The sequence below is a fragment of the Pseudomonas sp. S2_E01 genome, from assembly GCF_054668365.1.
This window is the reverse complement of record NZ_CP162762.1, coordinates 3428047-3482219: the sequence shown is the minus strand read 5'-3', so window position 1 is coordinate 3482219 and position 54173 is coordinate 3428047. Positions and strand designations below refer to the sequence as shown.

The window sequence follows — 54173 nt, the reverse complement described above, 5'->3', positions numbered from 1 at the left end:
GCTGAGTGCGGAGATGTTGGTCGTTTGATCTTCGACGCCACGGCAGACAACCACATCAGCCAGCACGAAAAAGCCCAGGGCGAGAAAGCAATTCTTGAAGCAATCGACGCGCTGCAGGTTCTGCGCGAATCGCTGAAGGCTGCCTGAATCCCAGGCATAAAAAAACCGCCTGGCAGGGCGGCTCTTTCAACAACTTGTACAACACAGTGGGGCCATTATGAACACGATCGTTACTCCCGGCAATACCCCCCATGTCGCGACACATTTAGGTCAATCGCAAAACGTGTCGCGTCACATCAACTTAGCCCATGAGCCTCATCGACTCCCTGCGCTTACCCAGGAGGAGACGTAATGGCCCGTGCTCGAAACATCAAGCCCGGCCTGTTTAGCAACGAGTTGCTGGTCGAGCTTCCAGCATTCGACCGGCTGGCCTTCATTGGTCTTTGGTGCTTGGCAGATCGGGAAGGGCGTCTTGAGGATCGCGTGAAGCGAATCAAGATCGAACTGTTCCCATGCGATGACTACGACGTTGAAGAAGGTCTGGCACGCCTTGCCGCTGCCGGTTTCATTTCCCGCTACCGGGTGTCCGGCTTCTCGGTCATTGAGATCACAAACTTCCAGAAGCACCAGAGCCCCCACGGCACCGAAAAGGACAGCGCTCTCCCGGACATTAACGGTTATCTCACTGTTTATGCACGCAAAGGTAACGTTGTCGTAGCGGGCTCTCAACGGAAGGTTCTAGTTGCAGAACAGTCTTTTAACGTTAAAGAACCGTTAGAGCCTGTTAACCCACCGTTAGATAACGCCCTGATTCCTGATTGTGGATTCCTGATTCCTGAATCACCGAATCAAGAACAACACCACTCTCTCAACGCGGGTGAAGACAGTCTGCAAGTCGAGCCAGAACCAACTGCCGAGGAGTTCTCGGTGGTTGATCCAAAGTCTCCGGTGGAGATGACACTGGACTGGATCCCTGACGCCAATCTCCTGAAAACCTACTGCGTTCATTTCGGCGTATCGCCGGATCTGTTCACCTCCGAAGCCACGGCTTCGTTCACAGCCCATCACGAATCCATAGGCGGCCTGAACACCCAAGCTAAATGGGTTTCGATGCTGGTCGGCTGGGTGAAGTCGGACAGGGCGAAGGCGAGCAATGTCCGGCAACTCCGCAAGCCTGTCCAGCCATCGCGACACAACGGCTTCGCTGAACGCAACTACACCGCTGGCCTGACTAGGCGCGAGGACGGTACCTATGGCATCTGAAAACGTGATCGCCATGCCGAGCGCATCGGCTGCGCCACTCAAATCGACGGGCATTTGCGAAGACCACGGACAGTACTCGCAAACCATCAACGTGATCTTCGGTCGCGAATTCAAAACCGCCTGCCCTGAGTGCCAGCTCAATGCAAAAGCAGAAGAGCAGGAGCGAATCAAGGCTCAGGCCCGTCAGGAGCTGGCGCTGAAGCTTGGCTCGGCGCTGATCCCGAAGCGGTTCACGGGCAAAACCCTTGCCGGGTATCTCGCCGCTTCACCAGGGCAAAAAGAGGCGCTGAGGATCTGCAGCAAGTACGCAGACAAGTTCTCCGAGATCGCCCCGACCGGAAGGTGTTTGTTGCTGCTGGGCAAGCCGGGCACTGGCAAGACGCATCTGGGCGTGGCTATTGCCGCAGAAATCATGAAGAAGACAGATGCGACAGCCGTATACCGAACCATTGGCACGGTGCTGCAGGAAATCCGCGCGACTTACTCGAAAGGTAGCGAGCGCACCGAGAGCCAAATCCTGTCAGGTCTGATCGGGCCATCGCTGCTGGTCCTCGACGAAATTGGCGTGAGCAAGGAAAACCCAAGCGACTTCGAGCTGACGACTTTGTTTTCGATTATCAACGGCCGGTACGAGCAAATGCGTCCGACAGTGATTATCTCAAACCTCGATGCGGCCATGCTTCCAGACGCCATGGGCGAGCGCTGCTTTGATCGTTTGCGGGAAGGCGGGGCGATTGCCGTTCCTTTTGAGTGGGAATCTCAGCGCGGTAAGGACGGCTTCTGATGGTTCATTCCCGGCTTGCCCCGACCAATCCTGCCGAGTACCGCTTCGCTGTGCACTGCTGCGGTTACAAGTGGGACCTCACCGACAAGCCAGATCGTGCCGTCGCGCTGTTCGAGAATCAGGTAATCGCATTTCAATTCGGCCGCGCCATGTGGCCACAACATTTCGAGGTGATCGACGTCATCACCGGGGAGCGGGTATGCGCGTGACCTCGAAGAAACTTCGCGCCTCGGCCAACGGCCAAGACTGCACCGTCCGCCTGCCTGGTGCCTGCAACTTCAACCCGGCCACGACGGTGCTCGCTCATTTGCCGTGCGGGCATAAGGGAATGGGCATGAAGGGCTTCGACACTGTCGCCGTTTTCGCGTGCAGCGCCTGCCACGACGTCATCGACGGCCGCGCCGCCGGCGACATCGATTGGCATGACATGCCGCGCGCGATCGCCGAAACACACGAGGCCCTGATCCGGGCCGGAATCCTCACCGTGAAGGGGGCAGCATGATTGACCCAAAAACGTTACTCGTCCTGATGATTCTCGCCGCCTGGGCACTTTGCGAAGTTTGCCGTCGCCTCAATGACCGCCATTGCAAAGCACGGGGTGACCGCCGATGAAGCCGTTCTCCCCCAAGCTGGTACGCGCAAAACGCATCGACCGCGAAGGCCTCGAGCAGGCTGCGCTGATGGCGGAACTGTGGGCGCGGATGCCCGTGGTTGCCGACCTGATCTATCACGTCCCGAACGGCGGGCACCGGGTGAAGGCCGTGGCCGCGAAGTTGAAGGCTCAAGGCGTCAAGGCAGACATCCCGGACTTGAAGCTACCAATCGCCCGCGTCGGGTTCTTCGGCCTGTACATCGAGTTCAAGGCCACGCCGCCGAATGACGCTGCGATCTCGGCCAGCCAGCATGAGCGAATCCGCAAGCTGAACGACCAAGGCTATCTCGCCGTGGTCTGTCGTGGGCATTTCGATGCGATGGAGCAGATCCGCGCTTACCTGCGGCTCGCTCCTACAGTGGTGGCTGCGTGAGCACCGCCGTCGTCAACCTCTCCGATGCCGAGATCCGGCGGCAGGCCGCTGATGCATCGGTGCACACGCTGCGTGATCCTCGTCACCCTGGTCTCTATTTTCGATTCAGTGAGGGGAGGGGGCGCGGCTCTTGGTATCTGGTGGTGAATCGTTCGTGGCGGAGGATCGCCGGGTATCCTGATCTGAAAGCCAATGCGGTGTTGGCCGTCTTGCCCGAACTGCGTCAACGCCTAGTGCTCAAACCGAATGCCAGTGCCGCCATTGAGGCGTGGGCCACCGTCGGCGACCTGCTCGACTGGTACGGTGACCGCATGTCCCGTGACAGGTCGCTGTCGGACAAGCGCAAAGCCGGCGGCAAGACCGCGATCGCCTGCCACTTGAAACCACGTTTGGCCGATCTGTTGATTCGCGACGTCAGCGCCCAGAGCCTTGACCAGATGCTGATGTGGCCACTGCAAGCCATTCTTTCACTGTCCTACGTCCAGCAGCTCTATCGCCTGCTGTCTGCCGCATTCCGCCAGGCGCATAAGTTGGACCTGATTCCGACGAACCCAATGGCCGGCATGAAGTTCGCCGACTTCACCACCGCTCGCATCGTGCCCAAGGCGGCACGTCTACGTGGTGTGCAGATTCCCGATGTCCTCAGCTTGCTGATCGAGCGCTTCGAGACCGCGCCGGCAGACGCCATGCTCGCCCTGATGATGCTCTGCCATGGCACGCGCATCGGCGAAACCCGCATGACGCGCTGGGCCGATATCGCGCTGCCGGAGCGTGAGTGGTTCATCCCCGCCGAGCACACCAAGACCCGGACCGAACACCGTCTGCCGCTGACCGACCAGGTATGCGCGCTGCTGCGTCGTTATCGCTCCGTCCAGCTGGCAGCCGGCTATCAAGGTGCCTACCTGTTCCCATCACGCCGCGGGTTGGCACTGAGCGACAACCAGGCGAGCGCCGTATTCACCCGTCTGGGCATGGGCGAGTGGACTAGCCATGACCTGCGCAAGGTGGCCCGCACTGCCTGGACAGACCTCGGCATCGACGGGCACATCGGCGAGATGCTGCTCAACCACTCGCTGGGCAAGATCGCCTCAACCTACATCAACACCCAGGCCACCGAGCAGCGTCGACTGGCTCTGGTGAAGTGGCACGACTGGTTAGATGGTCGTGGCTTCAAGGCGATTCACGGGCAGACAGGCGTTAGATATGAAGATTCGCAAAACAGCCTACAAGCCACGAACGGCGAGGCCTGCAAGGTGATTCCACAATTTGTTAATGGCGAGGTTTAAAAATGATGAAAAAGCAGCATGGCCCCGCCTTCAGTGCTTCGCCGATGCCGTTGAAATGGTGCGCAGCATGCAAGGGCAAAGCGGTCATCAAAGGCATATTTCATGAACTGCCTTGCACTGAATGCCACGCCTCCGGTTGGGTTTCGGCGGAGACAGGGGAGGCGCTACCGGTCGAGGTGCTGGCCACCCAGCTCGGGCTCATGCTGAACATCTATCAGCAGCGCATCCTTGCTTTTGGCAAAAGGCTGAATCAGGACTCAGGCGCTCAGCAGCAATACGAACAGAACAACCGCCGAGGTGCCGGCGGATCGAACTTCACAGGGGATTGAGCGATGGGCATCTATAAAGACGTGATGGGCACACTGGTGCGGGTGCTGGCCGCCGACAACATCGACAACAGCACGAAGCAGTCCTGGCAGAAGCTGATCGATGCCGACCTGCGCCATGGTGGCACTGGTAGTTCGCTGTCGGTGCGCGACAAGTTCGATTACGACTGCTGCCTCTATGCGCTCCTGCATCGTCGGCTTGAGCCAGTCCAGTGGGATGTGCTGGTCGCAAAGTACTCCACGCACAAGGCCAATAAGGTAGCCGCCATCGGCCGCCTGGCAGCTCGCATGACTTCCCCTGCACCGCAGCTGTTCGTTTATAAGGCGCTGACTGCTTGGGCTATCCCAAAGTTGAAAGGCGTTCAGGTCGGCAAGCGCTCCACTGACATGATTGTGTTGTCCGCCGAGTTCTACGACATGAACAACTGGGACCTTGCAGGCTCTCCGGAGCGCACTCGACGCAACTGGCGTGCGGGCATTCACAAGCGCCTGGAGCAACTGGAAGAGGCCGCCGTGGTCCATGCAACCGAGATATTTGATCTGGAAGAAATCTTCGTAGACGCCGCTTGACCGTGATGGCCAATTGGCCGTAAATTAATCCCATCATGTCGATCTTGCGCGTTATGAGATAGACAGAAAAAACCCGACCATTGAGTCGGGTTTTTTTGTACGGTTATCCACGATAATCGGCTCTCACCTCTCGGGAGCAAAGGTTATGTTTTTCTGCTTTGTCGTTCTCAAGCTTCCGATCTTGGCGCTGGTGGGTGAGGCTATTATGATGGCCATCTTTCAATCCAACGCTATAGAGGGATCTTATGCAGTCGTTTTTTTTGAAGACTTTTGGCGGCCTGACTACCAGCTACTACATCCGGCAGTTCATTTTTGGATCGCTGTTTGCGATTCTGATTTTGTCGTTCGCAGCGCATAGTCCAGCTGGCCTGATGGGTAAGCCTGGGCTGATTGTTATGTCGATCGTATGCACGCTGCTCTATCCGTATTCTCGCTTCGTATATGAGAGTGTCGTGGGCTACGTGATGGGCGATAACGTGTTCTTCGTCAATGCCATCCTTATGCTAATGGTGAAAGGCTTTACGATGGCCATGTGCTGGTCGTTTGCAATTTTCATAGCACCTGTTGGCCTGGTGTATCTTTACTGGCACAACAGCCGACAGGTGTCTTGAGTGCGGAAGCCCGACCATCGAGTCGGGCTTTTCTCGTCCAAGCGTTTTACTTGTGGGTTTTGAGGTAGTAGCGCATCGCATCTGATACAGGCTCGTTGAATTCGACCTGAATTAGGTTATCGCCACGCCGCTTCAGGCGATATAAGTTCAATCCGCCTTGAAACCTTACCTTCGTGTCCCTGGGGAAATCTTTCAGGGAGTCCAACAGTTCACCAACCGTTGTGCTGCTTTCATCGTCCTTCATAGTGCTCTCCGCGTAGTTGAGCCTCTATTTTGTCATGACTGAAAATTCAGCGTTTTGTATGGTTGGCGTGACTGTCACGGTCATTTCTTCACCTACTTCGAGCCTCGGCATTTGCCGGGGTTTTTTCGTTTTCGGCCCTATGCCTGACTCTTTGCTTCGAGCGGATGACAGCACCATAGAGGCCGGACTTACTTGAGGACTGCTGATGAACACTGAGCACCAGACGCTCGCCGATATGCCCCTTTGGTTGTTGGTGTTGTTGAGCATGGCGGGGTTGTCAGGAGAAATGCTCAGGGCATCGGGAGCTGATCTGAGTCTCCGGCAGATCCTGCAGCGTGTGGCTTTGCGCTTTCTTGCATCCGGTCTTCTGGGCATGGCCACGCTACTGCTCGCAATGGCTCTCTGGAATAACCTCTACCTGGCCGCGGGCTTGGGCATCGTCATTGCGGTGATTGGTGCCGATGTAGCCGGTGGTTTGTACACCCAGTTCTTGGCAAAGAAGGCTGGCGTTCAAGTCGGTAAGTAAGTCGCTGACAATCAAGCATTCGAAGGAGATCGGCCGATGCAAGTCCGCGTGATAGGCGATGATGGGAAAGAGCTGTGGGTCAAAGGTGAGACCGGCGGCGTAACGGGACTGCCCTACCGCCGGGGTGGTGCACTAGATAAGCTCATCGCGGAGTTAGAGTCAGCTCTGCAGAAGGAGCTGGAGGCGCAGGTCGACATCGTTGTCCACTCTGTGGCTTTGCTTGTGAGTGACGAAGTCGGCGAGATGCTGGCAAAGGGAAACATGCCACCCAGTGACGTTGCTTTAAGCCATAACCTGGCCCCTGATTCTCAAGGGGTACTCCACTTTCGCGTCATTCTTAAGGTTGAATCTCTTGAATTCCCGTAGTGAATCTACTGGCGTGATAGCCGCGATCTTCTATTGCAGAAAGCACGTCGTTCTTGATGAGCCCTGTGGGTAGCTTATCGAAGTCGGTATCAATGTCGCGTTGATAGCTCAGGCCTTTTTTAAACTCAGGGCTTATAGCTGAAAGCGTTTCAATGTCTTGGCCGTGTTTAACAATCAGGCATCGTTCAAGTGCATCATCGCGGTAGATATCTACTTGCATTTCAAGGTCCTTTTCATGAAGGCGTCAGGATGAAGCCTCCTATCAGCCATCCTTGGCAAGTCGCTGCCAGGGACGGTCTCGGGATGCTAGCAATTTGTCTGAGAAATCTCATTGACCTAGCTGCTGGAATCGCCGGGGACCCTGGGGGATTTCCGGCTGTACGGGGTCGGAAACCCGCGGGAAAGCGTTAGCCACAGGGCTGGAAAGTTAGTTGACAGTGGTTGACAGGTTGACAAGAAATTCTGTGTTTTCATCGACAGAATTCGCGTGATCCAAACAGTGTTTTGTAGTGAAGTCCCCCCGGTTCTATTGGGCTGTAGGCCTTTTTACGCCTGTTCAGATTCTCGAACAGCAGCCCCGGCGCAATGGTCAGAAGGCTTGTCAACTAAGCCGGGTTAGTTGACAGGCTTGATAAGCCACGACGATGGAGGCCGCATGGCTTTTGTATCTCGCAAGGAGTACTGCGAGCTGAAGGGGTGGTCCAGGCAGTACGTTGGCAAGCTGGTCAAGAATCAACGACTGGTTCTGAATGCTGCCGGGAAGATTGATGTGGATGCCAGCGAACAGCTTCTGGCCATGACGAGCGACCCGAGCAAGGCCGCCGTCGCCGCTCGACATGAGCGCAATCGCCCGAAGCGAAGTGATCAGCCACCGCTGGAAATAGTCGTCGCAGACTTTATAGATGACTCCTCTGATCCGCCGCCCGACTTTCAAAGGTCACGCGCTCTTCGTGAGCACTACCTGTCGCTTCAGGAAAAAAACAACTTCCTTAAAGCCCAGGGCACCTTGGTAGAGCGCAAAGCGGTCGAAGATGCGGCCTATAACGCCGGTCGCTTACTGCGTGATCTTTTGCTTGGAATGGCTCCACAGCTATCGCCTGAACTGGCCTCGATGTCTGATCCATGGCAAATCGAAAAGCGTCTGACGTCGGCTTTGCGAAAAACGCTGGAAGATGCTGAGCGGCTGTCTACAGCAGATCTAGAACAAGCCATTACCCCGAGCTAAACCTATGTCCTTAGAAATGTCGAGCGGTGCGACGGTGTACCGCGAAGCGTATTTCCGTGGGCAGCGACCAGAGCCAGATGTCTGGATCGATCAGTGGGCCGACGAGTACATGCGCATACCGCGCGATACGGGTGCGGCCGAGCCTGGTCAATACCACACTTCGCGTACCCCATATGCGCGTGAGCCGATGCGCTGTCTGTCACCTGCCCACCCGTGCAAGCGCGTGGTGACCATGGTGGCTTCGCAGTTGATGAAAACGCAGATCGCCTTGAACTGGATCGGCGGCCTGATCCATATGGCCCCGTCCAACATCCTCACGTTGTTGCCCAGTCTTGGGTTGGCCAAGCGGGTATCGTCGCGGATTGGTAAAACCATCAAGGCCACGCCGGTTCTGCGTGAGCGCGTGGCGTCTAACCGCTCGCGAGATGCGCGCAACACCATGGACACGAAGGAGTTCGAGGGTGGTTCGCTGTACATCACCACGGCCGGTTCTGCGGCCAATCTGGCGGAGCTTTCCGCCCGCTACATCTATGGCGACGAGGTTGATCGCTGGAGTGTGGACGTGGGCGAAGAGGGCGACCCGGTCGAACTGGCCGAGACTCGCGGCAGTACTTTCGGCCGTAACGCCAAATTTTATTTTTCCAGTTCGCCGACGATCAGGGGGGCGTCACGAATCGCTGATCTGTTTGAGGTCAGCGATCAGCGTTACTACTACGTGCCGTGCCCAACCTGTGAACACATGCAGGTTCTGGAATGGGAGCGTTTGCATTACTCGGCGGATTATCAGGTTGTGCATTACCAATGTGCCGGCCCCGACTGCGACGTACTGATCGAAGAGCGCTATAAGGGCGAGATGCTGGCGAAAGGGGAGTGGCGAGCACACACCCAAGGCGATGGCGAAACCATTGGTTTTAACTTGAACGCGTTGTACTCGCCGCCCGGCTGGACCGGTTGGGCCTCGTTGGCCAAGCAATTCGAGAAGGCTAAAAAGGCTCAGGCCAAAGGCGATCTGGAGCCGATGCAGGTGTTTTATAACACCCGTCTGGCCAAGGTCTGGGATAGCGCTCAGGAGCAAACCTCAGCCGGCGTGCTGATGGATCGGGCGCGACTGGAAAGCTACGGGCTTGGCTCAATGCCCGACGGCGTATTGATGCTGACCGCTTCTGTTGACACCCAGGCCAACCGCCTGGAACTGATGGTGATGGGTTGGGGCGCCGGCATGGAACGCTGGGTGGTCGACTTTCAAGTGATCTCCGGCGACCCCGCAGATGAGCGCACCTGGGCGGCGCTGGATGAGTTACTCAAGGCCCGTTACCGACACCCTTGTGGTGCTGAACTGATGATCATGGCTACTGCGGTCGACTCCGGTGGTAACCATACGGATGAGGTCTATCAGTTCTGTCGTATGCGCCGCTGGCGCAGCGTGTTCGCCATCAAGGGGGCGAGCAAGCGGGGCCGGCCGGTGATCGCGCAGCGACCTTCGATGGTCGACGTGACATGGAAGGGCCTGACTGAACGGCATGGCGCCGAGCTTTGGATTGTTGGTACCGACACGGCGAAGGACTGGATCTACAACCGCTATGCATTCGACACCGGCCCGGGAGCGCTGCACTTTGCCAACGACCTGCCGGATGACTTTTTCGCCCAGTGCGTTGCTGAGCGCAAAGTCACCCGTTACGTCAGGGGGCATAAACGCATCGAATGGACCAAGGGCAAGTCCGAGCGCAACGAAGCGCTCGATCTGTTGGTGTACAACCTGGCCATGGCGCATTACCTCGGCATCAATCGCTTCCAAGATCACGATTGGGCGCGGATTCGGCAGGCGATCATCCAGTCGGCTTCGGGCGATAGTGGCCAACCCGTTCAAAGCGAACGGCTCAGTCGGCCAGTCGTAACACCGGCAGCACCACAGACGCCGCAACCAGCCGTGAAATCACGTCCGACAACGGCCCCCCCACAACGCCGCAGTTCCACCAGTGGCTACCTGAAGAGACGCTGATATGTCATTTACGAAAAAGCACCTCGACGCGGTTGAGGCGGCCATTGCTCGCGGTGAAAAAACTGTGCGCTACACCGACCGTACCGTGGAATACCGCACGGTCGATGAGCTGCTCAAGGCGCGCGAAGAAATTCGTACGTCACTGATCAGCGCGGCCGGGCCACGCTCGCGAGTGGTTCGGTTGTACCACGGAGGCAAAGGACTCTAATGGCCCGTCACTATCCGACGCTCACCCGTAACGGATTCGTGTTGCCGTCGAACATCAAGGCCAGTTACGAAGGCGCCGGGGAGGGCCGCCGATCGACTGGCTGGGATGCTCCCGACAACGGGATCAACAGCATCAACACCCCGGCCTTACGCAACTTGCGTTCACGTTCTCGGGCAGCGGTTCGCAACGACCCGTATGCCTACAATGTGATCGACAAACGCGTCAGCAACTTGATCGGTTCCGGCATCACGCCGCGACCGAAAACCGACGACGAGGCCCTGCGCAAACTGCTGCAGGAGCTCTGGGAGGATTGGGTTGATGAGTCGGACGCCGATGAACGCACCGACTTCAACGGTCAGCAGGCGCTGGTGGCACGCACAGTGGAAACCTCGGGCGAATGTTTTGTGCGGCTGCGACCTCGCGGTCTGGACGAAGGCCTGGCGGTGCCGTTGCAGCTGCAGATCCTGGCGCCGGAGTTCGTGCCACACGATAAGTTTGAGACCACCAAAACCGGCAACCTCATCCGCGCCGGGATTGAGTTCACCCCGAGCGGCAAGCGGGTGGCGTACTGGATGTACCTGTCGCATCCGCGTGATGCGTCGTCGCTGAACGCCGGTTACAACCAACTAGTGCGGGTGCCGGCCGCTCAGGTGCTGCACATCTTCGAACCAGTCGAGCCGGGCCAGTTGCGCGGGGTACCGCGCTTGTCGCCGGTGCTCAAGCGCCTGCGCAGTCTCGACAACTACGACGATGCGGTGTTGTTTCGCCAAGAGGTAGCCAACCTGTTTGCCGGCTTCATCAGCCGCCCGGCACCCGACTCCGGACCGGTGCCGAGAGATCCCGTCACCGGCCAACCATTGAGTCTCGATCGTGATGGCTTCACGCCGATGGTCGCGCTCGAGCCCGGCACTATGCAGGAGCTGGGACCCGGTGAAGAGGTCGAGTTCTCCAAACCGCCGGATGCGGGCAACAACTATCCGGACTTCATGCGGCAGCAACTGATGGCTGCGGCAGCGGGCACCGGGACGCCTTACGAGATCCTCACCGGCGACATGCGCGAGGTTAACGACCGAGCGCTGCGCGTGGTGCTCAACGAATTCCGGCGCCGCCTGGAGCAGCTGCAATTCGGCGTTTACGTGCATCAGCTGTGCCGCCCGGTGCGGGCCGCGTGGATGGACATGGCGGTGTTATCAGGTGTCCTGGTGCTGGATGACTACACCCAGCGGCGCCGTGAATACCTGCGTACCCGGTGGGTGCCACAAGGCTGGGCCTACATCCAGCCCGTGCAGGACGTTCAGGCGCGGCGGATGGAAGTGCAGGCGGGCTTCGCTTCGCGCAGCGAGATGGTCCTGCGCACCGGCTACGACGCGGAAACGGTCGACGCGGAAAACGCCGCTGACCTGGCCCGGGCCACCACTCTTGGCCTCAATTACAACACTCTCGACGCCGTCGTCACCAACGACGACAAGGAACAACCATGAGCAAAAAAGCACGACCGCGCGTTTACAACCGGGCTGGCAAGCAGGTGTCGGTGGAGGACAAAACCTGGTACGCGGTGCACGCCAGCGGCGAAGCCGCCGAGCGGGTGATCGAAGTCTTTGTCTACGGCGAGATCGGCGGTTGGGGTATCACCGCCAATCAGTTCGTGCAGGACCTGCGCGCCATTGATGACGGCGTCTCACCCGTGATCGCCGCCTTCAACAGCATCGGCGGCGATCTGTTCGATGGTCTGGCCATGCACAACGCGCTGTCGCGCTTGGGCGAGCGTTGCACCGGTCGGGTGGATGCGTTGGCTGCCAGCGCCGCGAGTGTCGCCGTGTGCGGTGCGCATCGCGTGGTGATCGCCTCCAACGCCATGTTGATGATCCACAACCCGTGGACGTACGCGGCCGGGGATGCCGAAGACTTTCGCAAGGTGGCCGATGTGCTCGACCAGACCATGGAGGCGATCATCGCGGCCTACAAGGCCAAGGCGCCGGACATCGATGAGGTCGAGTTGCGGCGCTTGGTCGCCGCTGAAACCTGGCTGACCGCCAATGAGGCGGTGGCGCTGGGCTTGGCCGATGAGGTCGGCGACGGCGTCACGGTCAAGGCCTGCCTAGGCCAGGGAGCTGTGTTGCAGCGATACCAGCACGCGCCGGCCGAGTTGCTGGCTCAGCTCGACGAGCCGCCCGAGACGGATCCCGACGTGGAGCTCGACAAGCTGCCACCGACTCCCGCCGTGGTCGACTCAGCCAAGCTGGCCGTGATGATCACCCAGCGCTGCGCCGAAGCCGGTATCAGCAACCTGGTCGAGCCGCTGCTCAGCTCGACCAAGTTGGAAAGCGAAGCCATCGTCCAGGCTGGCCTGACCCGCGCCAAGGCGGTGAATGACCTGTGTGTCGCGGCTCGGCTGCCCGAGTTCAGCGTCGAGTACGTGGCCGCTGGTTTGGACGTAGCGGCGGTGCGGGCGCGTCTGTTCGACAAGATCGTCAGCAGCGGCAAGGGATTTGAAATCGACAACAGCCTGCCACTGGATGAAGACCTGGTGCCTAAGGTGCAGGCCAAACAACCCGATCCCAACTCGATCTGGGCCGCTCGACAAGCAGCTCAATCCGGAACTGCGCGCGGCGCGAAAGGAGCATGACCATGACCATCCAAAAAGAACCGATTCACGCCGGTGAGTTCCTGCTCTCGGAAGGCGCGGGAAACATCTCACGTGAATCCATCAATGTCGCTGCCGGCCCAGCACTGTATCCGGGCCAGATTCTCGGTCTGGTGACGGCCACCGGTCACTTTGCGCCTTACGCTCCGGCGGCCGAAGACGGCAGCGAGACGGCCGTCGCCATTCTCTTCGGTCCGCTGGGCGAGTCCGATGTGGTCCGCCGTGGCCGTGCGGTGGTGCGACTGGCGGAAGTCAGCGAAGCGCATCTGACCGGGCTCGACCTCGATGCCGAAAAGGCGCTGGCCTCCCATTTTCTGATCGTCCGATAAGTCGGTCAGTCCACTTTATACACCCCGCCTTGAGCGGGGTTTTTCATTTCTGGAGAGTACCCATGGCCGATATCGCCATTTTTGACGACGAAGCGTTCACCGTTACCGCGCTCACCGCAGCCCTCAACGATCAACCCTATCTGCCAGGTCGCATCAGCGCCCTGGGTTTGTTCCGCGAGGAAGGGGTCACCAGCCTGACCGTGCAGATCGAGAAAGACGGTGACACCCTGGCGCTGGTTCCGGCGGGTGAGCGGGGCGGTTCTGGTCTGGTCGTCGCAGCCAGTAAACGCAATCTGATTCCGTTCAACACCGTGCACCTGCCGGAACGCTTCACCATCAAGGCCGACGAGATCCAAGGCATTCGCGCCTTTGGTACCCGTACGGAATTGCAGGCGGTGCAGGACGTAGTCAATGCCCGGCTGGCCAAGGCGCGCCGTCAACTGGATGCCACACACGAGTTCCAGCGCATGGGCGCACTCAATGGTGTGATCCTCGATGCCGATGGTTCCACGGTGCTGTTGAATCTTTATGATCGCTTCGGTGTAGAGCGTCAGAAGCTGTCCATGGGCCTGGCCGATCCGAACACTGAGCTGCGGGTTCAATGTGTCGAAGCGCTGGATATGCAGGAAGACGCGCTTGGCGCCGTGACCAGTACCGGCTCTCGCGCTTTCTGCGGTAAGCATTTCTGGAACAAGCTGATCGTTCACGATTCGGTCAAGGAGACCTACCTAAACAGCCAGCAAGCAGCGGCGTTGCGCGGGGATGCACGGGAAAGCTTCGAGTTCGGCGGCATTATCTGGGAGCGCTACCGTGGCAAAGTCGCCGGTGTGTCTTTCGTCCACGACGACAAGGCATTGCTGGTTCCTGAAGGGGTGCCGGATCTGTACATCTCGGTGTTTGCTCCAGCGGACTACATGGAAACTGTCAACACTCAGGGCATTCCTTACTACAGCATGATCGAGCCACTGCCTTTCAACAAAGGCATGGCCGGCGAAGCCCAGTCCAACCCGCTGCACCTGTGCACGCGACCACGGGCGCAGATCCTGCTGGAGCTCTGACCGTGGGCTTCCGCGATCTGATCGCCGAGGTCGATGCGGTCGTGTTCGAAACGTTGGGCGACACCGCACGAATCGAAGGGCGTGATGATCCGGTGCTGGGCATGTTCTCCGCGCCCTGGCTGCAGCCAAAAATCGGCAAGCTCAACACCGGTTTGCGCGAGCCTCGGTTTGAGATCCGCGTCAGTGATTCGCACGACCTGAAAAAAGGCCTGCTGGTCAGTGTGAATCTGCCAGAGCTCGACGGTGGCGGCGAGTACGACCTTTTCCAGTTGGAGCCGAGTGGTGACGGTCTCGTCGCCCTGATTCTGAGGAAACGCCCATGAGTGTTGGCAGCCACTTCAAACCCTCGGCCGGTGGCGGAATGATTTCCCTGCAGGCGTCGTCGGCGGATCTGCAAGCCTTCCAGGACTTCGCCAAGTTGGTACCGAAAGCGGCGGCTGCCGCCCAGCGTCGGGCGATCAACAAAACACTCGGTTGGCTGCGGACACACATCGCCCGCGCGGTTGGTCGGCAGGAGCGTATTGCTGTGGCGGCCGTGCGTCAGCGACTGCGCAGTTATCCCGTCAGCGGATCGGCCAACAGCGGCAAGTTATGGTTCGGTCTCAACGCGATTGAAGCCAGCCGGATCGGTAACCCTCGTCAGGGCAACTCCGGTGTGTCGGTGGCCGGTCGCCGTTACCAGGGCGCCTTTTACAAGAAGGTCTACGGCAACAGCGCGGACATCTGGATCCGCACGGCCAGCAAACATTTCGATGCCAGCCATTACCCCGACAGCCATGTCAGCGGTGCGGGCGGGGCCAGTTCGGGATGGATCGCCGAACACGACAGCCGTTTCCCGCTGGCCAAGGCCAAGGTCTCCCTGGAGCAAGCTCGGCCACACTTTGAAAGCTGGGTGCGCAAGGCCGATGCACAGCTGCTGCATGTCCTGCAGCAGGAGCTCAACTTCGAACTGCAGAAATATCTGAAGGGGAAATAACGTGACGGATGAAACGGACGAGCCGTTCAGCCTGGAACAGTTGTATCGAGCCATCGAACATCATGTTCAGGCGCACCTGCCGGGTGTGCAGACGGTGGCCGCCTGGCCGGCTATCGAGGATTGCATCCGGTTGCCAGCGGTGGTCATCGAGATGGCGGAAATGGAACCCGGCCAGGACCCAGGCACCGGTGAGGCGGGGTTGGCTTGCAGGTTCGAGGCGCGGGTCATCACCGATCCCATCCAGGAGGATCACCATCAGCAGGCGGTTTTTCTGGCGGGGCAACTTGCCGTGTTGTTGCGGATGCAAAGTTGGGGCGTTGAAGTAGAACCGGCCGAGTTTGTTCGGGCTATGCAGGACTGGACCAAGCCCGTGCTGGATGGCTACACCGTCTGGGTCGTGGAGTGGACCCAACAAATCTACCTGGGCCAAACGCAGTGGCCGTGGCCGGACCAGCCGCCGGGTACCCTGATATTGGATTTGGGCGATGGCGAGCTCCGGCCAGAGGAAGTGCCATGAGTGCGGGCTACGTCAGCGCGCAGCATGACCGCATGCTCGCCGGCGTGGTCAAGGACTGTTACGTGGTGGCGGTCGATCTCAGCGCCTCGCCGCCGGTGTGCCGGGTATCCGACGGGGAGTGGGTCAGCGGCTGGGTGCGCTGGCACAGCGTGGCGGCGGGCAAGGCCCGGCACTGGCGGGCACCGAGCCTGAACGAGCAGGGCACCTTGATCAGTGCCAGCGGTGACGTGGCGCAAGGCACGTTCATTCCCGGGCTGTATGGCAACGGTGGTCCGCCGCCCGACAATCGTGATCACGTTGAAGTGTGGCGTTTCGACGATGGCGGTTCGCTGGTCTACGACTGGGAGGCCAAGAGTTACACCATCAGCCTGCCGAGCGGCACGGTCACAATCAAAGTAGGGGCCAGCCAGGCTGAAGTGACGGACAGCGCCGTGACGGTGAAGTCCAGCACGATCAACCTGGAGGCAGCTGTGAACATCAAGGGCCCGGTCAATATCGACGGTCCGCTGCATGCCACACAGGACATCCGTAGCGACGGCGCGATCATCGACACCACCGGCAATACGCCAAACCATAAGCATTAATGAGCACCTTCAATCCAGCCCGCCGCGTGCGGGCTTTTCATGTCCGGAGCAACCATGGCCAAACCTCAAGAAGACCCGCCGCTGCAGGAACAACCTGCTACCACCATTTCACCAGCGCTAATGTCGACCACGACTTTTCGCGACACGGTCTACACCTCCCGCACGCTGATCCTGCCAAGTGACCGAACGCTGGCCGTAGCCAAGGGCACGGTCTCGGTTCGCACCACCGATGACGCGGCGTTGAAATACCTCAATGCCCATGCCGAGTTCGAGCCGCTCAAGGAGTAACCCCGATGATCGGAATGGATCGCCACACCGGGCAACCCATCTCCGGCATTGAGCATTTACGCCAGTCCGTTGAAGACATTCTCGGCACGCCGCTGCTGAGTCGGCGGGAGCGCCCGGAGTACGGCAGCAAGCTGCGGCGCATGGTCGACTTGCCCATCAACGAAGGCTGGAAAAGCGCCGCGCAGGCCGAGGCGGCTCGGGCGCTCCGGCAGTGGGAGCCGCGGCTGAAATTGGAGCGGGTGAACGTGTTGTCTGTGCTGGGCGGGAAAATCAATTTTAAGGTCAGCGGCGAATACCTCGGTGTGCGCGGCACGTTGGAGGTGTGGGTATGAGTACCCTGGTCGATCTGTCGGAACTGCCGGCACCGGAGGTGCTGGAACCGCTGGACTTTGAAGTGGTGTACGACGAAGCGCTGGGGGTTTTCCGTGGGCACATGGGCGACAACTGGACGGCTGCAGTGGAAAGCGACCCGGTCACCAAACTGCTGGAGGTCGGCAGCTACATCAAGCTCGGCAATCGGGCACGGGTCAATGATGCGGCCAAAGCGCAATTGCTGGCCCATGCAACGGGTGGCGATCTGGATCACTTGGCGGCCAACGTTAACTTGAAACGCCTGGTAATTCAGTCGGGCGACCCGCTGGCGGTGCCGCCGGTCGAGGCGGTCCTGGAATCCCATGACGCCCTGCGTGAGCGGGTGCAGCTGGCGTACGAAGGGTTGAGCACCGCGGGGCCACGTAACAGCTACATCCTGCATGCCCGTAATGCCTCGGCGCTGGTCGCCGATGCCACCGCCGAAAGTCCGTCGCCGGCCTGCGTTGATCTTACCGTCTTGGGACTTGAGGGGGACGGTGCAGTCGGCCTCGATTTGCTGGCGTTGGTGGCCGACGCGGTTAACGACGATGACGTGCGGCCGCTCGGTGACCGCGTGACGGTACGTGGCGCGGAGATCCTGCACTACAGCATCGATGCAGTGCTGCACATGAAGGGCAGCGGACCGGAAAACGATGCCGCGCTCGCCGAGGCAATCAAGCGTCTGGGGGCCTGGATCAACCCGCGTCGGCGGTTAGGTCTGGAGGTGGCGCGTTCCGGCGTCGATGCGCAGCTGCATGTCGCCGGCGTGGCCCGGGTTGAACTCCGGGGGTGGCAGGATCTGGCTCCGACCAAAGCACAGGCGGCGTATTGCACTGGCTTCACCGTCGTGTTGGGAGGTTGAAATGCCCAGTCTTTTACCGCTCAACAGTACCCCGCTGGAGCGCGCTATTGAGGCGACCTTCGTTGAGCAAACGCTGATCCCGCTGCGCACGTTATACAACCCCGACACCTGCCCGCTGCACCTGCTACCCCACCTGGCCTGGGCGTGGTCGGTCGACCGCTGGGATCCCGGGTGGTCGGAGCCGGTCAAGCGCGCCGCGATCAAGGCCTCGTTCTACATCCACAAGCACAAAGGCACGATCGGTGCACTGCGTCGGGTGGTCGAGCCGTTGGGTTATCTGATTGAGATCGTCGAGTGGTGGCAGACAGTGCCGGAAGGTGTACCGGGCACCTTTGCGCTGAAGGTCGGTGTGCAGGACACCGGTATCACTGAGGGCATGTTTCAGGAACTGGAGCGCCTGATCGATGATGCCAAGCCGGTTACCCGGCATATGACCGGGCTCGACATCACGTTGGAAACCCGCCTGGACGCCTTTGTCAGCTTCGCGGTGTATGACGGCGACGAAATCGACGTTTATCCCTGGAGCAATCCGGATATCGACGTGGTGGTTCAGGGCTACCACGGCGTTAGCGAATACACCCTAGACCAATTGGACGTGTACCCCCATGGTTAATCAAAACTCTATTTTCGGCGGCATGCTCACGACTCAGGGGGCGGCCAAAAAAACCAACTGCGACGCCCTCGGTATTCCGTGGGAACCGCGCTACATGCTGATCGGTGATGCGAACGGCGCCGATCCGGTGCCCAGTCCCACGCAGACCAAGCTGGTCAATCAGGTCTATCGGGCGCAGCTCAATCAGCTTCGGGTGTCTCCCACTGACGCCAATATACTGATCGCTGAGCTGGTGTTGCCGCCTGACGTGGGCGGCTGGTGGATTCGTGAGCTGGCCCTGGAAGACAAGGACGGCGTGTTCTGCGCGGTAGCCAACGCGGCCCCGAGCTACAAACCGTTGCTGGCACAAGGGTCGGGGCGTAATCAGGTGGTGCGGATGCACATCATCACCAGTGGCACGTCGAACATTCAGTTGAAGATCGACCCTTCGGTGGTGTTGGCGACCCGTCAGTACGTCGACGAGACAATTAACGGCTTGTTGCCGGCGAACAAGCCGGCAGGCACCTACACCAAGGTGACGGTGAATGACCGCGGTGTGTTTGTGTCCGGATCGAACCCGACCACGTTAGCCGGGTTTGGTATTACGGACACCTACACCAAGCCCGAAATTGATGCGATTATTGCTCAAGCCTCGGCATTGCCGGTCGGTAGCATGGTGGCGTTTCCAGTGTACAAGATCCCTCCCGGGTTTCTGGAAATTAACGGCGGCGAGTGGCCCATTGCGAACTATCCAGATCTGGCGGCATTTTTGGGAACGGCGTTCAATAAGGGCACCGAAGCCGCCGGTTACTTTCGGCTACCAGAATCGCGCGGCGAGTTCCTGCGTGGTTGGGACAATGGGCGCGGTGTCGATGCTGGCCGTGCGGTGGGTAGCTATCAGGCTGACGAAGTAAAAAGTCATAGTCACAACTCGCCGTACATCGAGGCCCCGCTAGGTTCTGGAACTGGCCAGGTTGAGGGGGTTTCGAAGCTGAACGATGTCATGGGTTCTACTGCGAACTCGGCGTCTGCTACATCGTCATACGGCGGCACTGAAACCCGCCCGCGCAACTTGGCAGTTATGTGGTGCATCAAGGCCTGGAACGCACCAATCAATCAGGGGAACATTGATATTGCAGCGCTGGCGGCGCAGGTGGCCATCGCGACGCCGGTTAACTACCTCGAAGGCTTTACCCTGTCGAATAACGTCACGGTGCCAACCTACGCTATTAACGTATCCAGGGGCGCGGCCAGAGCTTCGGGCAACCCGGTGTTTTTGAACTCAACCATGGTCTGTTTTGTAAACACTGGTGCTTGGACGGCGGGCACGAACGGTCAAAAGCTCGACATCGGGGCGCGCGCTGCAAACACTTGGTACAACGTCTTTGCGATCCGCGCGACGGTCGGCGGCGCTGCTGATGTGCTGGTATCGCTCAGCTATTCTGCGCCGAAGCTGCCGGCGGGGTATGAACTGATTCGGCGAATTGGTTCGTTCAAGACGGATGCGTTGAACACCATCATTCCTTTTCAACAGTTCGACCGGATGTTCTATTGGAAAACGCCTATTCGTGATGTTGTCTTGACCAATGTCACGGGCGTGGCTATGGCTAACTATGCCATCAGCGTGCCGCCCGGCGCGCCTGTCGTTGCGCATGTGTCAGCGTTCTACAGTGGCAGTAACGGTTACATCTATCTGCGAAATCCAGACTTCCCGGATCTGGCGGTCGGGCCCTACACCGCCTTTACATATGGTTTTGGTTCGGTCTCCAGCAACACACCCCTTGATAGCTCGTCTATTCCGATGGAAGTGCTGACCAGCATTGATGCTCAGGTCGGCGTCAGAACGGTGACTGGTGAAACTCAAACCGAAGTGGTTATTACGACTTACGGCTGGCAGGAGAAGTTCTAAATGCCCTTTGTTCAACGTAATACCGATGGTTTTGTAGTTGGCCGTTTTGCCAATGCTCAGCCGGGGCTGGCCGAGGAATGGCTTGACGATGATGCGCCGGCGTTGTCGGTGGTTAGTCCGGCACAGTTGGCGACTGCCGAGCGCGCTTGGCGTGATGGTGAATTGTCGGCGGTCAAGTGGTTGCGGGAGCGGCACCGGGACCAGCTCGATATCGAGATATCTACTACGCTCTCTGACGAGCAGTTTTTAGACCTGCTGAGGTATGTGCAGAGTCTGCGCGACTGGCCTCAATCTCCGGATTTTCCTGATAGCCAGCACCGGCCAACGCCGCCGGTGTGGATCGCCGAACAGACCCAATAAACGCCCTGCATTGACGGGGCGTTTTCTTTTCCGTCGCACGTAATTCGAACATCCCTGACAGCCTCGCTCACGCGGGGCTTTTTCGTTTCTGGAGATTGAGCCTTATGAGTTTCTTTCACGGCGTCACGACCACCTCGGTCGATACCGGCGCACGCACCATCACGTTGCCGACGTCCTCGATCATCGGGCTGTGTGACACCTTTACCCCCGGTATCCTCGGCGGCGGCACAGCCAAAGCTGGCGAGTTGAAGCTGATCACCACCGAACGCGAGGCCATTGCGGCTTTCGGCGCCGGTGCGGCCATCACCAAGGCCTGTCAGGCGATCTACGCCAAAGCCAAGGCGGTGATCGTCGCCATCGGCGTGGCCAAGCTGGAAGACCCGGCCCTGCAGACGTCGGCGATCATCGGCGGGGTGTTGGCCTCGGGTCAGCGCACCGGTCTGCAGGCGCTGCTCGACGGCAAGAGTTTATTCAACGCCCAGCCGCGACTGCTGATCGCGCCGGGTCATTCGGCCACCCAGGCGGTGGCCACCGCCATGGACAGCCTGGCGCAGAAGCTGCGGGCCATCGGCATCATCGATGGCCCCGGCACCACCGACGAAGCCGCCATGGCCTACGCCGATAACTTCGGCAGTCGCAACCTGTTCATGGTCGACCCGGGCGTGCAGTTCTGGGACACCGACGCCAGCAAGACAGTCGATGCACCGGGCTCGGCCTGGACGGCGGGTCTGTTCGCCTGGACCGACGCCACCTACGGTTTTTGGGCCTCGCCGTCGAATAAGGAATTTGTTGGCATCACCGGCACCACCCGCGCCGTCGAGTACTTGGATGGCGACGACACCTGCCGGGCCAACCTGCTGAACAACGCCAACATCACCACGATCATTCGTGATGATGGCTTCCGCCTGTGGGGTAACCGCACGCTGGCCAGCGATCCGAAGTGGGCCTTCGTTACCCGTGTTCGCACGCTTTTCATTCTCATGGATGCCGTGCAGGCCGGTCACAAATGGGCGGTAGACCGCTCGATCACCAAGACCTACGTCAAGGACGTCACCGACGGCCTCGAGGCCTTCATGCGCGACCTGAAGAACCAGGGGGCGGTGATCAACTTCGAGGTGTACGCCGACCATGAGTTGAACACGGCCAGCCAAATCGCTCAGGGCAAAGTCTATTGGCGCATTCGCTTCACCGACGTGCCGCCAGCCGAAAACCCGAATTTCCTGTTCGAAGTCACCGATCAGTACATGACCGAAGTTCTTGAAGCCGCCTAAGGAGGCCACCTGATGATTCCTGAAGTTCTGTCCAACTGCGCCGGGTTTATCGACGGCGTCAGTTTTGCCGGTGAAATGCCGAGCCTCACCCTGCCCAAGGTGGTTCTGAAAATGGACACCTACCGGGGCGGGGGTATGGCCGGTGAAATCGAGATCCCGACCGGTGTCGAAAAGCTCGAAGCCGGGTTTACAACCAACGGCGTGCGGCGTGAGGCGCTGAAGTGGTTCGGTCTCTCGGACCGCACCGCTTGCAACGCCGTGTTTCGCGCCTCCTTCAAAGGCCTAAAAGGCAAGGTCACCCCGGTGATTGTCACCATGCGCGGCGGCCTTAAAGAGGTCGATATGGGGGACTGGAAAGCCGGTGAAAAGGCCGAGAGCAAACACAACATGGCGCTGACCTACTACAAGCTCGAAGTCGATGGTCGGTTGATCTACGAGATCGACATGGTCGGCATGGTGCTGGTGGTTGATGGCGTTGATCAACTCGCAGAAGAACGTTCGGCCCTGGGCCTGTAAGGAAAAAACATGACTCAAACAACGGCAAAAGACGCACTGCCCAAGTGGCTGAAAATCACCGAAGAGGGCTTTCGTATCACCCTCAAATACCCGACCGAGTTGAGCGGTGTGCTGGTCGACAACATGTCGATCCGTGCCCCTTGCGTGCGGGATATCCGGGCCGCGCAAGCCACGTGTAATGGCGATGAGGAAAAGCGTGAGATGTCGCTGTTTTCCTCGCTGACCCAGACCCCGGAGACGGACTTGATGGCGCTCAAGCTGGTCGACTACATGCGTCTGCAGGCCGGCTATTTTCGTCTGGTCCAAGACGACGGCGTTTGATGCGACCACGTTGAAAACTCTGGCCAAGCGAGTGGCCAAAGAGACCGGGTTCTCGGCGGCCGAGATCCTGGTCATGCCATTCAACGAACTGGTGTGGTGGCTCACGGATTGAGCCACCGTTCATTTCTCCGACGCATAGGGCACGCACATGGCGAACAAACTGGCGCTCGGCTTTGTCATCGGGGGCGCCGTCGATGCGACGGTGGGCAAAGCGTTTAAGGACGTCGAAAGCAAGATCAAACACCTGGACACTGTCGGTACCAAAGCCCGGGTATTGCAGAACACCATCGGCGACACGATTCGCCTGCGCGAGGAGTGGCGCAAGGCGCATATGTCTGGTGCCGAAGGCGCGGGCAAGCTGCTGACCAAACTGGAAAAGAACCTCGACCTGCTGAAAAAACAAGGTGTCGAGGTGGGTCGGCTCAACAAGGCCTACACCGCGATGGGCCGTGTCGCTGCCGGGGCTGAATTGAAAGCGATGGGGCACCGACAGCTGGAGGAGGGGCGGTCGGGCCTCAAGAGCAGTATTGGTCAAGCAGGGGGCATGGTTGCTGCCGCTGCCATCCCGACCAAGGTCAGTGCGGATTTCAGCGCGATCGTTCGTGATATCGCGATCAAGGCCAACATTGCCAACGATCCTAAAGAAACGCAGATGTCCAAGACGATTATCGACACGTCGCGGGACACTGGCATGGCTCGCAATCAGGTGGCCGAGGTGGTCAACGCGTTGGTTGGGGCCGGCATGGAGCTGGACAAGGCCCTGCAATACGCGCCGACGGCGGCCAAGTTTGCCATTGGACAGGGTTCGGACGGCACCGAAACGGCGCGCATGATCAATGCCCTGGGACAGAACGCCAAGATCACCGATCCGGCGATGATGCAAAAGGCCTTGGAGGCGATTGCTTATCAAGGGCAGGCCGGCAGTTTTGAGGCGGCTGACATGGCCCGCTGGTTCCCTGAGCTGCTCGCGGGTATGGGCAAGCTGGGTATCACCGGCATGGACTCGGTGACGCAACTGGGTGCCATGCTGCAGGTGCAGATGAAGACCGCCGGTGGCTCCGATGAGGCGGCCAACAACCTGAAAAACTGGATGGAAAAGATCGGCTCGGGAGAAACGGTCGACGCTTACAAGAAGGTTGGGATTGATTACCAGGCGTCGATGACCACCGGACTGCAAAGCGGGATGTCGACCCTGGAGTCGAGTTTCGCCTTGGCGCAAAAGTACATAGCAGCCACCGACCCGAAGAAAGCGGCGGCCATGGCGGAAGCCACGGCCAAGATCAGCAAAGAGACGGACCCGGTCAAGGCCAAGGCCATGATCGCGTCTCTGGAGCAGGCCCTGCGCACCGGCGACCTGTTTGCCGACATGCAGGTCAAGGCAGCGCTGACCGCTTACACCCAGAACAAAGCCCTGTACGGCAAGCTGAAAAATGACTCGGCGCAGGCTGTCGGTATTCTCGATAAAAACCTGGCGGAACGCCGGCAAACGTCCTCGCAAAAATGGGCCGAGATGGCCCAGAGCATGGACGATGGCATGCGCAGCATCGGCGATGCGTTGCGGCCGGTAACGGATGCCGTGGCCGAGGGCATCACCAGCGTGGCCCGCCGCCTGACTGAGTTCTCGGATGTTACCCCGCGTCTGGTGACCGGTATCGGTGCTGTCGTGGCCGGGTTGGTCGCCCTGAGTAGCGTGGTCAGCACCTTCAAAATGGCCAAGGGCCTGATGAACATTGGGCGCGGCAGCTTGTTGGGCAATCCGAATATTCCGCAAAAAGTGATTGTCACTAACCTGCCCGCCATAGGGGGCGGTCTGGATGCGGGCGATTTGGATGCCGGTGATGGCAAAGGCAAGAAGGGCGGCAAGGGCGGCAAGGGCGGCGGCGGTGGTCGCGGTGGCAGCATCGGTGCGGGCATGAAGGGGCCGGCCTTGCTCGCGGTGGTCGATGCCGGATTCAAGGCCGTCGACACCTACAACAACGCCGTGACCCAGGATGAAAAAGCCGAGGGCTACGGCCAGGCGGCCGGTGGGCTGGCGGGTACGCTGGCCGGTGCGGCGGCGGGTGCTGCCATCGGTACCGCCGTGCCGGTGATCGGCAACATCGTCGGTGGGTTGATCGGCGGATATCTCGGGTATATGGGCGGTGATGCCTTGGGTGGTGTGGTTGGTAAGTCGATGTTCGGCACCGACGAATCGCTGAAGACAATGCCCGCCGCCGGGCCGCTGATGATGGCCAACGCCGGGCAGAACCTCCCGCCGGTGATGGGCGACATTGCCCGTTCGTTTTCACCATCCAAATCTGCCATCACGCCGGGCCTGTTGCCAGAACGGAACGCCGATAGCGTCGCGATGGGGGATGTTACCCGGTCCCTGAGCAAGCCTTCGGCACCCAATGTGCCGGCGCTGTTGGCCCCTATTGCCTCCGCCCCGAAAAGCGAGCCGCCGAAGATCGAGCAGCGGGTGGAGATTCAGGCTCCTCTACACATCACCGTACAGGGCGATGTGAAAGATCCGGCGCAACTGGCGCGGGAGCTACAGCCCTACATCGATCAGCAATTACGTCAGTCCACCCAGCAGATGCAGAACCGCACGCTGTATGACGAACCACATGTGTAACGAGGAGGGCAGATGGCCTACATGGAGCAACTGCAAGGCGGGCTGAAATACCTGGCAACAGCGGGAGAAAGTGGCCGCCGCAGCCTGGACGGCATGCTTGGACCGGTCAACGGCGCCATCAGCGAAATCAGCGGCGCGGCCTCGGAGCTGGAGGGCGTGCCGTTTGTAGGGCCCGTGATCGGGCAGAAGCTGCAACGGGTGATGCGCGGTGTCAACGCGGCGCAGGCCAAAGTGGGGCAGGTGGTGGCCACGTATAACAAAGCCAGTCGGGCGCTATCGGGGATCGATGAGCGCATGGGGCAGTTGAAGGAGCAAGCTGCCCGGGCGTCCTCCGCGATCAACAAGATTGCCGGCAAGGTCAGCCCATCGCTGGCCAACATCTTGCCCACCGGGTCACTCACCGGCGACGGCACGCCACTGCCGGAGGCGGTCAAGCCGTTTCCCCACTTGTTGATCGTCCAACCGCTGGACCCCAAGGCGACGCCGTATTACTTCAATCTGGACACCGCCGCCTTTGATGAGCTGCGACGGTCGACCGAGTTTCGCTGGGCCTCACAGGAACGCCTGGGCCGACGTCCAGCCCAGCAGGCGGTCGGTATGGGTGAAGAAAAGATCACGCTGAAGGGGGCGATCTTTCCCGGCTTCAAAGGCGGGATCAAGCAACTGGATACCCTGCGCAGCCTCGGTGCCCAGTTGAAGCCGCTGACCCTGACCACCGGTTATGGCGACGTACTGGGCACCTGGTGCCTGAAGAACGTCGAAGAAGAACAGAGCGCGCTGCTGCAGGGCGGGATCCCGCGCAAGCAGGCGTTCACTTTGGAGTTTGCACGCTATGGCGACGACTTGTAGAACGTCTGACGGGGACCTGCTCGACACCCTGTGTTACCACGTTTACGGTCATCTCGGTGGTACTGTCGAGGCGGTGCTAGACGCCAATCCGGGACTGGCCGATGAGCCGCAACCTTACCGTGCCGGCATCGTGATTCTGTTGCCGGATCTACCCGCACCCACTGATGACGTTGTGATGTTGTGGGGCTGAGCTGATTCCGAACAAGATTTTCGGAAAGGTCTACTGAATTAAGGGAAGTAAAACGGAGTGTCTGGGGGGAGCTCAATTACCGATTGAACTGGATTATCTTCGGCACCATAGGTGCAATCCTTCTGGCTTGCATTCCCGTCCTCGGGTGGCTTCTGGCTCTTGGGGTGATCCTCGCGGTGCTGTGGAAAACATTTGGCTTTCGAGAAACGCAACTGGTGGGTACCTGCCAGGCGTGTACCAAAGCTCTACCGATTGACCCCAAGACTGACGTGCTTGCCTGCCCTGTCTGCAACAGTGTTGTTGCTGTGGGAGAGGGCCGCCTGACCATCGTTAAAATCGACTGATCTGCAATGCTCTGTAGTTAACAGAAACTGAATTCAACCTAACCCGCCCTGTGCGGGTTTTTTTTGGACTAGATAATGACTCCTGCCTTCCGCGTCGTCGCCGATGGCGCCGATATTACCGCCCTGATCAACGATCGGCTGCTGCAACTAAAAACCACCGACAAGCCCGGAATGGAGTCTGACGAATTCGAGCTGCGCATCGATGACCGCGACGGGGCCGTGGCACTGCCACCGCGCGGGGCGGGCATCGAGATCTTCCTGGGGTACGCCGAAACAGCATTGGCCCGCATGGGTCGCTACGTCGTCGATGACATCGATTTTTCGGGCCCGCCGGACACCCTGGTGATTTCCGGCAAGGCTAGCGACATGCGTGGTAGCGGTAAGACTACGCGCAGTGGTAGTTGGGAAGACGTGCCCTTGTCGCGCATCGTCGCCGATGTTGCCGCGCGTAACGGCTGGCAACCGGTGTGTCCGGTGCAGACCAAGGTGCCTCGGGCAGATCAGCTCAATGAGTCCGATTTCAACTTCATCACGCGCCTGGCCAAACAGTACGACTGCACGGCCAAGGTGGCTGACGGCAAGTTGTTGGTGATGCCGCGTCAGGGGGGCGAGAGCGCCTCGGGCAAGGCCCTTGGCGTGGTGGTGATTAACCGCCGTGACGTCAGCCGCTTTCAGTTCAAGCTCGGTGACCGCACCACGCACAAGGCGGTGTCGACCAAACACCAGGACAAAAAGAGCGGCAAGCTCGCCGTGGTCACCCTGGACAACGACGACTCGCCCGACGGTCTGCCACCGGTGCATACCGACCGGCACATCTACCCGAACAAGTCCGCCGCAGAAGCAGCAGCCAAAGCTCGACTGGCGGCCTTCAACCGCTCGACGGCTGGGGTTCGTCTGGAAATGGTAGGGCGTACAGATCTATTTGCCGAGCGAACCATCGATGCCCAAGGCTTCAAGGTTGGCTTCGACGGCGAGTACCTGGTCGACTCGGTGGAGCAGGTCTACACCCAGTCCGGCTGGAGCACGACGGTCGAGTGCAACGGCGGCAAAAAGGGCAAGGCGAAAGCCAAAGGCAAAAAGAAAAAACCGGCGAAAGATCTGAAGGTCGTTCAGCTCCAGCAGTAGCGCCATATCCCCAACCCGATGGAGACCCGCGATGTCACTGACAGAGCAACAGCTACAACGCATCATGCCCAACGCCCGCCGCCAAGCGGGCGTTTTTGTTTCTGCCCTCAATGCCGCCATGGAGCACCGGCAGATCGCTACGCCGAAACGGCAGGCCGCATTCCTGGCCCAGGTTGGTCACGAATCTGGTCAGCTGCAGTACGTTCGCGAACTGGGCGGCGGTCAGTACCTGAGCAAATACGACACTGGCACCCTGGCCGTTCGTTTGGGCAATACCCCAGAGGCGGATGGTGATGGCCAACGCTATCGTGGACGCGGCCTGATTCAGATCACCGGGCATAGCAACTACCTGCGCTGCAGCCTCGCGCTGTTTGGTGACGAGCGGTTGCTGCGTACGCCTGAGCTGCTCGAGTTGCCGCAATGGGCGGCCGAGTCAGCGGCGTGGTTCTGGTGGGTACGGGGGCTGAATGCCCTGGCGGATCGGGATGAGTTCGAGGCGATCACCCGCAAGATCAATGGCGGTCTCAATGGTCTGGCGGATCGGTTGCAGCTGTGGGAGCGGGCGAGGGCAGTGCTATGCGTCTCGTCGACTTGATCCCTGCGCAGTATCGGGTGCTCGCAGTGGGCGTGTTGTTGGCCGTGCTGCTCGGTGGCTCTGCCGCGATTACGTGGCAGGTTCAAGACTGGCGCTACGGCCAGCAGCTCGAACGACAAGCCCGCCTGCAGGCGGAAACCCTCAACCAACTGGCCCTAGCCGCGGCTGCACAACAACGAACTGAGCAAGACAAACGCCTGGCGCTCGAGCAGCGACTTTCAGCCAGCGAACAAACCCATTACCGAGCCCTGAGCGATGCCCAACGTGATCAAGGTCGCTTGCGCGACCGCCTTGCCACTGCTGATGTGCGCCTGTCAGTCCTACTCGACGCCACCGAGTCAGCCAACGGCTGCTCAGTGTCAGCCGGTGCCGCAGCCGGCGGCGTGGTTCATGCAGCCGTACGCGCCCGACTTGACCCAGCGCATGCTCAACGAATTGTCGCCATCACCGACGCCGGCGATCAAGGATTGATTGCGCTGGCCGCTTGTCAGGCGTACGTCAGAGAGGTGAACCGCTGATCGGCATCCCCGCCTGCAACTCACGAATGATCCTTTCCTTTTGGGATAGGACCAGAGTAAGGCTTTGGATCTCGCCCAATTGCACAGTGGTTTCGGCTTCGCGGTTCGCCAGCCATGCTCGGGCTCTCGTCAGATCCGCCGAAAGCTCGTCGTTCATTTTGACCAGGCCGGCAATGTTTTCCTTCGCTCCGCGCAGCTCCCGCTTCAGTGCCTGGATGTCTTCCTCGAGCATGCTTGCGTAATGCTTGACGGTTTCAAGCCGGGTAGGGCATCCCTCCCAATCGCTGGTGTCTTCGATTTCATACGGGTCCACGGTCATGCCTTATCTGTACTGTTTGGATATACAGTAATCGAGGCGCGATGATTCGGCGAGGGTGTAGCGACGAGCAGTAGGATTTGAGGTTTGTGTTCGTTCGGCAGGACGCCGGAGAGGGTGGAAAGCTGCTGATAATTCTTCCCCAAAATGCAACCGTTTGGACCAATGTTTATCGGGGGAGAAAATTTATTTTTTGTTCGTGTCATCTGGCCTATTCCATTCAGAATTTTCCCCCCATGTTCGCCCGTGCTAGGGTCGCTGAAGCTTCCGATGGCAACTGGTGGAGATGGGACAAATGAAATCGATAAGTGCTAAGTGCGGCCATGTAAAACGCCGGCTCAATCAGAATGAGCCTCTCGAAGGAAAGGTTCTGGAATTTGCCCTCGACATAGTCGGAGAGACAGGCGATGACTTCCTGAATGGGATTGCTGAAAAATTAAAGGCGGGCGAAAAGCTCGACGACTACGAGCACCACTTTATGGTTGACGTGCTTCTTTTGCATGTGAAATTGGGGGCGTAGAAATCCTTCGAATGTCGCTGGTTTCGTTCGGCAGAACGCCGGAGAAGGGGTACTACTGTAGGAATATACAACGCTAAGTTATTGATTCTTATAGGGTGATGTGCGGGTTTTTAAGGTGGCAAAAACCACTCCATTTCCCTTATGCATCAATAGGTTGCAAGCGGCTCCCGGTCATCTTGACATGGTGGTGCTTTTGCCAGGCGCGCCTGACGCAGCGCGCTCGGAAAGCGTCTTTATAAATCAACCGTCAGCGTTGCGTGCTGAGCATTAATTTAACCTTGAACTCCCAGTGCCTTTTTAACCGTATCGGACAACATCAGCAATTGGACCGCTGGCGTCCCCACTGTAGCAACGCTTGCTAAGTGTCCCAGAGTCTTCAGTATCTTCTGCCCAATAGACGTTTTTTCGAGGGCGTTGCGACAGTCGACATCAAAGAAGCTATGGCCCAGAGTTTGTTCAATTGACGCAGTCACTGGTATTGAACCGCTTAGACGATATTCTTGCAGTGCTGTTACTACCGCTCTTAAAGATCTAACAAGATATTCTTTAACCTTTTGTTCGAATTCGCCGTTCATTGCTTCAGATATAAGTGCATTGAGCTCGTCGATAAAGGTTTCGATTTCTGACGGGTCGAGCGTCGTGGGGTTTTTTGAATCGAGTAAGTCTACTGCAGCGGTTAAGTGGTCGAGCGCTGTATCATCAATGTGATCAATAAACGTATGGAAAGCAGACAGCATGTTTTGCTCTCTGAATGCATTATCTAGAGTTCGTTTCCAGGTGTTGGTTGGCCTTTCCTGTTTAGGAAACCGCTCAATCATTGCCTCGTAAGTTTCATCTGAAAGGCGCATCAGTCGAGCAAGCCTCTCATGCGTTAAAGCAAGATTGCCTTCAGTTTTTAAAACGGTCTCCCATACAGTAAATGTATTGACAGCTCTTGATTGGTCGCGAAGCTCCATAAGAATATCAAGAAGCCTAGCCGCAGGATTTCCGTTCAGCATGCAAATGTCCGTTTTCGATTGGTTGTTGTTAATGTTTGTACTGGTCGACCGCGGTCACTGCCTGCCGGCCCGGATTCCTCCAAGCTGCTACGGACTGGGCCGGTGTTTAGCAAATATAGCCCGTACCAATTTTTGTACCAATGACCGTGTAAAGCAGGTGAAATCCGGGTAAGCCTAAGTCGGCAAGTGCCCGGATTCATTGACTATTGTTACTTTGCCTTACCCCTTGAGAATCGCGGTGTAATTCTGCTCCTGTCGATTGTCACTCTGGTGCCATCATCACCGCAAGCGTCATCTTGATGAACTCCTCGTTCTTATCGATGGTGTCCAGGGCGCCGCGCACGTTGTCGGCGACTTCTGCGCCGCCTCGCTGCTCGACCCAGTTGGACAGCTCCATGATGGCTGCTTCGAGGGCGAGTTGGTTTTCGTTGATTTTGTAGAGCAGGGAAGGGAGCAGGTCTGAATTTGGCATGGCGATTCCTCCGTGGATGGGAGAAAGCGTAGCAGTGCAGGGGATGGGTGTTTGTTCGGCAGGACGCCAAGGATGGTTGTGCGCAAAACCTCCGCTGGAGGCCGCACGTTTCCGTTTGCATAGGCACAAAAAAACGGATGTTTTGCTACCCTGAAAACAGGTCGTTATCCTTATAAAACAATTGCTTGGGTTGCTACAGTCCCCAGCATGGGGTGCTAGGGGTCGAGTGTTCGAATCACTCCGTCCCGACCATATTTTTCAATGACTTGGCCCAATCTGAAAAGGTTGGGCTTTTTCATGCGCAGGGAGTTTTGCGGGGGTTCATCCTGTTTTCCTCCTTAGAATGTGTAAGTTGGCGTCGGATTTGGCATCGCGTTGCAGGATGTTTGGCACTGCCATCTAGCTTTCAGATCGCTAAATTTAGCGCAGTCTTTGGCACCGCAATGCTCTCACTGATTCTCTGGTTTTGTCGGCTGAGGGAATTTTGCATCTGGAAAGCCTTTTTTCAGCGCCGCATACAGTTCATCAGCCACTTTATCCAAATCCTCGATTGATCTATCTACCCTGAAAATCAGGCGTTTCGTCTGATCTATCAATTGCGAAAACAATCGTGGGCCGAGTGCTTGCTCTAGAGAGGCGTGCGAGACCGGCCCACCTTTAGGAAGGATTTTTTCTAGGATTGGCTGTATCTGCGTAAGATGCAGCGCTGAACGGGTTCGTACTACGTCTAGCGCATGCAGAAAATTCTGCTCAGCTATGACCAGTGTTTCCAGTACCCCTGAATCACCAAGATCAAGAAAAAATGCAAGGCTATCCAAGTCTAACCTGGGGGGCTCATCCAAGGGGTAGTCAATAGGGGGAAGTGAGATCACTACTGAGGGGTTGTCGCGGTAATCATCCACGAAGTCCAATTGGATTTGAGCGACGATATTCACTTGGCGCCAGAGTGTGAACATAGCGCGTGCGCCTGCACCTATTTGCCTTTTCCGTTCGTCTTCCTGGGCGGCATCTCGTACCAGAGCTGCTCCGTACCATGCCCCTGCATATGCGGCGATCAAAGTAGCTACAGCCGGCAAAAAGTCTTTTGCGAATGCTGCAAGTTGAGGGGTTCCAAACGGAGCGCTCAAGGACGCTGCGACAACGATCAAAACCAGCAAGGTTAGCGGATTTTTCAGCTTTTTCATTCCGTCCCTCTCATGACTCGTCCCTGGTTGGGTGATGCTATAAAGCGGAGCAGGGTGTTCTGATCGCCCGCAATGACCACCCGAGTCTGTTGCTAGATACGTGGTTAGTGCACTGCTAGACATTACCTTCCCTGGCTGAAGGCAGGGAGGTTGTGGCGGTGAACAGCTCGGCCAGCAGGAGGCTAGGGTAGGTCAACGCTGGATGGTCTTGCTAGAGGTGGGGCGGACAAATTTAAGTCGGATTTCTGTAAAAACGTTCCCACCAGACAGGCTTAATCTGGGAGCAGGCTGCGCCGGGAATGGAGAAGCGCCAACAGCGCTTGGGAGTTTCAGCCCGGCGCTTCATCATGGCACCACTCCCAGTGGACCAGACTCGACATTGAAGGCCATCCCACCGTTGCTTTTTGCTGAAGTAACCCGCGCACGACCATCGGAATCGATTTTGATCCGCAACTCGCCCCCTACGTCTACCGTCTTATCGCTCACTCTGTGAGGCGAGTACTGGCTCGGGGAGGAGGCTGCACTCGACAGCGCGGGTGGTCCCAATTTGATGGCGGGCGGAGCGCTTGCGGCTGGTGCCGTTAGGCGTGTTGCGCTTCCATCACCCGTCATCCAGCTGGGCATCCAGTCGGTCAAGCTACCAACGCTTTCTTTGAGCCAGCCCGTCAGTTGATTGAACTTCCCACGTATACCATCCCAAAGGCCACCGATCCATTGAGCTCCAATCTCGCTTAAAGGGCGCAGTCCAAACAGCTCGAACACGGCGTCAATTGTCTTTAGCAGAAGCCCAGCAGGCGAAAACGAAATGAGCCCCTGGACGATGTCACCAATACCCTGGGCAAAAAATCCTTCTAACTTGCCCCACAGGTCCGAGAACCAATTGGCGATGGAGTGTAGTGGTCTACTGAACCGGACACCCATTTAGGCGAGAATGCTCGCCAGATAAAGGTGTCTGATGACCAAGCAACGTCGTTCCTTTTCCGCTGAATTCAAACGCGAGGCCGCAGGCCTCGTGCTCGATCAAGGCTATAGCCATATCGAAGCCAGCCGCTCGCTTGGGGTGGTCGAGTCCGCGTTGCGTCGCTGGGTTAATCAACTCCAGCAGGAGCGCAACGGCGTTACTCCGCAGAGTAAGGCGCTGACGCCCGAGCAGCAGAAAATCCAGGAATTGGAAGCTCGAATCGCTCGCCTTGAACGGGAGAAATCCATTTTAAAAAAGGCTACCGCGCTCTTGATGTCGGAAGAGCACGAGCGCACGCGCTGATTGATCAACTGAGCGCCCAAGAGCCGGTCGATTGGCTTTGCACAGTCTTTGACATTACTCGCTCGTGTTACTACTCCCACCGCCTCAGGCACCGAACTCCGGACGTTGAGCGGCTTCGGTTGCGCAGTCGGGTCAACGAACTGTTTACGCAAAGTCGAAGCGCTGCCGGTAGCCGCAGCATCGTGTCGATGATGCAGGAAGACGGTGAGCAAATCGGGCGGTTCAAGGTGCGTTGCCTGATGCGGGAGCTGGAGTTGGTTAGCAAACAACCTGGATCACATGCCTACAAACAAGCGACGGTTGAGCGGCCTGACATTCCGAACATCTTGAATCGAGAGTTTGATGTGCCGGCGCCGAATCAAGTCTGGTGTGGCGACATCACTTACATCTGGGTTCAAGGGAAATGGCATTACCTGGCTGTCGTTCTGGATCTCTACGCACGCCGAATTGTGGGTTGGGCGCTGTCAAACAAGCCGGATGCGGATCTGGTCATCAAGGCGTTGGACATGGCTTACGAACAGCGTGGCAGGCCTCAAGGGCTGCTGTTTCACTCGGATCAGGGCCCAGTATGCGAGTCGTTTATTTCGCCAGCGGGTGTGGCGTTATCGCACGCGCCAGAGCATGAGCCGGCGGGGAAATTGCTGGGACAACGCGCCAATGGAGCGCGTGTTCCGCAGCTTGAAAACAGAATGGATACTGACCACGGGCTACAGAACGGCTCAAGAAGCCCAGCGCGATATCAGCCAATTCTTGATGCATCGGTACAACTGGATTCGACCCCATCAATTCAACGGTGGGCTGGCGCCAGCCCGGGCCGAAAAAAACTTAACGTCGTGTCCGGGATTAGTTGACCACTACACAATCGTTGGGAACTGTTTGTCCGATAGCTTTGCCACGGAACCGTAAGGGCTTTTTGTCAGCGACTGAATAAGGTCGCCCAGGAGCTGAGTGACGAGCTAAAAACCGTAGCGGGGTGTTTTTCTGCTTTGACATAGAATCACTTGGGTCGACCGACCCGTAGACCGCCAAGTAAGGCATTGCGCGCCAAGACTCGTGCGACCTGCACCTACGCTTTCTTCAATTTGCTGAAACTGTTTCATTGGCTGGCGGGTGTCGCCAGATTTTTTTGCCGTTCAAGCTGATCACTCAACAATTGGAGCGACTGCCATGAATGACATGACCACCGCTGCAGCAGAGATCACTGCTGAATCTTCCCTACACAATGAGCCCATCCCTGCGCTTCACACCAAAGCTGACCCGATCCGGCTTGCAGCAGAAGGCTTCAGCGACCCGGATATGCTCGAGATACAGCAGCCGGAGTTTTGGCTCGGAAATGGATTGCCCTGAAGGAAGTTATTCTTGAAGGGCTTTGAATCGCAATGCTTCGTGTGCGGCGACGCCTTCGAGTGTTTTGACTTCAACCGTGAGCCAAGCTGGATCGACCACGCAGATGATTGGTCGGAAGTGCCGTGGTGTACTTCACTTGGCTCAGGGCAAAGCTTGACCTGATACTCGCTACGACAGGTATGGTCGTGAGACAGTCGAGCAGTAAGGTCTGGTATTTTGAAATATCCTCGCTCACAACCCTCAGCATGAAATCAGCCTCGCCGCTCATCAAATAACATTCCATGACTTCCGGTCGCTCCCTGATCGCATTGGTAAATATCTCCAGTGATTGCTTGTCCTGAAGCTTCAGGGTGACGTGTACGAACACGTTAATCGCAAGCTCCAGCTTCGCGGGGTCGACCAATGTGACTGCACCTCGAAGAACCCCGTTTTCTTTCATCTCCGCAACGCGTCGCCAACACGGCGAAGTGGACAGCCCCACGATATCTGCCAATTCGGCATTGCTCAATTCTGCGTTCTTCTGCAATGCGTCGAGGATTCGCAGGCTGGCATCGTCCAGTTTTGCGCGGCTCATGGTGGGTTTTTCCTGTAATGTGTCGTAGATAGGTGAAACGTACCTAATTATTCGTTTTAAGGAAACAGATAGAAGCATTTTTGCTGCTGGGTAGAAATATCATGATTGCTCGATTGGATAACTTTCCGGAGCGCAATCATGAGTGTTTCCACCGAATTACTTGTAAGAGCTCGAGGCGGGACTTTCGGGTTTCAAAACACGTATATGTGGCTGGCTGTGATGGTACTGCTCTGGGGCAGCAGTTGGCCTATCACCAAGCTTGCATTACAGGATGTGCCTCCGCTCTGGCTGGCCACCATCCGGTTTTCCAGCGCGGCGCTGTGTTTGTTCATGTATTTGATCTTGCGGGGGCAACTGAAACTCCCGGTAGCCAAAGACCTTGCGATCATCGCAAGCGTTGGTTTATTGCAGATGATGGCTTTTACCGGGCTGGGTTTGGTGGCCATGGTGCACATCGACACCAGCCGTGCAGTGCTTCTGGCGTATACAACACCCTTATGGTGCGTGTTAGTGGCTTGGCTTATTTTTCGCGAAACACCGTCGAGGATGCAGGTGTCCGCACTCCTGATTGGCCTGATCGGTATTGCAGTGGTTTGTTCGCCCGGCGAGTTGGATTGGTCGAATAAGGATACTGTGCTGGGTGCGGTGTTCCTGATTCTGGCGGCCATCAGTTGGGCAATCGTTATCCTCCATATCAAGCGCCACCATTGGGTCACGTCTCCCTTGGCACTCGCCCCATGGCAGATGCTGCTTGCGACCGTTCCACTGGCAATTGCTGCCACTCTCACAGAAGGTCCTCCCACCTCCATAAAAGTCAGTGCCGATCTGTTAGAGGAGCTTTTTTTCATTGGTCCCATCGCAACATCAGCGTGTTTTGTAATATCAGCGGAATTTGGGAGAAGGGTGTCGACGTTTGCGATGTCGAATTTCACCATGGGGGTGCCATTGGTGGGGATTGTTTTTTCCTGTCTTACTCTCGAAGCCACAGTCTCAGGTAAGTTCCTGCTTGGACTTTGCCTGGTAGTGTTCGGTGTTGTCATCGCTGCGCTGGTTGCGCGTAATACCGCGAGGAGTTGATTGTAAAAGTGAAGAAAATAGTTCGGGTCGACGATATTCAGGTATTCGTTACGACTGCAAGTGCAGGCAGCTTTTCGGCGGCGGCACGATTGCTGGACATCTCGCCTGCCTTGGCCAGTGGCGCCGTTCAGCGTCTGGAGGGCATCCTGGGAGTCAGATTGTTCGTGCGCTCCACGCGGCGGCTGAGAGTATCTGACGACGGTGAGCGCTACCTGTCGCATGCTCGGCAAGCACTGGAAGCCCTTGAACTCGGCGAGCTGGCATTGACCCAAGGGCGTGATGAGATCGCCGGAACCATCCGTTTGTCCATACCTTCGGACATCGGAAGAAACGTGCTGTTGCCCTGGCTTGATGAATTTCAATTGATGTATCCGAAGGTATTGCTACAACTGCGGATCAGCGATCAGGTCGCGGACCTGTTCAGCGAGCATCTGGATGCCAGTATCAGATATGGCCAACTGGCTGACTCAAGCCTCGTGTCATTGGCCTTGGCACCGTTCAACCGCAGAACAGTGTGTGCATCGCCCAGCTATCTCGCACGGCATGGTGTTCCCCTGACGCCCGAAGATTTAAGCCGGCATAACTGTCTTCGTTATGTCATGGGGGAACAGACTTACGAGCGTTGGAGTTTTCACTCGTCAGAGGGCGCCAGAACCGTCCAGGTGACGGGAGACCGCATCAGTGACGATGCGGATATCGTTCGTCGATGGGCTGTAGCGGGAGTGGGGGTCGTCTACAAGTCCAGGATCGACGTCATGGATGATCTTCGGCAGGGCCGCCTTGTGGAAATCTTTCCCGAGGAGTACGGACAGCCGGCGCCGCTTCAGCTCGTGTGTGCACATCGAACTTCGCTGACGCCGGCAGTGCAAATGCTGAGAACCTTCTTGTTCACACGTTTCGAGAGCTATGTTGCGCAATGAAGCTCAATGTTGGATGTCAGACTTTTTCAAGCTGTGATAGGCGTTCAATTCGCCTATCAGCCGCTTCCAGGGCCGAGTATCCTTCCCGTCGAATCAGGTAGTCGGCTTCACTCCCGTTAGCGAAGTAGTCGCCGGCCTGATCCAGCGCACAAGACGGATGAGCTTTTGCATTGAACGGCCCTCTAGTGGGTTTGTGCAGGCTTGGCGTCGATCTTGATACGCATCAGGCTGTAGGGTTTCACGCGCTTGTCCTGACCATCATTGAATCCAGGAGAACGATGAAGTTGATTGGCCGTGAAGTACAAGTAGCCGTCGGGTCCGATGGACAAGGTGTCCGGCCAAAGCAAGCGTGAATCCTCGACCAGGGTTTGCCATTGACCGTCGGACAAGCGTTTCCTGATTGCGTTGTGCTCATAATCGCCGGCATAAACCGCTCCGTTGGCATCGGCTTCAAGGCCGTCGGAAGCTCCTTTCTCACCCAAATCGATGACCGCTTTTTCCAGTTCGGTATCGCTCACGCTTGGGTCTCGCAACAGAGCGGTCGAAACTGAATAAAGATGCCTGCTCGACAAAGGGCAGAAGTACAGTGTCTGGCCATCGCTTGAGAGCGCTATGCCATCAGACGCTACCGACAACAGGCCGGCTTCTCCTTTTTCATTTTTTGTGACAAGGGCCGGTCTGCCTTCGATCACGGGAGTGAACGAGGGATCGACCGAGGTGGACTTGACTCCACTCAGTCGGCGAGTGGCATTGCCGCTTGCAAGATCGACAACAATGATTGCACCAGGGCCACTGACGGAAGAATCCGTAACATAGGCGACCCCTTCCTTGCCCACCCGAAAGTCGAACCTCATGTCGTTCACGTAGGTGGAGGGCAGCATCACCTCTGGGGGGAAAACGACGGTCTTGACTATCTTGTTGGACGCCAGGTCGATGGCGACCAGCTTGGCGCCTCCGGCCTTGGGTTCGGAAAACCTGGGTGCTGCGGTATCGAGTATCCAGACCCGCCCATGGCCGTCGGCGACTACGCTTTGCACACTGATGAAACCAGCGGCCGGGTTTTTCGGATCTTCGACATTGGTTTTCAGGTCAGGGTAAGGCACGACCTTTCCTTGGACAACTTCCGCAACGGTGTATGGAACGTCGTCACCCCAACGGGGAAAGTTGACAAAAATGCGACCGCTCTCGGTGACAGTAACTCCCGTTGGCATGGCCCCATTGAATGCGAAGACGCGTTCGATCTGGATGCCCTTGCCGGTTGCAGAATCGGCTACAGCCATTGTGCTGAGAGAAACCGCGATCGCCAGTCCAGCGACTTTGAAGAGTGCTTTCATGTTCGTTTCCTTGAGTGTGTAAGCGCTTTTTAGAAGCCTTCCAGGACGATCTTGCCCTTGGCTTTGCCGCTTTCAATGAGTGCATGAGCGCGTTTGAGGTTCTCGGCGTTGATGCTGCCGAAGTGCTCGCCGATCGTGGTCTTGATCACGCCTTCTTCGACCAGGGCGCAAATCCTTTCCAGCAAGTGATGTTGTTGGATCATGTCGTCGGTGTGGTACAGCGAGCGAGTGAACATCAGTTCCCAATGCACTGACAGCGATTTGCGCTTGAGTGGAATCACGTCCAGTTGTTCGGGATCGTCAATCAGCGCGAGCTTGCCCTGAGGGCGCAGCACTTCGACGATCTGGGGAAGGTAGGTGTCGGTGTGGGTCAGACTGATCACGTAATCGACGGGGCTTTGTTTGAGGTTCTCAAGCTGTAGGGAGATCGACCCTGAATGATCGATGACGTGATGGGCGCCCAGTTCACGTACCCAGTCCCGGGTTTCCGGTCGAGACGCCGTGCCGATCACCGTGAGTTGGGTCAGCTTGCGGGCCAACTGAACCAGGATCGAACCGACACCGCCGCCTGCGCCAATCACCAGGAGACTTTGCCCTTTACCACCGCCTTCCTTTACGCCGAGGCGGTCGAACAACAGTTCCCAGGCGGTGATGGAGGTCAGCGGCAACGCTGCGGCACTGGCATTGTCCAGCGTGCGGGGTTTATGCCCAACGATGCGCTCATCAACCAAGTGAAACTCGCTGTAGCTGCCAGGGCGATCAATGGCGCCGGCGTAGAACACTTCATCGCCTGGCCGGAACAACGACACATCACCACCGACCTCACGAACGATGCCTACCGTGTCCCAACCCAAAACCTGAGGTTGCTTGCTGGTACTGCGAGCTCTCACTTTGGTATCGACCGGGTTGACGGCGATCGCCTTGACCTCGATCAGCAAATCACGGGCGCGTGGGATGGGTTGAGGCAATTCGGTTTGGAACAATGACTGAGCGTCTTGAATGGGCAAACCCGGTTGGGTGAATACGACTGCTTTCATTTGCGTTATCTCAATAGGGCGGAAGTGGTGTCAGGCTAACTGCCTTGGCCTACCTCAAAAACCAACCAACCGGAGTAAGACTTTCGCCGTTTTGATGAAGGTTCGGACAAATTTGCTTCAACGGCGCTCCAATCTCCCAATCAGCGGCCGAAAGGACGGCGAATCCAGCGGTCCTGCATACCAGTAAGGCGATTCAAAGAACACCGCTACACCTGTCGCATCACTGTCCCTCTGTTGCGACAAGTGTCCGGCTTCATCATCACGCATCACTTCGCTATAAGCCCCGTCGTTACTGGCCTGCAGCCTGTTTCATCTCCTCTGGCACAGCCGTTGCTCCAGTCCTTTGCAGCCATCCGCGCCTGGCGCTGGCTCCTAATAAGAACTGGAGATTCCACGATGAATCAGATTGGCCTGCCACGGTCCCTTCTTCCCTCAAAAATCCTCGCTCCACTGCTTCTCGGCGCGGCGATTTCCGGCCACGCCATGGGGGCGCCTGCGCAGCCTGCGGCTGTGGATGGCGCGCGTATCAGCGCGGCCAACAGCGAGCCGGGCAACTGGATGACTACTGGCCGCACCTACGACGAACAACGCTTCAGCCCACTGAAGAAGATCAATGACGGCAACGTCGACAAGCTCGGCCTGGCCTGGAGCTACAAGCTGGATATCGATCGCGGTGTGGAAGCTACGCCGATCATTGTCGATGGCGTGATGTACACCACCGGGCCGTTTTCAATCGTCTATGCCCTGGATGCGCGCGACGGCAAGCTGCTGTGGAAATACGACCCGCAGTCCGACCGCTCCCGCGCCGGTGAAGCCTGCTGCGACGCGGTGAACCGTGGCGTGGCGGTGTGGAATGGCAAGGTCTATGTCGGCGTGCTCGATGGCCGTCTGGAAGCCATCGACGCCAAAACCGGGCAGAAGGTCTGGAGCGTGGATACCCGGAGCGACCCGACCCGCAGCATCACCATCACCGGCGCCCCGCGCATCGTCAAAGGCAAGGTGATCATCGGCAACGGTGGCGCGGAGTTCGGTGTGCGCGGCTACATCACCGCCTACGACGCCGAGACCGGCAAGCAGGACTGGCGTTTCTTCACCGTACCCGGTGACCCCAAGGAAATGCCCAAGGGCAAAGGCATGGAGGTCGCCGCCAAGACCTGGTTCGGCGACAACTACCACAAGCAGGGCGGTGGTGGCACCGTGTGGGACTCGATGTCCTATGACCCCGAGCTGAACCTGCTGTACATCGGCGTGGGCAACGGTTCCTCGTGGAACCCGCGTATCCGCAGCGAAGGCAAGGGCGACAACCTGTTTCTCTCCTCCATCGTGGCCATCAACCCGGATAACGGCGAATACGTCTGGCACTACCAGACCACCCCTGGCGATGCCTGGGACTACACGGCTACCCAGCACATCATGCTGGTGGACCTGGAACTCGACGGCAAGCAACGCAAGGTGCTGATGCAGGCGCCGAAGAACGGTTTTTTCTACGTGATTGATCGGGCCACGGGCGAGCTGCTGTCGGCGAAGAATTTTATCCCGATCAACTGGGCCACCGGCATCGACATGAAAACCGGGCGGCCGATCCGCAACGAGAAAGTCGCCGAATACTGGAAAGACCCGGAGAAAAAAGCCCGCCTGATCCAGCCGGCCTTCTGGGGTGCGCACGACTGGCAACCTATGTCGTACAACCCGCAAACGGGCCTGGTGTACATCCCGGCGCACATCATGTCGGCCATGTACCAGGACGTTGACGGCGCGCCACCGCGCTCCAAGTTCAAGAGCATTTACCAGCTCGACGTGAACACCGGGATGATGCCCGAGGACCCTGAAGGCCTGCGCAAGATTGCTGACACTTGGACCGGTAAGTTGATCGCCTGGGACCCGGTCAAGCAGGAAGCCCGTTGGGAAGTGCCATACACCACCATCTTCAACGGCGGCACCCTGAGCACCGCCGGCAATCTGGTGTTCGAAGGCACTGCCAATGGCCGCGTAGTCGCCTACGCAGCCGACACCGGCAAGAAGGTCTGGGAGTCGCCGGCCAACACCGGCGTGATGGCGGCCCCGGTGACCTATGAAGTGAACGGCGAACAGTACGTGACCTTCATGGCGGGTTGGGGCGGGGCGTTCTCCACCTTCGCCGGCGCCTTGTCGTTGCGTGCAGGGGTTAAACCCAATGCGCAGGTGCTGACCTACAAGCTTGGCGGCACTGCCACGCTCCCGGACCTCAAGGACCGGTTCGCCGATCGCGAACCCGAACCGCCGAAGCTGACCGGCACGCCAGCACAGATTGACCAGGGCCGTGAACTGTTCAACTCCAGCTGCTCGCAATGTCACGGCATCAACGCCATCAGCGGCGGTGTAGTGCCGGACCTGCGGACCCTGAGCAAGGACAACCACGAACGCTTCCTTGGCATCGTCTACGGCGGGCGTATTCCCGATGGCATGCCGTCGTTCCAGGGCCACCTCGACCTTGCGCAAGCCGAAGCCGTGCATCAATACCTGATCAAGCGCGCCTATGACCTGCAGGAACAGCAGGCCGCCACCAAGAAAACCGCCAGCAACTGACACTTATGCGCCCGCTCTGACGGGCGTTTTTTCATGGACAGGAGAGACTGCAATGAGCGAGATCGTCACCTACCAGAACTACATCGATAACGCCTTTGTCGGCAGTGAAGAGCTGATTGAGGTGTACAACCCGGCCGACGCCGCCCTGTTGGCTCGCGTGCCACAGGCCACCACTGTGCAGGTCGAGCGCGCCATCGCCGCCGCGCGCAAAGCGCAAAAAGGCTGGGCCGCGAAACCGGCCATCGAACGCGCGGGTTACCTGCGCCAGATCGCCAACAAGGTGCGCGCCAACGCCGACCGCCTGGCGCGCATCATCACCCAGGAACAAGGCAAGGTGCCGGGCCTGGCGCTGGTGGAAGTCAACTTCACCGCCGACTACCTCGACTACATGGCCGAGTGGGCCCGCCGCCTGGAAGGGGAAGTGCTGACCAGTGACCGCGCTGGCGAACATATCTTCCTGCAACGTAAACCCCTGGGTGTGGTGGCCGGCATTCTGCCGTGGAATTTCCCGTTCTTCCTCATCGCCCGCAAGATGGCGCCGGCACTGATCACCGGTAACACCATCGTGATCAAACCCAGCGAAGAGACGCCCATCAACTGCTTCGAATTCGCCCGCCTGGTCGCTGAGACCGACCTGCCCACCGGCGTGTTCAACGTGGTCAGCGGTACTGGTGCAGGCGTAGGACATGTCCTCACGAGCCATGCCGGTATCGACCTGATCAGCTTCACCGGCAGCGTCGCCACCGGCTCGCGGATCATGGCCGCCGCCGCCCCGAACATCACCAAGCTCAACCTTGAGCTGGGCGGCAAGGCGCCGGCCATCGTACTGGGTGATGCCGACCTGGAGCTGGCGGTTAAAGCCATCACGGCCTCACGCGTGATCAACACCGGGCAAGTGTGCAACTGCGCTGAACGGGTGTACGTCGAGCGTGGTGTGGCGGATGAGTTTATCGACAAACTGGCCAGCGCCATGGCCGCCACCAAGTACGGTGACCCGTCCAGGGAAGCTGGTCTGGATATGGGCCCGCTGGTCAATCAGATCGGTCTGGACAAGGTCGCGCAGATGGTCAAGACCGCCAGCAGCCACGGTGCGCAAATCATCACGGGCGGCAACGTCGCCCACCTTGGCAAAGGTTTCCACTACCAGCCCACCGTGCTGGCCGGCTGCAAGGCCGATATGGAGATCATGCGCAAAGAAATCTTCGGGCCGGTATTGCCGGTGCAGGTGGTCGACTCGCTGGATGAAGCCATTGCCTTGGCCAACGACAGCGAATACGGCCTGACCTCGTCGGTTTACACCCGCAATCTGAGTGCCGGGTTGAAGGCCGCCCGCGAACTCGACTTTGGCGAGACCTATATCAACCGCGAAAACTTCGAAGCCATGCAGGGCTTCCATGCCGGTACGCGCAAGTCCGGGATCGGTGGGGCGGATGGCAAGCATGGGTTGTATGAGTTCACCCATACCCATGTGGTGTACATCCAGGAGTGAATGATGGCCGGGCGTGAAAGCGCCCGGCTTCTGCACGGGGTGATCGTGTTCGTGCTCAAAATACCTCGTTGGGCTGCACGATCCCGTGTTTTTTCATTTTGCGATACAGCGTGGAGCGCGAAATCCCGAAGCTGTCGGCCGCTGCGGTGATGTTCCATTGATGCTGCCGCAACGTGGCATACAGGTGCCGTGCCTCATCGCTGCACAGTTGTTCGGCCAGATTGCTGCTGGGCGGCACGTCGGGTGCCAGGGCGAGCGGTAGCGGCGCAATCATCCCCTGCAATTCCGCCGGCAGACAATCGCTATCAATCACCCCGTCTTCAGCCAACGCCACGGCGTAACGCAGCCCATTGAGCAACTGGCGGATGTTGCCGGGCCAGGGGTAGGCCAGTAGCCGGGCCCGCGCTTCGTTGTCCAGGCGTAACCCGGCCGCGCCGGGTTGGGCGGCCAGCAGTTCATCGAGCAGTTCGGCGCGGTCGCTGCGTTCGCGCAGGGCCGGCAGGTGCAAGGTCATGCCGCTGAGGCGGTAGAACAGGTCTTCGCGAAACTGTTTGGCGCTGATCATGTCGGCCAGGTTCTGGTGGGTGGCGGACACCACCTGGACGTCCAGCGCCACCGGCGCGGCTGCGCCGATGGGGGAGATTTCCCGTTCCGCCAGCACGCGCAGCAAACGGGTTTGCAGGTGTGCGGGCATGTCGCCGATTTCGTCGAGGAACAGGGTGCCGCCATTGGCCAGTTCCAGTTTGCCTTTCATGCCTTTCCTGTCGGCGCCGGTAAAGCTGCCGGCGCGATAGCCGAACAGTTCGCTCTCGATCAGGGTTTCGGGAATTGCGGCGCAGTTCAGCGCCACGAAGGGGCCCTTGCGGCGCAGGCTGGCCTGGTGGACGGCGCGGGCGAAGGCTTCTTTGCCGGTGCCGGTTTCGCCGGTGATCAGGATGGGGATGCCCTTGTCGATCACCTTGCGAATACGTCGTACGCCTTGCTGCAGCACCGGGTCGCGGCCGCCCAGTTGGTCGAGTTGCGGGTGCTGCGGGTGACTCGGGCGTGTGGGTGCGGCGGGTTTCAGGCGACCGACGGGGATACGCAGGCCGACGTCGACCAGCGCTTCGTCGATCAGCGCACGCAGTTGCACGCCGCGGGCGCCGCCGCTGGTCATACTTAGCAGTTCATCGACATTGGCCGGCAGCAGGGTGTCGATGCGCCGGCAAAGCAATGGCTGGTTCTGCACCTGGTCGTAGGCGACAAACGCAGCGCGATTGGCGCCGACCACCCGGCCGCTTTCATCCAGGGCCAGCAACTGTTCGTTGGCCAGGTCGGTGATGTCATCGCGCGGTTTGATCGCCAGCGTCAGGCAGTCACGGTAGCGCTGGCGAAAGTGCGAGTTCTCGATCATGCGCGCATACATGATCACCAGTTGCAGGGTCAGGTATTGTGATTCCTTCGGCCCGGCGCTGTTCAGGCAGGTGGCGTTGAGGCAGCCGCGCAGCAAGCCCTGGGCGTCGAAGATCGGGGCCACGGAACAGCTGAGGCGGAAGTTGGAGGCCAGGAAGTGTTCTTCGCGGTGAATGATCATCGCCTGTTGGGCGGCCAGGGCGGTGCCGATGGCGTTGGTGCCGGCCACCGATTCGTCCCAGCGCGCGCCGACGATCAGCCCGGACTGGGTATAGGGATCGTGCTGGTTGGGCAGGCGAGCGTCGAGGGTGATGCCTTGTTCATCGCTGAGCAACACGGCAAAACCGGCCGGCACCACGCGCTTGGCCAGTCCGGTGACGCCCTGGCTGGCGATGGCCAGGTATTCCTGGTGCTGGGCCTGGTGCTGGCGGATTTCTTCCGCGGTGAGGATGTTCTTGACGTTCACCGCCCGTGGGTTGAGCTGGTGCTGGTTGATGCTGCGATACCAGGACTGGGCAATCACCCGGTCCGGGCGGATACCGCGATCATGGAAGTGATCATCGACGAAGGCAGCCAGTTCACTTGCGTTGGTTTCCACGGCATGCACAGGCATAGCAGGACTCCCGATGCCGATGCCGTCAGCGGGTCAGGCGCTGCGGATCGGCTGTTGTTTTTGTAATGGCGACGCTCAGTCAGAGCGTGAACGCTGCACAGGTGTAACAACCATAGACCTTTGGTCTGCCTTTTGCAGTCATCCTTGCGTCGCATGCCGACCATTGCAGCAAGCTACATGCCGAAAGCCGGACGTCGGCCTACAAGGCCCAATCCAGCGCACTGAAAGGACTGCAGGGCGGGGTCGGGTGGGCGGCGCAGGTGTGCCACGGATGACACACCTGTCGCAGCACGCTGATTCAGGTGTTGCGGCGAGCAGTATTCCTATCAATAACAAGAGGATCACACCATGTGGACTAAACCCGCCTACACCGACCTGCGCATTGGTTTCGAAGTGACCATGTACTTCGCCAATCGTTGATCGCCGTTGCCCCGGCTTGCCGGGGCATCTTCGTAGTGGCATTTTAATGGTGTTAAATGTCCCGTCGCCACCCGGAACGGGTCAGCACCCATCGCAGACTCAAAGCCTGCCTTGCAAAGGCTCCTGAAATGCCAAAAACACCACCTGAGAACAGGGCTTCAGTAACTGCCGCTGATATCGAGCGGTCGATCCAGGCCTTGAACAAAATGGCTGAGCGTCTTTGGGGCAATGGTCGAGAGGCCGAGGCCAAGGCGCTTCTCGATGCCCTGGATGCGTTGAACCGGGCGCTGGATCGAATCAGGATTGGCGAAAGCCGCAGAGCGGCGACCTTGCACTGAGCGGGCCTGGTGGCGTTGATCTCGTCGTGATCGGCACCCGAACCTATGACACGTCATCGTCTGCCTGGGAGGGGGTCATGTCGGCCATGACCAAGGAGCAGGTGGAAGCGCTTGCCCAGCAGATCATCAGCGATATCAAGAGTGCCAAGGCGAAGTAGTCTGGATCTGCGCTGTCAGGGACGGCGCTCATAAATAGATGCCGGAAGATCCTTCCGGCGTCTGCATCGAAAAACCATGACAGGCATCAATCGCCTGTCATGGTCCTGGCACCCACTCACTTATTGGGTGCTGTGCACCGCATCGATGATCACCTTGGCCACATCTGCCGGGCGCGACTGTTGAGGCACGTGGCTGGACTCCACCTCGGTGACATGTGCCTTGATCTTCTTGGCAAAATCGCGCTGCAAGTCTGGCTGGATCATGCGGTCTTCACGGGCGACTACGTACCACGACGGCTTGCCTTTCCAGGCGGCGGCACTGGTCTTGTCCTCGAATGCAGCGGCGCGGATCGGGCCTTGGGTCGAGGTCATGACGGCGGTCTGGGCAGCAGGCAGGTCCTGAGCGAAGCCGGTGGCCATGCCTTGTGCGGTCATGTAGAGGAAGCCGTTTTTATCGGCGGCGATGTCCTTCGTGCCGGACGGCGCCGGGTATTGCTTGCCCAGGTCCTTGACGGCCTGGCCGGCATCCGGGGCGAACGCGGCGACGTACACCAGGCTACGAACCTTCTGGTCAGTACCGGCCTGAGTGATTACTGTACCGCCCCAGGAGTGGCCGACCAGCACCACATTGCCGTCCTGGTTGTTCAGTACGCGCTGAGTGGCGGCCACGTCATCGGCCAGCGAAGTCAGCGGGTTCTGCACCACGGTGACCTTGATGCCTTCGGCTTGCAGCAATGGAACGACCTTGGCCCAGTCGGAGCCGTCGGCGAATGCGCCGTGCACGATCACTACCGAAGGTTGCGGGGTGGCGGCGTGGCTTGCGCCAGCAAAAACGGAAGCGGTCATGGCGAGGGCGAGGGCGATTGCCTTGGGTTTGAACATGGTGGAATCTCCTGTGGTTGATGTGACCAGTTTCCGGAATACGCGTGAAGTCCGGTATCGGTCGTTTATCCGAGGCGGACAAAAAACAGGTGAATAATGGAGAGCGTGATGAAGGGTGCCGACGCGGTTGAGCTGGAAAGTGCAATGGTGTGCCTGTCCGTTGTGGGCGACCTGAGCATGGGCCAACCCACTGATCAGTCACGCCGCGCCGCTCGCCTGGCCCAGTGGCTTGCACAAACCTGCGACGGCGCCGGCGAACACATCGAAGTGGCGCGACAGGTGTCCCTGCTGCGCTGGTCCGGTTGCACCGCCAACGCCGAGGACTTCATGCGCCTGCTCGGTGATGACGTCGCCGGGCGCAACGCGATGCTCAGCCAGACGCTGGGCCCGGCGGGGCTGCGGGCCATGCGCAAGACCGCGCCGCAGGCCCAGATACATTGTGAGGTGGCGGGTGACATCGCCCAGACTTTGGGGTTGAGTGCGCCGGTCGAACTGGGACTGCGCCATGTGTTCGAGCAATTCGACGGCGAAGGTCGCCCGGGGGGCCTGCGCCATCCCGAAGTGCCGGAGGTGGTCTATCGAGTGCTGCTGGCCGGGGACCTGGAGATTCTCTCGCGGGTGCACGGGCTCGATTCTGCGCTCGAGTGGATTGCGGGCCAGGGCAACCGTCGTTATCCGGCCTCGCTGGCCGCCGAGCTTTCACGCAATGCCGCCGAATGGCTGGACGCATTGAGGGAGCCGCCAGCCACCCACTCAAGCTCGCCCGCGCTGAAGGCGCAGGTGCCGCTAACGCTGGTTGGCGATGTGATCGACCTGAAAATCCCTTGGCTGGCGGGTTATTCCCGGCGCTCGGCCGAACTCGTGCGCGACGCGGCCAAACTGTGGGGCCTCGCCGAACCCGCGATCGAGCAACTGGGCAAAGCGGCGCTCATTCATGGCGTCGGTCGGGCGGCGGTGCCCAATCGCATCTGGAACCTGCCCGGTCCATTGCTCGATGGCGATCTCGAACAGGTGCGACTGGTGCCGTACTGGACGTCGCGCACCTGCAAGCAGATCCCCGAACTGGTGGCTCCCGGTCAAATCGCCGCCAACGCCTACGAACGACTCGATGGCAGCGGCTATTTCCGGGGGCTGGACGGCGATGCCCTGCAACCTGAACACCGTTTGCTGGCGGCGGCGCTTGCCTGGCAGGCATTGCGTTGCGTGCGACCCTGGCGTCCAGCGTTCAGCGAGAGTGACGCCGAACGCCTGCTGCTCGACGAAGCGGCAAAAGGGCGTTTCGACCCGCGCGCTTGTCAGGCGGTGATCGCCGCCGCGCGGGGTGAAAGCGCCGTGGCCCCCTGCAAGTCCAACACCAGCCCGCTCAGTGAACGAGAGACCCAGATCCTGCAGTGCATCAGCATGGGTGGCAGCAACAAGGAGGTGGCGCGCCAGCTCGGCATCAGCCCGAGCACGGTGCGCACCCACGTTGAAAGCGTGTTCCGCAAATTGCAGTGCACCACACGGGCCGCCGCGACCCTCAAGGCGTTGACGTTGGGATTGATCTGATTACCCCACGCATCTCCCGCGATGCGCAGCGACCCGCCAGCCACGCCAGGACAGCCGCGACACCCAGCAACATCGCGCTCGACTCGAACGTTGCGCGATAGCCGCTGAAGTCGAACAGCAAACCGCCCACGGTGGCGCCGGAGGCGATCGCCAGTTGCACGATGGCCACCATCAGGCCGCCGCCGGCTTCCGCATCGTCCGGCAGGGTTTTCGCCAACCAGGTCCACCAACCCACCGGCGCCGCCGTGGCGACCAATCCCCACAGGCCGAGTAAAACCGTGGTGGTCATCGCCGAGCTGCCGAAGGACACCAGCGCCAGGGCGATCACGGCCATCAGTACGGGGATGGCGATCAGGGTGCGATGCAGGCCGGATTTGAGAAACCCTTCAATCAGGAAGGTCCCGGCCAGGCCCGCCAAGCCGAGCACCAGCAACATCAGTGACAGCGTGGAAACACTGACCTGCGTAACCGTTTCAAGGAAAGGCCGCAGGTAGGTGAACAGCATGAACTGGCCCATGAAGAACACGCTGACTGCAATCATGCCCAGGGCCACCGGCATTCGTTTCATCAACCGGAAGACGTTGCCGCTGCCGGCGCTGGCGCTGTTTTTCAGGGACGGCATGCTGAACATCAACCACGCCGCGGCGATGACGGCGACTGGCACAATGCAGAAAAACGCCCCGCGCCAGCCGATCAACGAACCGACAAAGCTGCCCAGTGGCGCAGCAATCACCGTTGCCAGGGCATTGCCGCCGTTGACGATGGCCATCGCCCGCGTGACCTGGTCTTCAGGAACCAGGCGCATGGCGGTGGCCGCCGACAGCGACCAGAACCCTCCAATGGCAACGCCGATCAGGGCGCGGCCCATCATGAAGATCGTGTAGTTCGGTGCGAAAGCAGCCACCGTCCCGGAGACGATCATCAGCAACGTCAGGGACAGCAGCAGGGGTTTGCGGTCGACCCGCGCCGCGATCGAGGCGATCAGCAGGCTGGTGATCAGCGCGAACAATCCGGACACGGCGATGCCCTGGCCGGCCTGGCCTTCGGTGACATGCAGGTCGGCGGCAATCGGTGTCAGCAGGCTGACGGGCATGAATTCCGAGGCCACCAGCACGAAGGCGGCGAGGGACATGGCGAATACCGCGCCCCAGGATGTTTTGGGGGGTTGGGTCATGGTTTGAATCCTTTAAACGCAAAGCATCGCGCCCCCTGGATCGGGGGCGGGACAAGGTTGTTTTTTAGCGGGGGGGGTTAGTTAGCCAGCGTGGCGTTGTCGATCACGAAGCGGTATTTCACCTCGCCCTTGAGCATGCGCTCGTAGGACGCGTTGATCTGGTCGGCGCGCACCAGTTCGATGTCGGCGACGATGCCGTGCTCGGCGCAGAAATCCAGCATCTCCTGGGTCTCGGGAATGCCGCCGATCATCGAGCCTGCAACCGTGCGGCGCTTGGTGATCAGGTTGAACACGTTCGGCGACGGATGCGGCGAGGCGGGGGCGCCGACCAGCGTCAATGCGCCGTCGCGCTTGAGCAGCACCAGGAACGCATCGAGGTCGTGGGGCGCGGCGACCGTGTTGAGGATGAAGTCGAAGCTCTTGGCATGCGCAGCCATTTCCTCGGCGTTGCGTGACACCACCACCTCATCGGCACCCAGCTCGCGGGCGGCCTCACGCTTGGACTCGGACGTGGTGAACGCCACCACATGCGCGCCCATGGCATGGGCCAACTTGATGCCCATGTGGCCCAGGCCACCGATGCCGACCACGCCGACTTTCTTGCCGGGGCCGGCGTTCCAGTGACGCAGCGGCGAGTAGGTGGTGATGCCGGCGCACAGCAGCGGCGCCACCGCCGCCAGTTGCGCTTCGGGATGGCGGATGCGCAGGCCATAGCGTTCATGCACGACGATGGTTTGCGCGTAGCCACCGAGGGTCCAGCCGGGCGCGTCCGGGGTCGGGAAGTTATAGGTGCCGATCATGCCGTCGCAGTAGTTTTCCAGGCCGCTTTCACAGTCGTCGCAGTGCTTGCAGCTGTCGACGATGCAGCCGACACCGACCAGGTCGCCAACCTTGTAGTCCGCCACATGGGCGCCGATCGCAGTCACACGACCAACGATCTCGTGCCCCGGTACGCAGGGGAATTGCGTGCCGGCCCATTCCGCACGCACCTGGTGCAGGTCGGAATGGCAGATGCCACAGAACGCGATATCGATCTGGATGTCATGGGCGCCGGGTGTGCGGCGGGTGATCTGCATGGGCTCAAGGGGTTTGTCACCTGCATGGGCACCGTAGGCGTGTACAAGCATGGGGAAATTCCTGAGTGAGTGGGGGTGGACGACCATTGTGTGGCCGGCCCCTGCATGCCCTGTAGATCATTCCTGTGAGTTACTTGCCTGATTCTATGAATGTCGGTTTGCGCCGGAACACTCCCTGTAATTTCGGCGGGTTATGATGGCGCCACTGCTTATGTTCAAAGACTCAAGGACCTTGCAATGCGGATATTGATTGTGGGCGGCGGCATCGCTGGTTTTGCCATGGCCAGGGCCCTGGAATTGAAGGGCTTCACGCCGGAACTGGTCGAGCGCCGTCTCGATGAATCACCCGGTGGCATGGGGTTCTACCTGCCTGGCAACGCCGGCCGCGCACTCGCCCGACTCGGTCTGCTGGACTCGGTTCGCAGGGCGGCGGCGCTCATCAAGACGCAACGGATCATGGACCAGCGAGGGCGCTTGCTGACAGTCACCGACACCGAAGACTTCTGGCGTGACTGCGGCCCCTGCCTGTCGCTGCCGCGTGATGCGCTGCACACCATCCTGCGCGGCGCCCTCGAGCGCACGAACACGCGTTTCGGCGTCTCCATCACCGGGATCACGCCTGCGACCGATGCCTGCGAGGTGGCTTTCTCCGATCACACCACGGCCACTTATGACCTGGTCATCGGCGCCGACGGCATTGATTCGACCGTGCGCCGGATGATTTTTCCGGCGATCCAGCCGTCCTTTGTCGGCAACGTCTGCTGGCGCTTCATCACGCAGAACACCACGGGTATCGAAGGCTGGACAGCAATGCTGGGCAAGGGCCGCACGCTGTTGGCCATCCCGGTCAGTGGCGAGCAGGTCTACGTTTATGCCGACATGGCGGTGGCTGAAGACGAATTCGACCGCGTCAGGCACGCCTCACTGCAAAGCCTGTTCGGTGACTTCGCCGGGCCGCTGTTTCCACTGCTGGCCGACACCCGCCAGGACACCCACTTCGGCAGCATCCAGCAGGTGGTCATGCCGCACTGGTATCGCGGCCGCGCCGTGCTGATCGGCGACGCGGCCCACGCCTCATCGCCAAGCATGGCGGAGGGCGCGGGCATGGCCATCGAGGATGCTTGGGTCATGGCCGACGCCATCGCCACCCATCAGGACCTGGATGCGGCGTTGCAGGCGTACAGCGCCAGGCGTCAGCCGAGGGTGGACTGGGTACAGAAACAATGCGTGGCGCGGGACAAGATGCGCACGCTGCCGGTGCCGGCCCGCAACCTGATTCTCAAGCTGCTGGGCGACAAGCTCTACAAACGCAGCTACATGCCGTTGCTGGCTTCGGTGTAGTTCAGGCGCCGCTCTCCATGGGGCGGGTGATCAGGTACTGACACACCAGGCGTTCTCCGCGAAGGCACTGGTCCGCCGCCGGTTGGCCGGTGGCTTCGGAGAAGAACGACGCCATCGCCCGGCAGACGCAAGGTTCGTCGTGCACGGCGCCGCCCAGCGGGCACGTGTAGTTGCGCACCATGATGCCTTCGTCCTGGGCATGCGCTTCGGTGTTGGCGCCGAGCGCGTTGGCAGCAGCCATGGCGGACTGCAGGCCGCTTTGAAAGTCCTCGGGCGTGGCGATACCGGCTTCGCGGGCGAGGTGGCGGCCGGTCTCGTCGAGCAATTCACTGATCTGTCGCTCGTCCATGCGCGTCTGCATGACTTTCAACAGCCCGCGCAGGAACAGCCGATAGGCGCTCGACTCGATGTCCTCGCTGCCCGGCGCCGCTTCATAGACCACCGGTGGTTTGCCGAGCATCCCGCGTTGCCTGAGGGTGGCGCGACGGACCAGTCCCTGGGCTTCGAGTTGGCGCAACTGCACGTTGATGGCATTGCGCGTGACGTCCAGGTGCTCGCACAACTGCACGACAGTCAGCGGTTCGCGTTGTAACAGGCGCAGGATGTCGTTTTTCGTGGTCACGAAAAAATCCTTGTGGTCCAAAAGTGCCGATCATAGCAATCCCTCCGGCAAAATGGGGTAAGGCGATTAATGACAATTGGTATTGTCATTAATCGCGCAATGCCGCTAGACTCGCCTGGCAACGCCATAAAACCAAAACCAAGCCTGATGATTGCCGAGCCAAGACAAATGAACGCACACGAAAATACCCGTCCTGCCGAAATGGTCGATGCACTGAATGCAGTGTTCGGCAAACACCAAGCTGGGCGCAGTTCTCATGCCAAGGG

General features: G+C 59.1%; 64 protein-coding genes and 2 pseudogenes (2 of these 66 only partly in view). 52 read left to right on the top strand and 14 right to left on the bottom strand.

Going from position 1 to position 54173, the window contains the following annotated elements:
• The 10 genes from AB4O36_RS16000 to AB4O36_RS15955 form a co-directional block, all read left to right on the top strand.
• Window positions 1–147, top strand: partial view of a phage regulatory CII family protein gene (locus AB4O36_RS16000; protein ID WP_460139692.1) — the 3' portion only. The gene continues 276 nt to the left of window position 1, outside the view; only the last 147 of its 423 coding nucleotides appear in the window; its start codon lies beyond the left edge, outside the window; the stop codon is at window positions 145–147.
• A 204-nt stretch (window positions 148–351) separates the two neighbouring features.
• On the top strand, window positions 352–1263 hold the full coding sequence (locus tag AB4O36_RS15995) for a DnaT-like ssDNA-binding domain-containing protein (RefSeq protein WP_460139691.1): 912 nt from the start codon (window positions 352–354) through the stop codon (window positions 1261–1263).
• Window positions 1253–2047, top strand: coding sequence for an ATP-binding protein (locus tag AB4O36_RS15990; RefSeq protein WP_460139690.1), 795 nt, complete (start codon window positions 1253–1255; stop codon window positions 2045–2047). The genes AB4O36_RS15995 and AB4O36_RS15990 overlap by 11 nt, the downstream gene beginning before the upstream one ends.
• On the top strand, window positions 2047–2256 hold the full coding sequence (locus tag AB4O36_RS15985) for a hypothetical protein (protein WP_460139689.1): 210 nt from the start codon (window positions 2047–2049) through the stop codon (window positions 2254–2256). The genes AB4O36_RS15990 and AB4O36_RS15985 overlap by 1 nt, the downstream gene beginning before the upstream one ends.
• Window positions 2247–2549 carry a nuclease domain-containing protein gene (locus AB4O36_RS15980; protein ID WP_460139688.1) on the top strand — a complete coding sequence of 101 codons (303 nt, stop codon included), beginning with the start codon at window positions 2247–2249 and terminating at the stop codon, window positions 2547–2549. Before AB4O36_RS15985 ends, AB4O36_RS15980 begins: the two co-directional genes overlap by 10 nt.
• 106 nt (window positions 2550–2655) lie before the next feature.
• Window positions 2656–3072, top strand: a complete 417-nt coding sequence (locus tag AB4O36_RS15975; RefSeq protein WP_460139687.1) for a VRR-NUC domain-containing protein — start codon at window positions 2656–2658, stop codon at window positions 3070–3072.
• Window positions 3069–4358 (top strand): tyrosine-type recombinase/integrase, encoded by a 1290-nt coding sequence (locus AB4O36_RS15970; RefSeq protein ID WP_460139686.1) that lies wholly within the window; start codon window positions 3069–3071, stop codon window positions 4356–4358. Before AB4O36_RS15975 ends, AB4O36_RS15970 begins: the two co-directional genes overlap by 4 nt.
• A 5-nt stretch (window positions 4359–4363) precedes the next feature.
• Window positions 4364–4687 carry a hypothetical protein gene (locus AB4O36_RS15965; RefSeq protein WP_460139685.1) on the top strand — a complete coding sequence of 108 codons (324 nt, stop codon included), beginning with the start codon at window positions 4364–4366 and terminating at the stop codon, window positions 4685–4687.
• Window positions 4688–4690: 3 nt separating this feature from the next.
• On the top strand, window positions 4691–5254 hold the full coding sequence (locus tag AB4O36_RS15960; protein WP_460139684.1) for a hypothetical protein: 564 nt from the start codon (window positions 4691–4693) through the stop codon (window positions 5252–5254).
• A 245-nt stretch (window positions 5255–5499) separates the two neighbouring features.
• Window positions 5500–5865, top strand: a complete 366-nt coding sequence (locus tag AB4O36_RS15955) for a hypothetical protein (RefSeq protein ID WP_460139683.1) — start codon at window positions 5500–5502, stop codon at window positions 5863–5865.
• Between the two features lie 46 nt (window positions 5866–5911).
• On the opposite strand, the gene AB4O36_RS15950 is transcribed toward AB4O36_RS15955, so the two are convergent.
• Window positions 5912–6109: a hypothetical protein gene (locus AB4O36_RS15950; protein ID WP_460139682.1), complete on the bottom strand. Its 198-nt coding sequence runs from the start codon at window positions 6107–6109 to the stop codon at window positions 5912–5914.
• Between the two features lie 205 nt (window positions 6110–6314).
• Between AB4O36_RS15950 and AB4O36_RS15945 the strand changes: the two genes are divergently transcribed.
• Window positions 6315–6635 (top strand): phage holin family protein, encoded by a 321-nt coding sequence (locus tag AB4O36_RS15945; protein WP_460139681.1) that lies wholly within the window; start codon window positions 6315–6317, stop codon window positions 6633–6635.
• A 36-nt stretch (window positions 6636–6671) separates the two neighbouring features.
• A complete protein-coding gene (locus tag AB4O36_RS15940; RefSeq protein WP_460139680.1) occupies window positions 6672–7001 on the top strand; it encodes a hypothetical protein in 330 nt (109 codons plus the stop codon).
• Here the strand turns inward: AB4O36_RS15940 and AB4O36_RS15935 are convergent.
• Complete coding sequence (locus AB4O36_RS15935; RefSeq protein WP_460139679.1) at window positions 6973–7221, bottom strand: hypothetical protein; 249 nt, start codon at window positions 7219–7221, stop codon at window positions 6973–6975. The two genes, AB4O36_RS15940 and AB4O36_RS15935, sit on opposite strands and share 29 nt — an antisense overlap.
• Before the next feature lie 435 nt (window positions 7222–7656).
• On the opposite strand from AB4O36_RS15935, the gene AB4O36_RS15930 reads away from it, so the two are divergent.
• The 27 genes from AB4O36_RS15930 to AB4O36_RS15800 all read left to right on the top strand — a co-directional run bounded on the left by AB4O36_RS15930 (window position 7657) and on the right by AB4O36_RS15800 (window position 29246).
• On the top strand, window positions 7657–8226 hold the full coding sequence (locus tag AB4O36_RS15930; protein ID WP_226298967.1) for a terminase small subunit: 570 nt from the start codon (window positions 7657–7659) through the stop codon (window positions 8224–8226).
• A gap of 4 nt (window positions 8227–8230) precedes the next feature.
• On the top strand, window positions 8231–10225 hold the full coding sequence (locus tag AB4O36_RS15925; protein WP_460139678.1) for a phage terminase large subunit family protein: 1995 nt from the start codon (window positions 8231–8233) through the stop codon (window positions 10223–10225).
• Between the two features lies 1 nt (window position 10226).
• Window positions 10227–10433, top strand: coding sequence for a phage head-tail joining protein (locus AB4O36_RS15920; protein WP_226298969.1), 207 nt, complete (start codon window positions 10227–10229; stop codon window positions 10431–10433).
• Entirely contained in the window at window positions 10433–11914 is a 1482-nt protein-coding gene (locus AB4O36_RS15915; RefSeq protein WP_460139677.1) for a phage portal protein, read from the top strand. Before AB4O36_RS15920 ends, AB4O36_RS15915 begins: the two co-directional genes overlap by 1 nt.
• Complete coding sequence (locus tag AB4O36_RS15910; RefSeq protein WP_460139676.1) at window positions 11911–13059, top strand: head maturation protease, ClpP-related; 1149 nt, start codon at window positions 11911–11913, stop codon at window positions 13057–13059. The genes AB4O36_RS15915 and AB4O36_RS15910 overlap by 4 nt, the downstream gene beginning before the upstream one ends.
• A 2-nt stretch (window positions 13060–13061) precedes the next feature.
• On the top strand, window positions 13062–13406 hold the full coding sequence (locus AB4O36_RS15905) for a head decoration protein (RefSeq protein ID WP_226298972.1): 345 nt from the start codon (window positions 13062–13064) through the stop codon (window positions 13404–13406).
• Between the two features lie 62 nt (window positions 13407–13468).
• A complete protein-coding gene (locus tag AB4O36_RS15900; protein ID WP_460139675.1) occupies window positions 13469–14464 on the top strand; it encodes a major capsid protein in 996 nt (331 codons plus the stop codon).
• Window positions 14465–14466: 2 nt separating this feature from the next.
• Window positions 14467–14787 (top strand): head-tail joining protein, encoded by a 321-nt coding sequence (locus AB4O36_RS15895; protein WP_460139674.1) that lies wholly within the window; start codon window positions 14467–14469, stop codon window positions 14785–14787.
• Window positions 14784–15440 (top strand): hypothetical protein, encoded by a 657-nt coding sequence (locus AB4O36_RS15890; RefSeq protein WP_460139673.1) that lies wholly within the window; start codon window positions 14784–14786, stop codon window positions 15438–15440. The genes AB4O36_RS15895 and AB4O36_RS15890 overlap by 4 nt, the downstream gene beginning before the upstream one ends.
• Before the next feature lies 1 nt (window position 15441).
• A complete protein-coding gene (locus AB4O36_RS15885) occupies window positions 15442–15957 on the top strand; it encodes a hypothetical protein (protein ID WP_460139672.1) in 516 nt (171 codons plus the stop codon).
• Window positions 15954–16541, top strand: coding sequence for a phage baseplate assembly protein V (locus AB4O36_RS15880; protein WP_460139671.1), 588 nt, complete (start codon window positions 15954–15956; stop codon window positions 16539–16541). Before AB4O36_RS15885 ends, AB4O36_RS15880 begins: the two co-directional genes overlap by 4 nt.
• A gap of 54 nt (window positions 16542–16595) precedes the next feature.
• Window positions 16596–16829, top strand: a complete 234-nt coding sequence (locus AB4O36_RS15875; protein ID WP_460139670.1) for a hypothetical protein — start codon at window positions 16596–16598, stop codon at window positions 16827–16829.
• A gap of 5 nt (window positions 16830–16834) precedes the next feature.
• Complete coding sequence (locus tag AB4O36_RS15870) at window positions 16835–17161, top strand: GPW/gp25 family protein (RefSeq protein WP_460139669.1); 327 nt, start codon at window positions 16835–16837, stop codon at window positions 17159–17161.
• Window positions 17158–18042 carry a baseplate assembly protein gene (locus AB4O36_RS15865; protein ID WP_460139668.1) on the top strand — a complete coding sequence of 295 codons (885 nt, stop codon included), beginning with the start codon at window positions 17158–17160 and terminating at the stop codon, window positions 18040–18042. Before AB4O36_RS15870 ends, AB4O36_RS15865 begins: the two co-directional genes overlap by 4 nt.
• Window position 18043: 1 nt before the next feature.
• Window positions 18044–18655: a phage tail protein I gene (locus AB4O36_RS15860; protein ID WP_460139667.1), complete on the top strand. Its 612-nt coding sequence runs from the start codon at window positions 18044–18046 to the stop codon at window positions 18653–18655.
• Window positions 18648–20543: a phage tail-collar fiber domain-containing protein gene (locus tag AB4O36_RS15855; RefSeq protein ID WP_460139666.1), complete on the top strand. Its 1896-nt coding sequence runs from the start codon at window positions 18648–18650 to the stop codon at window positions 20541–20543. The genes AB4O36_RS15860 and AB4O36_RS15855 overlap by 8 nt, the downstream gene beginning before the upstream one ends.
• Complete coding sequence (locus AB4O36_RS15850; protein ID WP_460139665.1) at window positions 20544–20903, top strand: phage tail assembly chaperone; 360 nt, start codon at window positions 20544–20546, stop codon at window positions 20901–20903.
• A 104-nt stretch (window positions 20904–21007) separates the two neighbouring features.
• Window positions 21008–22174: a phage tail sheath subtilisin-like domain-containing protein gene (locus AB4O36_RS15845; protein WP_460139664.1), complete on the top strand. Its 1167-nt coding sequence runs from the start codon at window positions 21008–21010 to the stop codon at window positions 22172–22174.
• Window positions 22175–22186: 12 nt separating this feature from the next.
• Window positions 22187–22690 (top strand): phage major tail tube protein, encoded by a 504-nt coding sequence (locus AB4O36_RS15840; protein ID WP_460139663.1) that lies wholly within the window; start codon window positions 22187–22189, stop codon window positions 22688–22690.
• Between the two features lie 9 nt (window positions 22691–22699).
• Window positions 22700–23011, top strand: coding sequence for a phage tail assembly protein (locus AB4O36_RS15835; RefSeq protein ID WP_460139662.1), 312 nt, complete (start codon window positions 22700–22702; stop codon window positions 23009–23011).
• A 148-nt stretch (window positions 23012–23159) separates the two neighbouring features.
• The gene (locus AB4O36_RS15830) at window positions 23160–25625 is read left to right on the top strand and encodes a phage tail tape measure protein (protein ID WP_460139661.1); all 2466 of its coding nucleotides are present in this window, start codon (window positions 23160–23162) and stop codon (window positions 25623–25625) included.
• Window positions 25626–25637: 12 nt separating this feature from the next.
• On the top strand, window positions 25638–26474 hold the full coding sequence (locus AB4O36_RS15825) for a phage tail protein (protein ID WP_460139660.1): 837 nt from the start codon (window positions 25638–25640) through the stop codon (window positions 26472–26474).
• Window positions 26458–26664: a tail protein X gene (locus AB4O36_RS15820; protein ID WP_460139659.1), complete on the top strand. Its 207-nt coding sequence runs from the start codon at window positions 26458–26460 to the stop codon at window positions 26662–26664. The genes AB4O36_RS15825 and AB4O36_RS15820 overlap by 17 nt, the downstream gene beginning before the upstream one ends.
• 83 nt (window positions 26665–26747) lie before the next feature.
• A complete protein-coding gene (locus AB4O36_RS15815; protein ID WP_460139658.1) occupies window positions 26748–27008 on the top strand; it encodes a hypothetical protein in 261 nt (86 codons plus the stop codon).
• A gap of 75 nt (window positions 27009–27083) precedes the next feature.
• Entirely contained in the window at window positions 27084–28133 is a 1050-nt protein-coding gene (locus tag AB4O36_RS15810) for a phage late control D family protein (RefSeq protein WP_460139657.1), read from the top strand.
• 31 nt (window positions 28134–28164) lie between these two features.
• Window positions 28165–28728, top strand: a complete 564-nt coding sequence (locus tag AB4O36_RS15805; RefSeq protein ID WP_460139656.1) for a glycoside hydrolase family 19 protein — start codon at window positions 28165–28167, stop codon at window positions 28726–28728.
• The gene (locus tag AB4O36_RS15800) at window positions 28710–29246 is read left to right on the top strand and encodes a lysis protein (RefSeq protein WP_460139655.1); all 537 of its coding nucleotides are present in this window, start codon (window positions 28710–28712) and stop codon (window positions 29244–29246) included. Before AB4O36_RS15805 ends, AB4O36_RS15800 begins: the two co-directional genes overlap by 19 nt.
• On the opposite strand, the gene AB4O36_RS15795 is transcribed toward AB4O36_RS15800, so the two are convergent.
• On the bottom strand, window positions 29227–29565 hold the full coding sequence (locus AB4O36_RS15795; RefSeq protein WP_460139654.1) for a hypothetical protein: 339 nt from the start codon (window positions 29563–29565) through the stop codon (window positions 29227–29229). The genes AB4O36_RS15800 and AB4O36_RS15795 overlap by 20 nt on opposite strands.
• Window positions 29566–29857: 292 nt before the next feature.
• On the opposite strand from AB4O36_RS15795, the gene AB4O36_RS15790 reads away from it, so the two are divergent.
• The gene (locus AB4O36_RS15790; protein ID WP_460139653.1) at window positions 29858–30082 is read left to right on the top strand and encodes a hypothetical protein; all 225 of its coding nucleotides are present in this window, start codon (window positions 29858–29860) and stop codon (window positions 30080–30082) included.
• A gap of 272 nt (window positions 30083–30354) precedes the next feature.
• Here AB4O36_RS15790 and AB4O36_RS15785 read toward each other — a convergent pair whose 3' ends face one another.
• The 3 genes from AB4O36_RS15785 to AB4O36_RS15775 all read right to left on the bottom strand — a co-directional run bounded on the left by AB4O36_RS15785 (window position 30355) and on the right by AB4O36_RS15775 (window position 32736).
• Window positions 30355–31080, bottom strand: coding sequence for a hypothetical protein (locus AB4O36_RS15785; RefSeq protein WP_460139652.1), 726 nt, complete (start codon window positions 31078–31080; stop codon window positions 30355–30357).
• A gap of 262 nt (window positions 31081–31342) precedes the next feature.
• Window positions 31343–31552: a hypothetical protein gene (locus AB4O36_RS15780; protein WP_460139651.1), complete on the bottom strand. Its 210-nt coding sequence runs from the start codon at window positions 31550–31552 to the stop codon at window positions 31343–31345.
• A 449-nt stretch (window positions 31553–32001) separates the two neighbouring features.
• Entirely contained in the window at window positions 32002–32736 is a 735-nt protein-coding gene (locus AB4O36_RS15775; RefSeq protein ID WP_460139650.1) for a hypothetical protein, read from the bottom strand.
• A 955-nt stretch (window positions 32737–33691) separates the two neighbouring features.
• Here AB4O36_RS15775 and AB4O36_RS15770 point away from each other — a divergent pair.
• Together AB4O36_RS15770 and AB4O36_RS15765 are read left to right on the top strand one after the other, a co-directional pair.
• Window positions 33692–34851: pseudogene (locus AB4O36_RS15770) on the top strand (IS3 family transposase).
• A gap of 316 nt (window positions 34852–35167) precedes the next feature.
• Entirely contained in the window at window positions 35168–35347 is a 180-nt protein-coding gene (locus tag AB4O36_RS15765; protein WP_460116577.1) for a hypothetical protein, read from the top strand.
• Between the two features lie 70 nt (window positions 35348–35417).
• On the opposite strand, the gene AB4O36_RS15760 is transcribed toward AB4O36_RS15765, so the two are convergent.
• Entirely contained in the window at window positions 35418–35921 is a 504-nt protein-coding gene (locus AB4O36_RS15760) for an Lrp/AsnC family transcriptional regulator (protein WP_175380333.1), read from the bottom strand.
• Window positions 35922–36059: 138 nt separating this feature from the next.
• Here AB4O36_RS15760 and AB4O36_RS15755 point away from each other — a divergent pair, with 138 nt between their 5' ends.
• Entirely contained in the window at window positions 36060–36998 is a 939-nt protein-coding gene (locus AB4O36_RS15755) for a DMT family transporter (RefSeq protein ID WP_460116576.1), read from the top strand.
• Between the two features lie 17 nt (window positions 36999–37015).
• Complete coding sequence (locus tag AB4O36_RS15750) at window positions 37016–37918, top strand: substrate binding domain-containing protein (RefSeq protein ID WP_460142149.1); 903 nt, start codon at window positions 37016–37018, stop codon at window positions 37916–37918.
• A gap of 182 nt (window positions 37919–38100) precedes the next feature.
• Here AB4O36_RS15750 and AB4O36_RS15745 read toward each other — a convergent pair whose 3' ends face one another.
• Both AB4O36_RS15745 and AB4O36_RS15740 read right to left on the bottom strand, forming a co-directional pair.
• A complete protein-coding gene (locus tag AB4O36_RS15745) occupies window positions 38101–39252 on the bottom strand; it encodes an L-dopachrome tautomerase-related protein (protein ID WP_460139649.1) in 1152 nt (383 codons plus the stop codon).
• A gap of 29 nt (window positions 39253–39281) precedes the next feature.
• Window positions 39282–40289, bottom strand: coding sequence for a zinc-binding alcohol dehydrogenase family protein (locus tag AB4O36_RS15740; protein ID WP_460139648.1), 1008 nt, complete (start codon window positions 40287–40289; stop codon window positions 39282–39284).
• 396 nt (window positions 40290–40685) lie between these two features.
• Here AB4O36_RS15740 and AB4O36_RS15735 point away from each other — a divergent pair, with 396 nt between their 5' ends.
• Together AB4O36_RS15735 and aldA are read left to right on the top strand one after the other, a co-directional pair.
• Entirely contained in the window at window positions 40686–42854 is a 2169-nt protein-coding gene (locus tag AB4O36_RS15735) for a PQQ-dependent dehydrogenase, methanol/ethanol family (RefSeq protein WP_460139647.1), read from the top strand.
• Window positions 42855–42906: 52 nt separating this feature from the next.
• Window positions 42907–44343 (top strand): aldehyde dehydrogenase, encoded by a 1437-nt coding sequence (aldA, locus tag AB4O36_RS15730; protein ID WP_460116571.1) that lies wholly within the window; start codon window positions 42907–42909, stop codon window positions 44341–44343.
• Between the two features lie 55 nt (window positions 44344–44398).
• Here aldA and AB4O36_RS15725 read toward each other — a convergent pair whose 3' ends face one another.
• Window positions 44399–46348 carry a sigma-54-dependent Fis family transcriptional regulator gene (locus tag AB4O36_RS15725; protein WP_460116569.1) on the bottom strand — a complete coding sequence of 650 codons (1950 nt, stop codon included), beginning with the start codon at window positions 46346–46348 and terminating at the stop codon, window positions 44399–44401.
• 348 nt (window positions 46349–46696) lie between these two features.
• Between AB4O36_RS15725 and pqqA the strand changes: the two genes are divergently transcribed.
• From pqqA to AB4O36_RS15710, 3 genes and pseudogenes are all read left to right on the top strand, one after another.
• Entirely contained in the window at window positions 46697–46768 is a 72-nt protein-coding gene (pqqA, locus tag AB4O36_RS15720; protein ID WP_003243383.1) for a pyrroloquinoline quinone precursor peptide PqqA, read from the top strand.
• A 128-nt stretch (window positions 46769–46896) separates the two neighbouring features.
• On the top strand, window positions 46897–47106 hold the full coding sequence (locus AB4O36_RS15715) for a hypothetical protein (protein WP_460142148.1): 210 nt from the start codon (window positions 46897–46899) through the stop codon (window positions 47104–47106).
• Between the two features lie 26 nt (window positions 47107–47132).
• Window positions 47133–47264: pseudogene (locus tag AB4O36_RS15710) on the top strand (hypothetical protein); the annotation flags it as partial.
• A 120-nt stretch (window positions 47265–47384) separates the two neighbouring features.
• Here the strand turns inward: AB4O36_RS15710 and AB4O36_RS15705 are convergent.
• Complete coding sequence (locus AB4O36_RS15705; protein WP_460139646.1) at window positions 47385–48146, bottom strand: alpha/beta fold hydrolase; 762 nt, start codon at window positions 48144–48146, stop codon at window positions 47385–47387.
• 108 nt (window positions 48147–48254) lie between these two features.
• Here AB4O36_RS15705 and AB4O36_RS15700 point away from each other — a divergent pair, with 108 nt between their 5' ends.
• Window positions 48255–49694 (top strand): HD domain-containing phosphohydrolase, encoded by a 1440-nt coding sequence (locus tag AB4O36_RS15700; RefSeq protein WP_460139645.1) that lies wholly within the window; start codon window positions 48255–48257, stop codon window positions 49692–49694.
• Here AB4O36_RS15700 and AB4O36_RS15695 read toward each other — a convergent pair.
• Window positions 49666–50868 carry an MFS transporter gene (locus AB4O36_RS15695; RefSeq protein WP_460139644.1) on the bottom strand — a complete coding sequence of 401 codons (1203 nt, stop codon included), beginning with the start codon at window positions 50866–50868 and terminating at the stop codon, window positions 49666–49668. The genes AB4O36_RS15700 and AB4O36_RS15695 overlap by 29 nt on opposite strands.
• Window positions 50869–50945: 77 nt before the next feature.
• Window positions 50946–51995: an NAD(P)-dependent alcohol dehydrogenase gene (locus AB4O36_RS15690; protein ID WP_460139643.1), complete on the bottom strand. Its 1050-nt coding sequence runs from the start codon at window positions 51993–51995 to the stop codon at window positions 50946–50948.
• Between the two features lie 186 nt (window positions 51996–52181).
• On the opposite strand from AB4O36_RS15690, the gene AB4O36_RS15685 reads away from it, so the two are divergent.
• A complete protein-coding gene (locus tag AB4O36_RS15685) occupies window positions 52182–53285 on the top strand; it encodes an FAD-dependent monooxygenase (RefSeq protein WP_460139642.1) in 1104 nt (367 codons plus the stop codon).
• Between the two features lies 1 nt (window position 53286).
• On the opposite strand, the gene AB4O36_RS15680 is transcribed toward AB4O36_RS15685, so the two are convergent.
• Entirely contained in the window at window positions 53287–53907 is a 621-nt protein-coding gene (locus tag AB4O36_RS15680) for a helix-turn-helix transcriptional regulator (protein WP_460139641.1), read from the bottom strand.
• Between the two features lie 168 nt (window positions 53908–54075).
• Between AB4O36_RS15680 and AB4O36_RS15675 the strand changes: the two genes are divergently transcribed.
• Window positions 54076–54173: the beginning of a catalase family peroxidase gene (locus AB4O36_RS15675; RefSeq protein WP_460139640.1), read on the top strand. It continues 844 nt past the right edge of the window; the window shows 98 of its 942 coding nt (coding positions 1–98); the start codon lies at window positions 54076–54078; its stop codon lies beyond the right edge, outside the window.

Excerpts from the sequence above, each read along its gene's own strand:
- AB4O36_RS15845 (WP_460139664.1), top strand. The coding sequence starts at position 21,008 with ATGAGTTTCTTTCACGGCGTCACGACCACCTCGGTCGATACCGGCGCA.
- AB4O36_RS15950 (WP_460139682.1), bottom strand. The coding sequence starts at position 6,109 with ATGAAGGACGATGAAAGCAGCACAACGGTTGGTGAACTGTTGGACTCC.
- AB4O36_RS15805 (WP_460139656.1), top strand. The coding sequence starts at position 28,165 with ATGTCACTGACAGAGCAACAGCTACAACGCATCATGCCCAACGCCCGC.
- AB4O36_RS15705 (WP_460139646.1), bottom strand. The coding sequence starts at position 48,146 with ATGTTCAAACCCAAGGCAATCGCCCTCGCCCTCGCCATGACCGCTTCC.
- AB4O36_RS15780 (WP_460139651.1), bottom strand. The coding sequence starts at position 31,552 with ATGCCAAATTCAGACCTGCTCCCTTCCCTGCTCTACAAAATCAACGAA.
- AB4O36_RS15880 (WP_460139671.1), top strand. The coding sequence starts at position 15,954 with ATGAGTGCGGGCTACGTCAGCGCGCAGCATGACCGCATGCTCGCCGGC.
- AB4O36_RS15700 (WP_460139645.1), top strand. The coding sequence starts at position 48,255 with ATGAAGGGTGCCGACGCGGTTGAGCTGGAAAGTGCAATGGTGTGCCTG.
- AB4O36_RS15800 (WP_460139655.1), top strand. The coding sequence starts at position 28,710 with ATGCGTCTCGTCGACTTGATCCCTGCGCAGTATCGGGTGCTCGCAGTG.
- AB4O36_RS15940 (WP_460139680.1), top strand. The coding sequence starts at position 6,672 with ATGCAAGTCCGCGTGATAGGCGATGATGGGAAAGAGCTGTGGGTCAAA.
- AB4O36_RS15830 (WP_460139661.1), top strand. The coding sequence starts at position 23,160 with ATGGCGAACAAACTGGCGCTCGGCTTTGTCATCGGGGGCGCCGTCGAT.
- AB4O36_RS15975 (WP_460139687.1), top strand. The coding sequence starts at position 2,656 with ATGAAGCCGTTCTCCCCCAAGCTGGTACGCGCAAAACGCATCGACCGC.
- AB4O36_RS15920 (WP_226298969.1), top strand. The coding sequence starts at position 10,227 with ATGTCATTTACGAAAAAGCACCTCGACGCGGTTGAGGCGGCCATTGCT.
- AB4O36_RS15790 (WP_460139653.1), top strand. The coding sequence starts at position 29,858 with ATGAAATCGATAAGTGCTAAGTGCGGCCATGTAAAACGCCGGCTCAAT.
- AB4O36_RS15910 (WP_460139676.1), top strand. The coding sequence starts at position 11,911 with ATGAGCAAAAAAGCACGACCGCGCGTTTACAACCGGGCTGGCAAGCAG.
- AB4O36_RS15740 (WP_460139648.1), bottom strand. The coding sequence starts at position 40,289 with ATGAAAGCAGTCGTATTCACCCAACCGGGTTTGCCCATTCAAGACGCT.
- AB4O36_RS15900 (WP_460139675.1), top strand. The coding sequence starts at position 13,469 with ATGGCCGATATCGCCATTTTTGACGACGAAGCGTTCACCGTTACCGCG.
- AB4O36_RS15685 (WP_460139642.1), top strand. The coding sequence starts at position 52,182 with ATGCGGATATTGATTGTGGGCGGCGGCATCGCTGGTTTTGCCATGGCC.
- AB4O36_RS15725 (WP_460116569.1), bottom strand. The coding sequence starts at position 46,348 with ATGCCTGTGCATGCCGTGGAAACCAACGCAAGTGAACTGGCTGCCTTC.
- AB4O36_RS15735 (WP_460139647.1), top strand. The coding sequence starts at position 40,686 with ATGAATCAGATTGGCCTGCCACGGTCCCTTCTTCCCTCAAAAATCCTC.
- AB4O36_RS15985 (WP_460139689.1), top strand. The coding sequence starts at position 2,047 with ATGGTTCATTCCCGGCTTGCCCCGACCAATCCTGCCGAGTACCGCTTC.
- AB4O36_RS15835 (WP_460139662.1), top strand. The coding sequence starts at position 22,700 with ATGACTCAAACAACGGCAAAAGACGCACTGCCCAAGTGGCTGAAAATC.
- AB4O36_RS15905 (WP_226298972.1), top strand. The coding sequence starts at position 13,062 with ATGACCATCCAAAAAGAACCGATTCACGCCGGTGAGTTCCTGCTCTCG.
- AB4O36_RS15965 (WP_460139685.1), top strand. The coding sequence starts at position 4,364 with ATGAAAAAGCAGCATGGCCCCGCCTTCAGTGCTTCGCCGATGCCGTTG.
- AB4O36_RS15860 (WP_460139667.1), top strand. The coding sequence starts at position 18,044 with ATGCCCAGTCTTTTACCGCTCAACAGTACCCCGCTGGAGCGCGCTATT.
- AB4O36_RS15870 (WP_460139669.1), top strand. The coding sequence starts at position 16,835 with ATGATCGGAATGGATCGCCACACCGGGCAACCCATCTCCGGCATTGAG.
- AB4O36_RS15695 (WP_460139644.1), bottom strand. The coding sequence starts at position 50,868 with ATGACCCAACCCCCCAAAACATCCTGGGGCGCGGTATTCGCCATGTCC.
- AB4O36_RS15945 (WP_460139681.1), top strand. The coding sequence starts at position 6,315 with ATGAACACTGAGCACCAGACGCTCGCCGATATGCCCCTTTGGTTGTTG.
- aldA (WP_460116571.1), top strand. The coding sequence starts at position 42,907 with ATGAGCGAGATCGTCACCTACCAGAACTACATCGATAACGCCTTTGTC.
- AB4O36_RS15930 (WP_226298967.1), top strand. The coding sequence starts at position 7,657 with ATGGCTTTTGTATCTCGCAAGGAGTACTGCGAGCTGAAGGGGTGGTCC.
- AB4O36_RS15820 (WP_460139659.1), top strand. The coding sequence starts at position 26,458 with ATGGCGACGACTTGTAGAACGTCTGACGGGGACCTGCTCGACACCCTG.
- AB4O36_RS15875 (WP_460139670.1), top strand. The coding sequence starts at position 16,596 with ATGGCCAAACCTCAAGAAGACCCGCCGCTGCAGGAACAACCTGCTACC.
- AB4O36_RS15865 (WP_460139668.1), top strand. The coding sequence starts at position 17,158 with ATGAGTACCCTGGTCGATCTGTCGGAACTGCCGGCACCGGAGGTGCTG.
- AB4O36_RS15980 (WP_460139688.1), top strand. The coding sequence starts at position 2,247 with ATGCGCGTGACCTCGAAGAAACTTCGCGCCTCGGCCAACGGCCAAGAC.
- AB4O36_RS15840 (WP_460139663.1), top strand. The coding sequence starts at position 22,187 with ATGATTCCTGAAGTTCTGTCCAACTGCGCCGGGTTTATCGACGGCGTC.
- AB4O36_RS15785 (WP_460139652.1), bottom strand. The coding sequence starts at position 31,080 with ATGCTGAACGGAAATCCTGCGGCTAGGCTTCTTGATATTCTTATGGAG.
- AB4O36_RS15715 (WP_460142148.1), top strand. The coding sequence starts at position 46,897 with ATGCCAAAAACACCACCTGAGAACAGGGCTTCAGTAACTGCCGCTGAT.
- AB4O36_RS15810 (WP_460139657.1), top strand. The coding sequence starts at position 27,084 with ATGACTCCTGCCTTCCGCGTCGTCGCCGATGGCGCCGATATTACCGCC.
- AB4O36_RS15775 (WP_460139650.1), bottom strand. The coding sequence starts at position 32,736 with ATGAAAAAGCTGAAAAATCCGCTAACCTTGCTGGTTTTGATCGTTGTC.
- AB4O36_RS15925 (WP_460139678.1), top strand. The coding sequence starts at position 8,231 with ATGTCCTTAGAAATGTCGAGCGGTGCGACGGTGTACCGCGAAGCGTAT.
- AB4O36_RS15955 (WP_460139683.1), top strand. The coding sequence starts at position 5,500 with ATGCAGTCGTTTTTTTTGAAGACTTTTGGCGGCCTGACTACCAGCTAC.
- AB4O36_RS15890 (WP_460139673.1), top strand. The coding sequence starts at position 14,784 with ATGAGTGTTGGCAGCCACTTCAAACCCTCGGCCGGTGGCGGAATGATT.
- AB4O36_RS15855 (WP_460139666.1), top strand. The coding sequence starts at position 18,648 with ATGGTTAATCAAAACTCTATTTTCGGCGGCATGCTCACGACTCAGGGG.
- AB4O36_RS15915 (WP_460139677.1), top strand. The coding sequence starts at position 10,433 with ATGGCCCGTCACTATCCGACGCTCACCCGTAACGGATTCGTGTTGCCG.
- AB4O36_RS15850 (WP_460139665.1), top strand. The coding sequence starts at position 20,544 with ATGCCCTTTGTTCAACGTAATACCGATGGTTTTGTAGTTGGCCGTTTT.
- AB4O36_RS15825 (WP_460139660.1), top strand. The coding sequence starts at position 25,638 with ATGGCCTACATGGAGCAACTGCAAGGCGGGCTGAAATACCTGGCAACA.
- AB4O36_RS15760 (WP_175380333.1), bottom strand. The coding sequence starts at position 35,921 with ATGAGCCGCGCAAAACTGGACGATGCCAGCCTGCGAATCCTCGACGCA.
- AB4O36_RS15995 (WP_460139691.1), top strand. The coding sequence starts at position 352 with ATGGCCCGTGCTCGAAACATCAAGCCCGGCCTGTTTAGCAACGAGTTG.
- AB4O36_RS15765 (WP_460116577.1), top strand. The coding sequence starts at position 35,168 with ATGAATGACATGACCACCGCTGCAGCAGAGATCACTGCTGAATCTTCC.
- AB4O36_RS15690 (WP_460139643.1), bottom strand. The coding sequence starts at position 51,995 with ATGCTTGTACACGCCTACGGTGCCCATGCAGGTGACAAACCCCTTGAG.
- AB4O36_RS15960 (WP_460139684.1), top strand. The coding sequence starts at position 4,691 with ATGGGCATCTATAAAGACGTGATGGGCACACTGGTGCGGGTGCTGGCC.
- AB4O36_RS15990 (WP_460139690.1), top strand. The coding sequence starts at position 1,253 with ATGGCATCTGAAAACGTGATCGCCATGCCGAGCGCATCGGCTGCGCCA.
- AB4O36_RS15745 (WP_460139649.1), bottom strand. The coding sequence starts at position 39,252 with ATGAAAGCACTCTTCAAAGTCGCTGGACTGGCGATCGCGGTTTCTCTC.
- AB4O36_RS15935 (WP_460139679.1), bottom strand. The coding sequence starts at position 7,221 with ATGCAAGTAGATATCTACCGCGATGATGCACTTGAACGATGCCTGATT.
- AB4O36_RS15795 (WP_460139654.1), bottom strand. The coding sequence starts at position 29,565 with ATGACCGTGGACCCGTATGAAATCGAAGACACCAGCGATTGGGAGGGA.
- AB4O36_RS15755 (WP_460116576.1), top strand. The coding sequence starts at position 36,060 with ATGAGTGTTTCCACCGAATTACTTGTAAGAGCTCGAGGCGGGACTTTC.